At 36.8% G+C, this 40517-nt stretch carries 35 protein-coding genes (1 of these 35 cut by a window edge); 3 read left to right on the forward strand and 32 right to left on the reverse strand.

All coding sequences use genetic code 11. The features are described from left to right. From mutL to AC13DP_RS18335, 4 genes are all read right to left on the reverse strand, one after another. Positions 1-1852, reverse strand: the 5' portion of a protein-coding gene (gene mutL / locus AC13DP_RS18320; protein ID WP_483068252.1) for a DNA mismatch repair endonuclease MutL. It extends 8 nt beyond the left edge of the window; only the first 1852 of its 1860 coding nucleotides appear in the window; it begins with the start codon at positions 1850-1852; the stop codon falls past the left edge of the window. Then, a complete protein-coding gene (locus tag AC13DP_RS18325) occupies positions 1853-2146 on the reverse strand; it encodes a hypothetical protein (protein WP_201765805.1) in 294 nt (97 codons plus the stop codon). 147 nt (positions 2147-2293) lie between these two features. After that, positions 2294-2791 (reverse strand): 6,7-dimethyl-8-ribityllumazine synthase, encoded by a 498-nt coding sequence (gene ribH / locus AC13DP_RS18330; protein WP_013070944.1) that lies wholly within the window; start codon positions 2789-2791, stop codon positions 2294-2296. Between the two features lie 5 nt (positions 2792-2796). Further along, positions 2797-3591, reverse strand: a complete 795-nt coding sequence (locus AC13DP_RS18335) for a tetratricopeptide repeat protein (protein WP_228249946.1) — start codon at positions 3589-3591, stop codon at positions 2797-2799. Positions 3592-3738: 147 nt separating this feature from the next. Here AC13DP_RS18335 and recF point away from each other — a divergent pair, with 147 nt between their 5' ends. From recF to AC13DP_RS18350, 3 genes are read left to right on the forward strand one after another with little or no spacing between them, the layout of a single operon-like run. Further along, complete coding sequence (gene recF / locus AC13DP_RS18340; RefSeq protein WP_013070942.1) at positions 3739-4818, forward strand: DNA replication/repair protein RecF; 1080 nt, start codon at positions 3739-3741, stop codon at positions 4816-4818. Beyond that, on the forward strand, positions 4815-5252 hold the full coding sequence (locus tag AC13DP_RS18345) for a lipocalin family protein (RefSeq protein ID WP_347406961.1): 438 nt from the start codon (positions 4815-4817) through the stop codon (positions 5250-5252). Before recF ends, AC13DP_RS18345 begins: the two co-directional genes overlap by 4 nt. Further along, the gene (locus tag AC13DP_RS18350; protein WP_347406960.1) at positions 5239-5532 is read left to right on the forward strand and encodes a DciA family protein; all 294 of its coding nucleotides are present in this window, start codon (positions 5239-5241) and stop codon (positions 5530-5532) included. Before AC13DP_RS18345 ends, AC13DP_RS18350 begins: the two co-directional genes overlap by 14 nt. A 125-nt stretch (positions 5533-5657) precedes the next feature. Here the strand turns inward: AC13DP_RS18350 and AC13DP_RS18355 are convergent, their stop codons facing one another. The 28 genes from AC13DP_RS18355 to AC13DP_RS18490 form a co-directional block, all read right to left on the reverse strand. Further along, entirely contained in the window at positions 5658-6209 is a 552-nt protein-coding gene (locus AC13DP_RS18355; protein WP_483068253.1) for a GNAT family N-acetyltransferase, read from the reverse strand. A gap of 2 nt (positions 6210-6211) precedes the next feature. Next, on the reverse strand, positions 6212-7486 hold the full coding sequence (gene argH, locus AC13DP_RS18360) for an argininosuccinate lyase (RefSeq protein WP_483068254.1): 1275 nt from the start codon (positions 7484-7486) through the stop codon (positions 6212-6214). A gap of 75 nt (positions 7487-7561) precedes the next feature. Then, positions 7562-8629: a M20 family metallo-hydrolase gene (locus AC13DP_RS18365; RefSeq protein WP_347406958.1), complete on the reverse strand. Its 1068-nt coding sequence runs from the start codon at positions 8627-8629 to the stop codon at positions 7562-7564. Next, positions 8629-9402 (reverse strand): acetylglutamate kinase, encoded by a 774-nt coding sequence (gene argB / locus AC13DP_RS18370; protein ID WP_272957413.1) that lies wholly within the window; start codon positions 9400-9402, stop codon positions 8629-8631. The genes AC13DP_RS18365 and argB overlap by 1 nt, the downstream gene beginning before the upstream one ends. 1166 nt (positions 9403-10568) lie before the next feature. Then, positions 10569-11516 carry an N-acetylornithine carbamoyltransferase gene (locus AC13DP_RS18375; RefSeq protein WP_347406957.1) on the reverse strand — a complete coding sequence of 316 codons (948 nt, stop codon included), beginning with the start codon at positions 11514-11516 and terminating at the stop codon, positions 10569-10571. A gap of 22 nt (positions 11517-11538) precedes the next feature. Beyond that, positions 11539-12675, reverse strand: coding sequence for an aspartate aminotransferase family protein (locus AC13DP_RS18380; protein WP_347406956.1), 1137 nt, complete (start codon positions 12673-12675; stop codon positions 11539-11541). 2 nt (positions 12676-12677) lie between these two features. Continuing rightward, entirely contained in the window at positions 12678-13472 is a 795-nt protein-coding gene (proC, locus tag AC13DP_RS18385; RefSeq protein ID WP_013072212.1) for a pyrroline-5-carboxylate reductase, read from the reverse strand. 24 nt (positions 13473-13496) lie between these two features. Continuing rightward, positions 13497-14459: an N-acetyl-gamma-glutamyl-phosphate reductase gene (gene argC, locus AC13DP_RS18390; RefSeq protein ID WP_347406955.1), complete on the reverse strand. Its 963-nt coding sequence runs from the start codon at positions 14457-14459 to the stop codon at positions 13497-13499. Positions 14460-14473: 14 nt separating this feature from the next. Further along, entirely contained in the window at positions 14474-15655 is a 1182-nt protein-coding gene (locus AC13DP_RS18395; RefSeq protein ID WP_347406954.1) for an argininosuccinate synthase, read from the reverse strand. A gap of 15 nt (positions 15656-15670) precedes the next feature. Then, on the reverse strand, positions 15671-16300 hold the full coding sequence (locus AC13DP_RS18400; protein ID WP_013072215.1) for a GNAT family N-acetyltransferase: 630 nt from the start codon (positions 16298-16300) through the stop codon (positions 15671-15673). 389 nt (positions 16301-16689) lie between these two features. Continuing rightward, positions 16690-17958, reverse strand: coding sequence for a threonine ammonia-lyase IlvA (gene ilvA, locus AC13DP_RS18405; RefSeq protein ID WP_347406953.1), 1269 nt, complete (start codon positions 17956-17958; stop codon positions 16690-16692). Positions 17959-17961: 3 nt separating this feature from the next. Further along, complete coding sequence (gene ilvC, locus AC13DP_RS18410; protein WP_228249956.1) at positions 17962-19437, reverse strand: ketol-acid reductoisomerase; 1476 nt, start codon at positions 19435-19437, stop codon at positions 17962-17964. Beyond that, positions 19434-19973, reverse strand: a complete 540-nt coding sequence (gene ilvN / locus AC13DP_RS18415; protein WP_013072218.1) for an acetolactate synthase small subunit — start codon at positions 19971-19973, stop codon at positions 19434-19436. The genes ilvC and ilvN overlap by 4 nt, the downstream gene beginning before the upstream one ends. Continuing rightward, positions 19973-21706: a biosynthetic-type acetolactate synthase large subunit gene (gene ilvB / locus AC13DP_RS18420; RefSeq protein WP_347406952.1), complete on the reverse strand. Its 1734-nt coding sequence runs from the start codon at positions 21704-21706 to the stop codon at positions 19973-19975. Before ilvB ends, ilvN begins: the two co-directional genes overlap by 1 nt. 11 nt (positions 21707-21717) lie before the next feature. Next, positions 21718-23391: a dihydroxy-acid dehydratase gene (gene ilvD / locus AC13DP_RS18425; RefSeq protein ID WP_339809464.1), complete on the reverse strand. Its 1674-nt coding sequence runs from the start codon at positions 23389-23391 to the stop codon at positions 21718-21720. A gap of 536 nt (positions 23392-23927) precedes the next feature. Continuing rightward, positions 23928-25448 (reverse strand): bifunctional GNAT family N-acetyltransferase/carbon-nitrogen hydrolase family protein, encoded by a 1521-nt coding sequence (locus tag AC13DP_RS18430; RefSeq protein WP_013072221.1) that lies wholly within the window; start codon positions 25446-25448, stop codon positions 23928-23930. Positions 25449-25534: 86 nt separating this feature from the next. Further along, the gene (locus AC13DP_RS18435) at positions 25535-26161 is read right to left on the reverse strand and encodes a response regulator transcription factor (RefSeq protein WP_228249958.1); all 627 of its coding nucleotides are present in this window, start codon (positions 26159-26161) and stop codon (positions 25535-25537) included. Between the two features lie 969 nt (positions 26162-27130). Next, positions 27131-27991, reverse strand: coding sequence for a 5-oxoprolinase subunit C family protein (locus AC13DP_RS18440; protein WP_347406951.1), 861 nt, complete (start codon positions 27989-27991; stop codon positions 27131-27133). Then, complete coding sequence (gene pxpB / locus AC13DP_RS18445; RefSeq protein WP_347406950.1) at positions 27984-28718, reverse strand: 5-oxoprolinase subunit PxpB; 735 nt, start codon at positions 28716-28718, stop codon at positions 27984-27986. Before pxpB ends, AC13DP_RS18440 begins: the two co-directional genes overlap by 8 nt. Next, positions 28715-29452 (reverse strand): 5-oxoprolinase subunit PxpA, encoded by a 738-nt coding sequence (gene pxpA, locus AC13DP_RS18450; protein ID WP_347406949.1) that lies wholly within the window; start codon positions 29450-29452, stop codon positions 28715-28717. Before pxpA ends, pxpB begins: the two co-directional genes overlap by 4 nt. Before the next feature lie 106 nt (positions 29453-29558). Beyond that, the gene (locus tag AC13DP_RS18455; RefSeq protein WP_347406948.1) at positions 29559-30770 is read right to left on the reverse strand and encodes an Nramp family divalent metal transporter; all 1212 of its coding nucleotides are present in this window, start codon (positions 30768-30770) and stop codon (positions 29559-29561) included. A gap of 1 nt (position 30771) precedes the next feature. Beyond that, entirely contained in the window at positions 30772-31926 is a 1155-nt protein-coding gene (locus AC13DP_RS18460) for a DUF2891 domain-containing protein (RefSeq protein WP_347406947.1), read from the reverse strand. Between the two features lie 85 nt (positions 31927-32011). Further along, a complete protein-coding gene (locus tag AC13DP_RS18465) occupies positions 32012-33547 on the reverse strand; it encodes a YifB family Mg chelatase-like AAA ATPase (protein WP_347406946.1) in 1536 nt (511 codons plus the stop codon). 49 nt (positions 33548-33596) lie between these two features. Then, a complete protein-coding gene (locus AC13DP_RS18470; protein ID WP_041578926.1) occupies positions 33597-34454 on the reverse strand; it encodes an N-acetylglucosamine kinase in 858 nt (285 codons plus the stop codon). 95 nt (positions 34455-34549) lie between these two features. Further along, entirely contained in the window at positions 34550-35548 is a 999-nt protein-coding gene (gene gap / locus AC13DP_RS18475) for a type I glyceraldehyde-3-phosphate dehydrogenase (protein WP_347406945.1), read from the reverse strand. 17 nt (positions 35549-35565) lie between these two features. Beyond that, positions 35566-36552, reverse strand: a complete 987-nt coding sequence (gene pfkA, locus AC13DP_RS18480) for a 6-phosphofructokinase (protein ID WP_347406944.1) — start codon at positions 36550-36552, stop codon at positions 35566-35568. A 123-nt stretch (positions 36553-36675) separates the two neighbouring features. Then, positions 36676-38121, reverse strand: a complete 1446-nt coding sequence (locus AC13DP_RS18485) for an alpha-amylase family glycosyl hydrolase (protein WP_483068255.1) — start codon at positions 38119-38121, stop codon at positions 36676-36678. A 3-nt stretch (positions 38122-38124) separates the two neighbouring features. Next, the gene (locus AC13DP_RS18490; protein WP_483068256.1) at positions 38125-39972 is read right to left on the reverse strand and encodes a glycoside hydrolase family 13 protein; all 1848 of its coding nucleotides are present in this window, start codon (positions 39970-39972) and stop codon (positions 38125-38127) included. Positions 39973-40517: the final 545 nt, after the last annotated feature.

A 40517-nucleotide genomic window follows, 5' to 3' on the forward strand; every position in this document is an offset into this window, starting at 1 on the left:
ATTTTTTATCTAATTCATCTACTGTTAAGGTCACAAACACCGATTTATTAAACGGACTTACATCTGGTTCCTTACAGGCGAACAATCGATTTACAATATGTTGCTGCTCTGTACTATTTAATAGAGTTCCGGATTTCACAGCCATCCCTTTTGCCAGTGATTTTGCCAGCAAATCGGTTTGTGAAAATCCATTATCAGGAACTTCATTTTCAAAATCAGACAACAGCTGCTCTAGCAAAATACCAACTTCACTTTCGCTGATTAAGGTTGGTATCCCCGTAATCTCTACAGTTTCGTCTTCAATATTAGAAAAAATAAAACCAGTTTGTTCTAAAGATTCCTTAATTTCTTTAAGCATTTCAATTTCATGCGTGTTAAACTGCAATTGTAAAGGAAAAAGAAGTTGCTGGCTTACCGCCGCAGCGATCGTAATATTTTTTAATAACTCTTCATACAAAATTCTGGTATGCGCCCGATTTTGGTCGATTACCAAAATGCCGCTTTTCAACGTAGAAACGATATATTTTTTTTGAAGTTGAAATGTACCTGCCTCAGATCCCGAATGATTATCATCAAAAAGCTTCCCGGTTACTTCTTCGCTTTCAAACTCTACCTGTTTAAACTGATGCTGATTGGTTTCTGGAGTTGTATTTAAGCCCGCATATAAACTTTCCCAGGACTGTGTATTTTCTTTTCTAAAATTATGACTTTTTCCAGATCGTATAGACGATGTATTTAATTCGTTCTCGAACGGATTAAAGCTACGATCTACTTCGATTTTAGGAACTTGAGCCTGTCTATTTTTATACTCATAAGGTGTATCCAGGTTCGCGTCACGATCAAAATCTAAAACAGGAGCTACGCTAAACTGTCCTAAACTATGCTTAATGGCACTTCTTAGCATCGCATAAAGCGCATGCTCGTCATCAAACTTAATTTCGGTCTTAGTGGGATGGATATTAATATCTATACTCTTTGGATTTACATCCAGATAAAGAAAATAACTTGGATAGGTCTTTTCTTTCAATAAACCTTCAAAAGCAGCGGAAACGGCGTGGTTTAAATACGGACTTTTAATAAACCTATTATTTACAAAAAAGAACTGCTCTCCTCTGCTTCTCTTTGCAAACTCCGGCTTCCCAACAAAACCGGAAATTTTCACTATCTCGGTATCTTCATTTACCGGAACCAGTTTTTCGTTTGTTTTGGCTCCAAAAATATTTGTAATTCGTTGCCGGTGATTTGTTGATGGCAACTGAAAAAGCTCTCCTCCGTTATGAAAAAGTGAAAAGGCAATTGAAGGATGTGCCATAGCTACACGTTGAAATTCATCGATAATATGGCGCAATTCTACCGCATCAGATTTTAAAAAATTTCTTCGGGCTGGAATATTGTAAAAAAGGTTCTTCACACAAAGGGAAGTTCCTTTTGGTGTCACGCAAGGCTCCTGTGAAGCTACTTTGCTACCTTCTATTTTAATACAAGTACCTACTTCTTCATTCTGAGGTTTGGTTTTTAATTCAACATGAGCAATTGCCGCAATAGAAGCCAATGCTTCTCCTCTAAAACCTTTTGTGTTTAAACTGAAAAGATCTTCAGCAGATTTAATTTTTGAAGTCGCATGCCGCTCAAAACACATACGGGCATCTGTAAGACTCATCCCGGCGCCGTCGTCTACAATCTGTATTAAGGTTTTACCGGCATCTTTTACTACAACCTGTATATTTTGAGCATAAGCGTCTATAGCGTTCTCCAGTAATTCTTTGATAACAGAAGCTGGGCGCTGTACTACCTCTCCCGCAGCAATCTGGTTTGCAACGTGATCTGGTAAAAGTTGTATTATATCACTCATTTAACGAGGATTCGAGAAGATAGACAAATCAAAATCTATAATCCACAAAAAAATAAAGATAAGGACAATAGCTACATAAATAACACGGCGATTGATTTCCCGATTGCCACGATTTCGGCTGGCCTTACGATCTCTAGACCATTGGGCTCCAAAATCTATTGCGTTTGTAGCTTCCCTATATTTATTAAATTTCGAATCAAAATCGTAAATATTACCCGTATCCTTGCCTTTGTAGTAACGAGGAGTATAATTATAACGGGCGTTTTTCTTGGTTTTTAAAAAATTGACTCTCAAAATTATTGCTTTAAAACGTGGTACATCAAATTTACTCAAAAGCTTTCTAAAATAGAAGAGCTCTTCTATAAAATATAAAAAAGCAATAATAATGCCGCTTTAAAAAAGCGGCATTTAGATCATGATATTGTTCTCTACCTAGGATTATTAAAATCTGGCTTCTTTTCTTAATTGTGCCATTTTGATCGCTGCAATAGCAGCTTCCGTTCCTTTATTTCCGTGCTTACCGCCAGAGCGATCTAAAGCCTGCTGCATATTATTATCGGTAAGTACACAAAAGATGACCGGAGTATCGCTATTTACATTCAACTGAGTAATTCCATTAGAAACACCCTGACAAACAAAATCAAAATGTTTTGTTTCTCCCTGAATTACACTTCCTATTGCGATAATACCATCCAGCATATCATAAGTTTCCTGCATTTTCTTGCAGCCGTAAGTTAATTCAAAACTTCCCGGCACGTTCCAACGTACTATTTTTTTCTCTAGTACACCATGTTCCTTTAAGGTCTCAAAAGCTCCCTGAAACAAACCTTCAGTTACTTTATCATTCCATTCTGAAACAACAATCCCAAACCGAAATTCTTTCGCGTTTGGGATCGAAGATTTATCGTATTCCGATAGATTATTTCCTTCGGTTGCCATATATTTTATTCATTCATTGCCTGAGCCTGACCAATAAATACAGGTGCTTCACCTGCTTCCGGAGACTCTGGATATTCATTTTCCAATTTGTTTAGATACTTTAAAGCATCTTCACCATTTCCTACTTCTAAGGCTGTAATCGCAGCTTTCAATAAAAATTTTGGTGTAGTAAAGCTGTTAGATCTCATATTTGCAGCTTTCACATAATAATCTAAAGCTTCCTCTGGTTGCTCTAATTGCATAAAAGCATCTCCAATACCACCAGTTGCCAAGGGCGCTAAGATCTCGTCATCGCTTTTAAAGTCCTCAAGATAATCTATAGCTTCCTGATATTTACCTGTATAAAGATAAGCGAAACCAGCATTATAAGAAGCGATATTTGCACTGGGAGTACCCCCGTAGTTGTCAATAATATCTAAGAAACCATATTTCCCTTCACCGCCATTTAATGCAAGGTTATAAAGGGAGTCACTTTGTGTAGCTCCAGCACTCATAGCTGCCTGCATGTAATTTTGTGCCTGTGCCATTTCATTAGCAGCTTCGGCTTTTTTTGGTTCCTGAATCCATTGTTCGTATCCAAGATACCCCAACACAGCGATCACTACAATTCCCAATACAATGTAAATGTATTTTTGATTGTCGGCTACCCATGTTTCGGTACGACTGGCTCCCTCATCCAGCGTATTGAAAACTTCTTCTGTAGTGGATTGCCCATCTACATATTCGTTTTCGTTGTTTTCTTCTACGTCCTGGATTTTCTCCTTTGGTGGTTTATATCCTCTTTTCTTATATGTTGCCATAAGATATTTTTAATGCGTGGCAAAAATATAATATTTTGTGAAAATTAAAAGGGAATTTATTTGTATTTTTTGAATATTTTAAGCTCTTTCGCTTAGGAATTTCTGGCAACACCAAACAACCAAAACCTAGTTGATTTTCAATAAATTATGCATCTAAAACATCTTTCCCTTTTAAATTATAAGAATTTGGAGTCGTCTTCTTTCGACTTTGATCCTAAGATTAACTGTATGGTTGGGCATAACGGTGTTGGAAAAACAAATGTTTTAGACAGTATTTATCACCTTGCTTTCGGAAAAAGTTATTTTAATCCTATTACTAGCCAAAACATTAATCATGAAGCCGATTTCTTTGTGGTTGATGGTACTTTTGAAAAGAACGATAAAGAGGAGCAAATTTTAGTTAGTGCTAAACGAGGACAAAAAAAAGTCATTAAAAGAAATCAAAAACCTTATGAGAAGGTTAGTGAACATATTGGCTTTATTCCGGCAGTAATTATTTCTCCGGCAGATCGGGATCTAATTATAGAAGGTAGCGAAACCCGGAGAAAGTTTATGGATGGTGTTATTTCCCAAAGCGATAGTGGATACTTAAACGATCTTATTAACTATTCCAAAATTGTTTCTCAGCGAAATTCTCTTTTAAAATACTTTGCGGCCAATCATACGTTCGATAGAGATACACTTGAAGTATATAACCTCCAACTAAACGATTTAGGAACAAAATTATATAAAAAACGAGTAGATTTTTTACAGGAATTTGTGCCAATTTTTAACAAAAGATATGCTGAAATTACCAATAATAAAGAACCGGTAAGCATCGAGTATAAAAGTCAGCTTTCCCATAAAACACTCTCTAAACTCTTAGAGGATCAGCTTCAAAAAGACATGGTTTTACAATATACCAGTGTAGGCACGCATAAGGATGACTTAAGTTTTGAGATTGAAGGCCACCCCATCAAGAAATTCGGCTCGCAGGGACAGCAAAAATCATTTTTAGTGGCCTTAAAACTGGCACAATTCGATTTTATAAAAAAAATAAGCGGCGTTAACCCAATTTTACTACTTGATGATGTTTTTGATAAACTGGATGAACAACGTGTAGCCCATATTGTAGCTTTAGTAGCCACTAACGAGCTTGGACAAATTTTTATAAGCGATACCCATGCCGAAAGGACCGAAAAAGTAGTCAAAGAAAGTAACCAAACCTATAAAATATTTAAATTGTGAAAAATACCAGAGTATTTTTTTTGTTATTCAGTTTAATCCTGTTAAGTTGTAATAAGCAGGATCCCAAAGAACAAATACAGTTTATAGAAGGATACTGGGAAATTGATAAGGTTGAAGTTAGCCCGGATTCTACCATAACCTACTCTATAAATGATAATATAGATTATTTTGAAGTAAAGGGGAACAGCGGGCAACGCACCAAATTAAGACCTCAATTAGACGGAAGCTTTAAAACCACCAATTCTGCTGAAAAAATTGAGCTGAAAATAGAAGAGGATAGCCTTAGGATTTATTACAAAACCGCCTTCGATAATTGGAAAGAAACCGTTTTAAAAGCTTCTGCTGAAGAGTTAGTCATAAAATCAAATCAGGATAAAATTTATCATTACAAACACTATACCCCTAAAAGCATCGACACCAATGAAAAGGAATAATGAGAATTTGAGTTTAGGAGACGTTTTAAAGGAATTTGTATCTAAAAATAACCTGGAGAAAGGTCTTGATAAAGTACATGTTCGCGATGCATGGAGCCAACAAATGGGCCCGGCAATCCAAAAATATACCACCGCTATAAAACTACAGGGGACTACGCTTTATGTGCAGTTAAGCTCTTCGGTCCTGCGAGAAGAATTAAGCTATGGCAAAGAAAAGATCGTAAGAATGCTTAATGAAGAATTAGGAAAAGAGCTTATTGAGAAATTAGTGCTACGGTAAATAGTCTCTTAGAAAACAATAGGTGAAACAATGAACATTTTCAGTATTTTTTCTATGGCTAAAATAAGGGTTATGCGATCAAAAAATGGGATCGCATGACTTAAGATTTGATTCGCCCCCCTTTTCTACTGAAAGTATTCTGCTTTCAAAATACTATAATAAATCGTATCTCTGCGGCGATTGTTCGTCATGAGTGTATGACTTCGCAAAATTCCTTCTTCCACAAAACCCGATTTTAATAATGAATTTCTGGCTGCTCTATTCAAAACGTCTGTTTTAGCCTCTACCCGCTCTAATGCTAATGTTTTAAAGCAATAGTTGAGTAGCAATACTTTTGCCTGGAAATTATATCCGTTTCCCTGAAAATCTTTTCCCAGCCACGTCCAACCAATTTCAATTCGTTGATCTTTTTCAGAGTAATTTCCAAAACTGGTAGAACCTATAATCTTCCCTGAATTTTTTTCTATAATAACAAAAGCTAATCGCTTATAAGCATAACGATCTTTAACAGCCGAATCAATCCAAGCCCGCAACACTTCAGGATTCGATAGATCTGAAGTAAAATAAAACCACATCTCTGGAAACTGAGTCAGTTTTGAAATTTCATCAAAATCCTCGGGTTCCAGTGGTCTCAAAATAATCTTTTCATTTGCTAACTGAAGGCTGAAATCAATCAATTTTATAGGTTTTTCTTGGCTGCAATTTGATCTAAAGCCAGATTATCCTTACTTCCTAAATGACTGTGTTTTCTACCTTCTCCGGGTTGATAAGTCCCACTTTGCACCTGCCCTCCTATCTCTTTATAGGCATCTCTAAAACTAGCACCATCGATCACCAGATCGTTAATGCTATCTACCGTAAACAGGTATTTATATTTCTCATCATTAAGATCGATATCTTTAACGATAATCTGTGAAATTGAATACGAGAAAATATCCAGGATTTCTTTAATTCCTTCTACCGAAGTCATGCTGTTTTCTTTGATCAACTGATAATCCCTATGATAACCGCTCGGCAAATTATTAGTAATTAAAACCATTTCTGTAGAAATGGCCTGAAGCTTATTCGATTTTCCACGAATCAGCTCGAAAACATCCGGATTTTTTTTATGAGGCATAATCGAGCTTCCGGTAGTTAGTTCATCCGGAAAACTGATAAATCCAAAATTCTGACTCATATATAAGCAAATATCCATCGCAAAACGTGCCAATGTATTTGCCAATCCTGCTATCGCTGAAGTTACGGTACGTTCACATTTACCCCTACTCATTTGCGCTGCCACCGAATTATATTTTAGGGTTTTAAAACCTAATTCCTTTGTAGTAAACTCACGATCTATAGGAAAGGAAGAGCCATAACCCGCAGCAGACCCCAACGGATTTTGATCTGCCACTTTTAAAGCGGCCTCTAATTGAAAAAGATCATCGATCAGGATTTCAGCATACGCAGAGAACCATAATCCAAAAGAAGATGGCATCGCTACCTGTAAATGCGTATAACCAGGAAGTAATTTTTCTTTATACTGATCGGCTAATCCCAAAAGGATGTCTATTAATCCTTCCGTTTTTTGATGAATTTCAATTAAATTTTCTTTAAAATATAATTGCATCGCTACCAAAACCTGATCATTACGGGATCTTGCTGTATGAATCTTCTTACCGGTATCCCCTAAAACTTTGGTAAGCTCGTATTCGATTTTAGAATGTACATCTTCAAATTCTTCTTCAATTACAAATTCATCATTTTCAACCTGTTTTTGAAGCTTATCCAATTCGGTTAACAAAGCCGGCACCTCATCTGTTTCCAAAATTCCTATCTCTCCAAGCATTTTTGCGTGTGCTTTCGATGCGGTAATATCGTATTTAGCCAGGTACATATCCAATTCCCGATCGTTTCCTACCGTGAATTTTTCGATTTTCTTATCGATGCTTATTCCTTTATCCCAAAGTTTCATTGTGATGTCTTATTTTTTAAACCTTACGGTCCCGATAAATATGCGGGATAACCTGTAAGGTTTGATTGCTCTAAATTATCTCAGCGCCTTTTCTAATAAGGCGATATATTTTTCTATTCCTTCTTCTACTTCGTTCACGTAAATAAATTCATCTGCTGAATGTGATCTTGTGCTATCCCCAGGCCCTAATTTCAACGAGGAACATTTCAGCATCGCCTGATCTGAAAGAGTCGGTGACCCATAGGTTTTCATTCCCAGATCTAATCCTGCTTTCACAAGATCATGATCCAATGGAATATTAGATGAATTTAATCGTAGTGATCTAGGCACAATATGATCTACCGGTGCATTTTCTTTTAAAAAGTCGCTAATCTGCTCATTAGAATAACAATCATTTACCCTCACATCGATTACCAGATCTACTTTTGCAGGAACCACGTTATGCTGTGTTCCGGCATTGATCTGGGTTACGGTTAATTTTACTTCTCCTAATTGCTTAGAAACTTCAGGAAACTTGATCGCCTCGAACCATTTTAAAACTTCTGCAGTTTTATAGATGGCATTATCGTTATTGGGATGCGCCGCATGTGATGGTGTTCCTTTCACCACCGCGTCAAAGACCACCAAACCTTTTTCTGCAACCGCCAAGTCCATTAGCGTTGGTTCGCCTACAATGGCCACATCCACCTTCGGCATTATAGGCAACATACAGGCAATCCCGTTTTTACCATTAGTTTCTTCTTCTGCAGTACCGGCAAAAATGATATTATAATTCAAATCTTCGCGATCATAAAAATACGTGAACGTCGCCAATAATGAAACCAAACAACCTCCAGCATCATTACTTCCTAAACCAAAAAGTTTTCCATCACGAATTTCAGCTTTAAAAGGATCGTTAGTGTACGCCGCATTTGGTTTTACCGTATCATGGTGTGAGTTTAGCAATAAGGTAGGCTTTGCCTCCTCAAAAGCTTTATTCGTTGCCCACACATTATTTAAATGCCTTTTATGAGGAATCTTATGCTTAACAAACCACTCCTCTAATAATTGCGCCGTTTGGTCTTCTTCGCCAGAAAATGATGGTGTTTGTATGAGATTTCGAAGTAATTGAAGGGCTTCTTGCTGAAGTTCTTTAATATCCATTACTGAATGATTTTTGTATGCGTTGTATTTTCTTTTAAAGATTGGTGATTTCCCAGATGAATTTTCTGTACTCCCTGTTCTAAGGCTTCAAAACAATTTTGAAGTTTTGGTAACATCCCATCGGTAATGACCTGTTTTTCTACCAGCGTTTTATATTGAAGAAAATCTATTTCCTTAATTACCGATTCGTCATCTGAAGCATCTGCGAGTACACCTTGTTTTTCAAAACAGTAATAAAGTTCAGTTTCATAAGATTTGCTCATCGCCCGGGCAATTTCTGAAGCGATCGAATCGGCGTTGGTATTAAGCAGTACTCCATCTTTAGTACAGGAGATTGCAGAAAAAACCGGTACTACTCCGTCCTCCAAAAGAGCCCCAATAAATTCAGAATTCACCTTCTCAATATCACCTACAAAACCATAATCAATATTTTTAACCGGTCTTTTTACCGATAAGATGCTTTGCCCATCGGCACCGCAAAGCCCAATTGCATTGGTATGCATCGATTGTAATTTTGCAACTATGTTTTTATTGATAAGACCGCCATACACCATGGTAATCACTTTCACCGTATCTTCATCGGTTATGCGACGACCATCGACCATCTTTGTTTCGTAGCCTAATTTTTCTGAAATCTGAGTTGCCATATTTCCACCACCATGCACCAGGATCTTATAACCTTCCAGGTTTTTAAAATCTTCAAGAAATTCATCGAATTTGGCGGAATCTTCGATCAACTTTCCTCCTATTTTTACAACTTTTAGTGGTTTCATTTTTTTAGTAGTTAGTAGTTAGTATTGAGTAATGAGATTTTAGCTTTTCAGGATTCAACATTTAAAATCAGACTTCTCGATACAATTTTATCTTCGCTATGGCTCCAACAAAATCACTCGAAGTGATAGTTGAGTTCAAAGTTCCAAAGTTTAAGGTTTAAGATTGCTTGCAGTTCTCATCTTCAAATTAAAAATCTATACCTCAACACTTAGCTTTAAAACTTTCAAAATTTACGGATCACAGCATCTATCCTCTCTTGTCTCTATTCTATATTCTTGATTCCTGGTTCTTAAATCTTGTTTCAAATTCGCACATTTTCAAATCACCATATCAACATTAATCGATAAATAAAACTTCTTGATACAATTTTATCTTCGCTATGGCTCCAATAAAATCACTCGAAGTGACAGTTGAGTTCAAAGTTCCGAAGTTTAAGGTTTCTTGCAATTCTCATCTTCAAATTAAAAATATATACATCAACACTTAGCTTTAAAACTTTCAAAATTTACTGATCACAGCATCTATCCTCTCTTGTCTCTATTCTATATTCTTGATTCCTGGTTCTCGTTTTTAATTAACACATTTTCAAATCACCATATCAACATTAATCGATAAATAAAACTTCTTGATACAATTTTATCTGCGCTATAGCTCCAATAAAATCACTCGAAGTGACAGTTGAGTTCAAAGTTCCAAAGCTTAAGGTTTAAGGTTGCTTGCAGTTCTCATCTTCAAATTAAAAATATATACATCAACACTTAGCTTTAAAACTTTCAAAATTTACGGATCATAGCGTCTATACTTGCTTGTCTTTATTCTATATTCTTGATTCCTAGTTCTCGTTTCTAATTAACAGATTTTCAAATCAGCATATCAACATTAATCGATAAATAAAAGTTCTTGATACAATTTTATATTCGCTATGGCTACAATAAAATCACTCGAAGTGACAGTTGAGTTCAAAGTTCCAAAGTTTAAGGTTTCTTGCAATTCTCATCTTCAAATTAAAAATATATACATCAACACTTAGCTTTAAAACTTTCAAAATTTACGGATCACAGCATCTATCCTCTCTTGTCTCTATTCTATATTCTTGATTCCTGGTTCTTAAATCTTGTTTCAAATTCGCACATTATCAAATCAACGCATCACCCAGTCACCGCATTTAATCCAGCTTTTCCAAAATTCGTTTTAAGACTGCTTGTGCGGCATAAGTTCTATTATTTGCCTGATGAATTACAGCTGAATTTTCACTATCCAAAACCTCGTCTGAAATTACCACATTTCGCCTAACTGGCAAACAGTGCATTACTTTAGCATCGTTGGTAAGCGCTAATTTCTCTTTAGAAAATGTCCAATTTGAATCGGTAGACAATACTTCACCGTACTTCTTATAACTACTCCAATTCTTCACATATACAAAATCGGCATCTTTTAAGGCCTCATCCTGATTATGATATACTTTGGTATCATTTAAAACCCGGTTGCTTAGATCGTAACCCTCAGGATTTGCTACACAAAAATCAACGTCCATTTTCTGCATCATTTCAGCAAAAGAATTAGGTACCGATTGTGGCAAAGCTTTGGGATGTGGTGCCCAGGTCAATACTACTTTTAGCTTATCTTTCTTCTTTAGTTCGGTGATCGATATCGCGTCTGTCAAGGCCTGTAGCGGATGCCCGGTAGAACTTTCTAAATTTACCACAGGTACACTTGCATACTTTTTAAACGCATTAATTACCTGCTCTTCTTCATCTTTCACCTTGTCTTTTAACCCAGGAAAAGCACGCACACCAATTACATCACAATATTGCGACAATACGGCAGCGGCTTCTTTAATATGTTCTGCTTTATCCGAATTCATAACCGCTCCATCTTCAAATTCCAAGGCCCATCCATCTGCACCTACGTTCATCGTAAGCACTTCCATTCCTAAAAGTCGGCCAGCTTTTTCTGTACTTAAACGCGTACGCAAACTGGAATTAAAAAACAACAAGCCCAGGGTTTTTCCTTTTCCTAAAGCGGCAGCTGAGTTTTCTTTTTTAAGCTGAATCGCTTCTTTTATTAATTCATCAAGGTTTTCGATATCGTGAACGCTTGTGTAATGTTTCATTGAAATTGGTTAATTTTAGGGTTTATTTTTGGTTCGCTAAACTGATCTTTAAAGCTTTAAAAAAGGTATCAAAATGTTTCTTTTCGATATTTAGCGGCGGTAAAATTCTAAGCAGATTCTTGTTCGCGGCAGATCCCGTAAAGATTTGATGCACATACAACATATCTTTTCTAAGATTGGCGACTTCAAAATCGAATTCTAAACCAATCATTAATCCGCGGCCTTTAATATTTTTTATCTGCGGAATTTCTTTTGCCTGCTCTTTTACGTAATCGAACATGGCTGAAGCATTCTGCAGCAATTCTTCTTTTTCAAGAATATTCAATACCGCTAATCCTGCAGCACAAGCCAGATGATTTCCGCCAAAGGTAGTTCCCAACATTCCATATTTTGGAGCGATATTTTTATCGATCAAAACCCCACCAATTGGGAAACCATTTCCCATTCCTTTCGCTATTGAAATAATATCAGGATGAATATTATGCTTCTGAAAAGCGAAAAAGTCACCTGTTCTTCCATAACCAGCCTGAACTTCGTCTGCAATGATCATCGCTCCGTTTTCTTTGGCTAATTTTTCAATTTGCTGATAGAATTCGGTGGTTGCTTCATCTAAACCTCCAACACCCTGAATCACTTCAAAAATTACTGCAGCCACATCTCCTTTTTGCAATTCTGAGGCTAAAGTTTCTGCATCATTAAAGGCGATTTTGGTTATTTTATGACCTTTATTAAACGGCGCTTTAATACTTTCATTATCGGTAACGGCTACTACTCCAGAGGTTCTTCCATGAAACGCATTTTCAAAATAAATTATGCGCTCTTTACCTGTCGCAAAGGAGGCTAACTTTAAAGCATTCTCGTTAGCTTCGGCACCAGAATTACATAAAAACAACTGATACTCCTCACAACCCGACAACTTGCCTAATTTTTCGGCCAGTTCGACTTGCAACGGATTTTTAATCGAGTTTGAATAAAAACCAAGCTGACGTACCTGGTTAGAAATTGCATTCACATAAGCAGGATGCGAATGTCCTATAGAAATTACGGCATGCCCGCCGTAAAGATCAAGATATTTTTTACCATCCTTATCGAAAACATACGTGCCTTCACCTTTTACAGGAGTGATATCGAATAATGGATAAACATCAAAAAGCTCCATATTTATTGTTCTGAAATGTTATTTATTTTTTTGAAAGATGCTTGTAAGCCTTTAATTAAAGAAGAACTTAACCCATTGTGCTCCATCTCGTTTAATCCTTCGATAGTGCAACCCTTTGGTGTGGTTACTTTATCAATTTCTTCTTCGGGATGCTTCCCAGATTCTACCAATAAACTCGCGGCCCCCAAACAGGTATTCATCGCCAGTTGCTGTGCATCCTTGGCGTCAAAACCAAGTTGTACGGCTCCCTGTGTGGTTGCACGAATTAAGCGCATCCAAAAAGCAATACCACTGGCACAAATTACCGTTGCGGCCTGCATTTTATTTTCCTTGATAATGATACTTGTTCCTAAACGATTAAAAATAGCCTCGGCGATAGCGATACGTTTTTCTCCTTTTTCGTTAGAACACATACATGTCATCGATTTTCCAACAGCTATCGCTGTATTAGGCATGGCACGTATAATAAACTGATCTTTACCAACTATGGCTTCAATTCTATCGATTTTGAACCCGGTTATTGTTGAAATAAGCACATGCTTATCAGTAAGCAAATCTTTTATTTCTTCTAAAATTCGTTCTAATTGCTGAGGCTGTACCGCAAAAATCAGAATATCTGAATTTTTAACTGCTTCCTGATTGTCTGAAGTTACCGTAACCTTAGAGTATTCTTCATAAGACTTAATCGCTTCAGTATTTCTTTTGGTGAGGTAAAGCGTGGTAAACGCATTATTTACGATAAGTCCCTTGGCAATAGACTTTCCTAAATTTCCCGCACCGATAATCGCTATTTTCATGGTTTAAGTTTTTAGAAATTGGTTCTAGAAATAACTAGCTTTAAGATGCAATCCTGAAGTTTCCGGTAAACCGAACATTAAATTCATATTCTGTACGGCCTGTCCCGATGCTCCTTTTAATAAATTATCGATTACACTGGTGATTAATAATTTATCCCCAAATTTCTCTAATTTCAACAAACATTTATTGGTGTTTACCACTTGTTTTAGATGGATATTTTCTTCAGTCACAAAGGTGAAAGCAGCATCTTTATATTGCTCTTGGTAGATCGCTTTTGCTTCTTCCAGGCTACCGGCGAACTTCGTATAAGCAGTGGCATGAATTCCGCGAGAGAAATTTCCTCTATTCGGAATAAAGTTTACGGTCATGTCTAATTCAGGTTGCAGCCATTGTAAACTTTGCCCAATTTCATTTAAATGTTGATGCTCAAAAGATTTATAGGCTGAAAAGTTGTTATCCCTCCAGGTAAAATGTGTTGTGGCTGAAAGCGAAACTCCGGCACCGGTTGCCCCGGTAACTGCATTTACATGCCACTCGTCTTCAACTTTCTTTGCTTTTGCAAGCGGAAGAATCGCAAGGCTTATCGCCGTTGCAAAACAACCCGGGTTTGCGATAAAATTCGCTTTTTTGATCGCATCTTTTTTAAATTCAGGTAAACCGTAAACAAAATCATGGTTACCATCCATTCTATAATCAGTACTCAGATCTACAATTTTTGTGTTCGCTGAAAATGTATTTTCTGCTAAAAACTTTATCGAATTCCCATGCCCAAGACATAAAAACACTACATCTACTTCTGTATTGATTTCTCCTGAAAATAATAGATCGATTTCTCCAATTAAATCCTGGTGCACTCCTGCAACCGGTGTTCCCGGCCTTGAAGTACTAAATACAAAATCGAGTTCAACATCTGGATGATAGGTTAAAATTCTAACTAGTTCCCCTGCCGTATATCCTGCTCCGCCGATTATTCCTGCTTTGATCATGATATCCTTAATATTTAGTTATTTTCTACCGACTGGTATACCTTACCGGCATTGGATAGAATTTTAATAAATCCTTTAGCATCATTTGCGGTCCAAGCTTTATTTTCTTCTCCATAATTTCCAAAATTGCTATTCATCAGATCGTAGGGTGAAGAAATTCCGTCTAAAACAAATCGGTACGGATGTAGGCTAACAAACACTTTACCGGTTACCCGTTCCTGAGAACTTTGCAATAAAGCTTCAAAATCACGCATTACAGGATCTAAATACTGACCTTCATGTAAATGTGTCCCATACCAGTTCGCTACATAATCTTTATGTTGTAACTGCCATTTACTAAGCGTATGTTTTTCTAACAAATGATGTGATTTTATAATAATGCTTGCAGCTGCAGCTTCAAAACCTACCCTACCTTTAATCCCGATGATGGTATCTCCAACGTGGATATCCCGACCAATCGCATATTTTTTAGCGATTTCTTCGAGAATCTGGATATTATTTTCAGGAAAATTCTCTTTATCATTAATAGCGGTAAGCTCTCCTTTGGTAAAACTTAAGCTAATTTTACCTATCTCTTTTTCTGAAAGTTGGGATGGAAATGCCGATTCTGGTAATGGCTCGTTAGAAGTTAAAGTTTCGGCTCCTCCTACACTGGTGCCCCAAAGTCCTTTATTCACTGAATATTTAGATTTCTCCCAGTTCATTTCTACTCCGTTTTCCTTTAGGTAATCAATTTCTTCCTGTCGGCTTAACTGTTTATCACGAATCGGAGTAATAATTTCAATTTCAGGAGCAATAATCTGGAAGATCATATCGAATCTTACCTGGTCGTTACCTGCACCGGTACTACCATGAGCGATATATTTTGCACCAATTTCTTTGGCATAATTTATAATCTCAATAGCCTGTACGATACGTTCTGCACTTACAGAAAGCGGATAGGTGTTATTTTTTAAAACATTACCAAAAATAAGATACTTTACTACCTTAGTATAAAATGAAGAAACCGCATCGATATTTTTATAGGTGGTTGCTCCTATTTTCTTGGCATTGTCTCCTATTTTTTGAACTTCTTCTTTAGAGAATCCTCCGGTATTCACGCTTACTGCATGCACTTCGAAACCTTCATTAGACAATGATTTTGCACAATATGAAGTATCTAATCCGCCGCTGTAGGCAATAACTACTTTTTTCATTTTTATTGGTAAGTTTTAATCTAGGTTATTTTTTTCCTTTTTATAGAAAAGGCTTTGTTTTATATTTTTTAATCGGGTAAAAGTTTTGTCATTAAGCTCATGCTTTTTTCTATCCTTTTTCTTTTTTTCAGGATCGTAAAGCATTCCTGTACACAAACACATTTTACGTTCTGTACGGGTTAGAATATCGTAGTTTTTACAGGTTTGGCAACCTTTCCAAAAAGCTTCATCATCGGTAAGTTCAGAAAAAGTAACGGGCTGGTAACCTAGCTCATAATTTATTTTCATTACGGCTAAGCCTGTAGTAATCCCAAAAATCTTTGCGTCTGGATATCTTTTTCTGGAATAATCGAAAACTGCTTTTTTAATATCTTTTGCCAGCCCCTGATTTCTGTAATCGGGATGTACAATTAATCCTGAATTGGCCACATATTTTTCATGACTCCAGGTTTCGATATAACAAAAACCGGCAAATTTATCACCATCCAGCGCTATAATGGCATTACCGTTCTCCATTTTGGTAATTACGTATTCTGGTGTACGGCGCGCTATACCCGTACCACGAATTTTGGCAGATTCTTCTATAGTTGTACAAATAACCTCAGCAAATTTTGCATGAGATTTATTAGCAATGACAATCTTCATTTGCTAAACGATTATTAGGATTGAAAAAAATAAATTGAAAGTTCTAACCGAAAGGGGAACCGGACTCACCTAAGTTCCATAAAATTAAACACGCACTTACGTGCGGGGGTTACGACGGCGGCGTACGGGAACAAGTACAACAGCAGGAGTTGATGGCCTGTTAAAAAGAGCGATCCAATCCTGTAAACCTTGTATAAGGCTTTCTAATATTTGTTGTATGTTCAGTGATTTTTTCAAAATAAAAGTTTCAAATAATATTAATAAGAAGATTATATAAGCATTACCTTATGCAGCGCACAGGGTATCGATTATTAGTTAATATTATTTGACTTTGTGTATTCACAATGTAAATATAGATTTTATAAACGGATTTACAAAGACTTTTTTGATCAAATAATGAATTGAAATAAATCTGGCGTATCATTAAGGTATCTACCATAAAAATTGCGCTCTTTCATCCTGTTTATCAGGGGCTCAAAGTCAGATTTATCTTTAAGTTCTATCCCTACCACGGCAGGACCGTTTTCCCTTTCGTGCTTTTTGGAATATTCAAAATGGGTAATATCGTCTGTAGGGCCTAATACTTTATCCAAAAACTCCCGCAAAGCACCGGCACGTTGTGGAAATGTAACTACAAAATAATGTTTTAAACCAGCATATAATAGTGCCCGTTCTTTGATTTCTGCAGTACGGGTAATATCGTTATTACTCCCGCTTACAATACATACTACATTTTTGCCTTTTATTTCCTCTGCAAAAAAATCTAAAACCGAAATAGACATAGCCCCGGCAGGTTCTACCACAATAGCGTCCTGATTGTAAAGATCCAGAATGGTCTGGCAAATTTTGCCTTCAGGAATCGTGACCATTTGATCTAAATTTTGTTTACAAATTTCAAAATTCCGACTGCCTACTTTTTGTACCGCTGCTCCATCTACAAAACGTTCGATCTGCTCTAGCTCTACCAACTTTCCTTCTTTGAGGGAAGCCGACATTGATGGAGCTCCTTCCGGCTCTACACCAATAATCTTTGTTTTTGGAGATAATTCTTTAAAAACCGAAGAAACTCCGGCCAATAATCCTCCGCCTCCAAGAGGTGCAAATACATAATCTATAGGTTCCCTGGCTTGCTCTAAAATCTCTAGACCAATAGTTGCCTGGCCTTCAATCACCTTTTCATCATCAAAAGGATGGATAAAAACAAGATCCTCCTCACCTGCCCTAATCATGGCGCTTTTAAAGGAATCATCAAAAGTATCCCCTTCTAAAGCAACTTCTACCCATTCACCCCCAAACATTTTAGTTTGCGCTACTTTTTGACTGGGTGTGGTACTTGGCATATAAATCACCCCTTTGGCTTTTAGTTTGTTGCAGGCAAAAGCCACCCCTTGCGCATGGTTACCCGCACTGGCACAAATCACCCCTTTCTCTAGCTGGTCTTTGGGCAAACTGGAAATCTTATTGTACGCTCCACGAATTTTATAAGAACGTACTTGTTGTAAATCTTCCCTTTTAAGCATAATATTTGCTCCAAATCGATTGCTGTACGTAAACGATTCAGCTAAAGGCGTGTATACAACAACTTTAGATATTCTTTCAGAGGCCTGTTTAACAGCTTCTATACTCGGTTTATATATTTGTGCCAATGCAGTATCCATCAATTATTCATGTATTCTTTTCATTGCAGTCATGGCTTTTCTAAGCTTTGCTCCTACTATTTCTACAGGATGCTGTCTTAGTGCGTCATTTACAGCAATCAATTCAAGATTATCAACTCCGGTTTCCTCAGTTCCATAAGCATGACCTATAAAATCTTTATCCAAGCCATTCACGTAATCTTTGATAAGTGGCTTACAAGAATGATCAAAAAGGTAGCAACCATATTCTGCCGTATCCGAAATAATTCTGTTCATTTCAAATAATTTCTTTCTGGCAATGGTATTGGCGATAAGTGGAGTTTCGTGCAATGATTCATAATACGCAGATTCTGCAATAATACCTGCTTCTACCATGGTTTCAAAGGCCAGTTCTACACCAGATTTTACCATAGCAACCATTAGCACACCTTTATCGAAATATTCCTGTTCTGAAATTTCTTCTTCTGAAGCTTCGGTTTTTTCAAAAGCAGTTTCTCCGGTAGCGGCTCTCCACTCTAATAATTCTTTATCGTCATTTGCCCAGTCTCTCATCATTCTGGAGCTAAACTCTCCAGAAATAATATCGTCCATATGTTTCTGGAAAAGCGGACGCATAATCTCTTTTAATTCTTCTGAAATTTCAAAAGCTTTAATCTTTGCAGGATTAGAAAGACGATCCATCATATTAGTGATACCACCGTGCTTAAGCGCTTCAGTAATCGTTTCCCATCCATACTGAATAAGCTTGGCCGCATAATCAGGTGAAACACCATCAGCCACCATTTTATCAAAGCTCAAGATCGATCCTGTTTGAAGCAATCCACAAAGAATGGTCTGTTCTCCCATAAGATCAGATTTGACTTCAGCTACAAAAGAAGATTGAAGTACTCCTGCTTTATGACCACCGGTACCATAAGCATAAGCTTTAGCCCACTCCAGACCAATACCTAAATGATCGTTTTCTGGATGTACAGCAATTAAGGTAGGTACACCAAAACCTCTTTTATATTCCTCTCTCACCTCACTACCTGGACACTTAGGAGCTACCATAATTACAGTAATATCCTCTCTAATTTGCATTCCTTCTTCAACAATATTAAAACCATGAGAATACGAAAGCACCCCGTCTTTTTTAATATGTGGCATAATAGCTTTAATTACGCCGGTATGTTGCTTATCTGGAGTAAGATTAATCACCAAATCTGCTGATGGAATTAACTCTTCGTAAGTACCAACTGTAAAATTGTTTTCAGTTGCATTTTTGTAAGACTGCCTTTTTTCTTTAATCGCTCCATCGCGTAGCGCGTAAGAAATATCAAGACCGCTATCTCTCATGTTTAATCCCTGATTAAGACCTTGAGATCCACATCCTACAATAACTATTTTTTTATCTTTTAATGCAGCCACTCCATCACTAAACTCATCTAGCTCCATGAACCTGCAAGTCCCCAGTTGGGCCAATTTTTCTCGTAAAGAAAGGCTGTTAAAATAGTTTGTCATGATATTGAATTTGTTGTATTAAATTTTTCTAAGATTCCTGTTATTGGCATTTCGTTTTTGGTTACTGCAATGGTGCCCGAACGTACAAACTGCATCAAACCATAAGGTTTTAAAGTTTCGTAAAGTTCATCTACCTCACTGCGTTTACCGGTTTTTTCAATCACAAAGAATTTTGGGGTAACGGTAACTATACGCGCATTGGTTGCCTTAATAAAGGCCTGCACATTTAAATCGTCCAAAAATTCTGAAGATTTGATTTTGTATAAAGCTGTTTCCTGATAGATCATTTCTTCTGCGGTATGATAAAAAGCTTTAATCACTTCAATTTGCTTTTCGATCTGTCCTACAATTTTCTTGATCTGCTCTTCAGTAACTTCAACTACAATTATAAATCGCATTACCTCCGGCACCTCACTTGGCGAAGCGGTAATACTTTCTATATTAATATGTCTCTTTAGGAAGATGGCCGCAATTCGGCTTAACAGTCCTAAATTATTTTCAGTATATATCGAAACTGTGAAATTTTTCTTTTCCATTACTCTAAAATTATATCTGAAACTGATGCCCCTGTTGGTACCATAGGGAAAACATTTTCTTCCTGTTCTACCTTCACTTCAAGGAAATATGGGCCATCGTGATCAATCATTGTTTTTACGGCATCCTTAAGTTGCGAACGATCTGTAACCCGGTTTCCTTCTATATGGTATCCTTTGGCTATGGTAACAAAATCTGGGTTTGTCATTTCTGTAGAAGCATATCTTCTATCAAAGAATAATTGTTGCCATTGTCGTACCATTCCTAAAAATCCATTATTTAAAACCACGATTTTAACCGGAACTTTAGTTTGAAAAATGGTACCTAATTCCTGAATGGTCATTTGATACCCACCATCACCAATAATAGCTACGACTTCGCGCTTAGGACTTCCCATCTTTGCTCCAATAGCGGCTGGCAATGCAAACCCCATAGTTCCTAAACCACCACTGGTTACGTTACTTCTGGTTTGCGTAAAATCTGAATATCTACAGGCTGCCATTTGATGCTGACCAACATCTGAAACGATGACCGCATTGCCTTTAGTATTTATATTGATTTCCTGAATAACCTCAGCCATTCCTAAATCTGGCTTATTAACATCCAGATTTCCTCTGATTACTTTCTCATATTCAGTTTTATATAATTCTTTAAACCTGTTATGCCATTCTTTATGAGATTTGGGCTGTACAAGTTCCATTAATATTTTAAGCGTTTCCTTTACGTTTCCTAAAACCGGAAAATCGGCATAAACATTCTTATTGATCTCTGCAGGATCAATTTCTAAATGCACCACTTTAGCTTGCTTTGCATAATGATCTAAATTACCGGTCACACGATCATCAAAACGCATCCCTATGGCGATTAAAACATCACATTCGTTGGTAAGGACATTTGGTCCGTAATTACCGTGCATACCTACCATACCTACATTTAAAGGATGTTTTGTAGGCAAAGCCGAAAGGCCTAAGATCGTCCATGCTGAAGGAATACCGGTTTTCTCTACAAATTCTTTAAATAGCTCTTCTGCCCCACCAAGGATTACCCCCTGACCAAAAACGATCATTGGTTTTTTAGCTGAATTAATTGCCTCGGCTGCTTTTTCAACCTGAAGCAAATTCACCTCTGGGTTGGGTTTATAACTGCGAATTCCGCTACATTTTTTATAATTGAACTCCAGGGAAGCAAATTGCGCATCTTTAGTAATATCTACTAAAACAGGGCCAGGACGTCCCGATTTTGCAATATAAAATGCTTTCGCGATCACCTCAGGAATTTCTTCGGCTTTGGTTACCTGATAGTTCCATTTTGTAATAGGGGTAGAAATCCCTACAATATCGGTTTCCTGAAAAGCATCACTACCTAACAAATGAGAACCTACCTGCCCCGTAATACACACTAAGGGTGTAGAATCTATTTGAGCATCTGCAATTCCTGTCACTAGATTAGTCGCACCAGGACCAGAGGTTGCTACCGCCACTCCTACTTTACCACTTACGCGGGCATAGCCTTGTGCAGCGTGAGTAGCTCCCTGCTCATGTCTGGTAAGGACGTGGTGAATTTTATCCTGGTATTTGTATAATTCATCATACACCGGCATAATAGCCCCACCCGGGTAACCATAAATCGTTTCTACGCCTTCCTCTAACAAACACTTAATTACTGCTTCTGCTCCAGAAACAGTCATTGAAGTATCTGCCGATGTCTTTTCGAAACTAGCTGTTTTTACTTCCATAATTCACCATTTTAAAACTCATCGGTCACACATCCTTTAGATGCCGATGAAACTGTTCGCGCATATTTATATAAAACACCTTTACTGAATTTTAAAGCAGGTGCTTTCCAGTTTTTTCTTCTTTCTTCAATCTCCGCATCAGTAAGATCTACATGTATAGAATCGTCTTCTGCACTAATGGTAATTTTATCACCATCTTTTAATAAAGCGATCATTCCGCCTTCCTGGGCTTCAGGAGTAATATGCCCCACTACAAAACCATGCGTCCCTCCAGAAAATCTCCCATCTGTAATTAGAGCTACCTCTTTACCTAATTTTGCCCCCATAATTGCTGAAGTAGGCTTAAGCATTTCTGGCATTCCAGGACCTCCTTTTGGCCCTTCGTAACGAATTACCACGACATCACCTTTCTTCACTCTTCCTTGAGAGATACCATCGTTAGCCTCATATTCACTTTCAAAAACCTTTGCAGTTCCTGTAAAGCTCAAGCCTTCTTTTCCGGTAATTTTTGCAACAGAACCTTCTTCTGCTAAATTGCCGTGAAGAATCCTGATGTGCCCTGTTTTTTTAATTGGTTGATCAATTGGATAAATAACATCCTGGCCTTCTTCTAAATCTGGAACATCAGTTAGGTTTTCTGCCAAGGTTTTTCCGGTAACGGTCATACAATCACCATGAAGCAGACCATGTTTCAACATGAATTTCTGAACGGCAGGAATTCCACCAATTCTATGAATATCTTCCATAGCATATTTACCGCTTGGCTTTAGATTGGCCAGGAACGGTGTACTATCTACAATTTTCCCAAACTCTTCTATACCCAATTCGATTTCTGCTGAACGGGCAATCGCCAAAAAGTGTAGTACTGCATTGGTAGAACCACCAAGAAGCGTAAGTAATCTTATTGCATTCTCCAGCGATTTTTTGGTTACAATATCTCTTGGTTTTAAATCTTTTTCTATAAGCAGTTTCATCACCTCACCGGCTTTTACGCTTTCTGCTTTTTTCTCTTCGCCTACGGCGGGATTAGAGCTATTATACGGTAAAGACATTCCCAGCGTCTCTATAGCTGAAGCCATTGTATTTGCAGTATACATACCTCCACAGGCTCCCGCACCAGGACAGGCTTTCTCGATCACATTGTCATATTCGTCCTGATCGATATCGCCACTTACTTTAGCTCCCCAGGCCTCAAAAGCCGAAACTACATCCAGTTTTTTTCCATTATGACAACCTGAAGCGATTGTACCGCCATACACTAAAACTGAAGGTCTGTTTAAACGCAGCATCGCCATTAATGCCCCTGGCATATTTTTATCACAACCTACCACAGTTACCAAACCGTCATAAGACATGGCATTTACAACAGTTTCCATAGAATCTGCTATAATATCACGTGAAGGAAGGGAAAAACGCATCCCTGGAGTTCCCATAGAAATACCGTCACTTACCCCAATAGTATTGAAAATTAATCCCACAAGATCTGCAGAAAGCGTTCCTTCTTTTACCAGTTTTGCAAGATCGTTTAGATGCATGTTGCAAGGGTTACCCTCGTATCCTGTACTTGCAATTCCAACAAATGGTTTTTTAAAATCTTCTTTAGTTAAGCCAATGGCGTGAAGCATGGCCTGTGATCCCGGTTGAGAATCACTCTGAGTTAAAATACTACTATACTTGTTATTCATTACTAATTTTTCTCTTCTCGTTAGATAAAATTACCGCCTTCAAAATGCCTCTGTTTTTTAGCTAAGATTCCTTAATTGTTTTCAACGACATATTTAAGAGTGCAAAACATTGATTTACAGAAAATTAAACTCTTCTTTTTTACGACTGCTGAAACTATCAAAAAACATTTAATTTTTTATTGATTTAACATTAACCTCATTATTATCCTTAATATACCTTCATTTTTAAAAAGAATACGGCAGCTTTTCAAAGATCCTTATTTCCTGAATTTAGCTACAAGGCATAAAAAAAGCCATCCCTAAAGATGGCTTATACGTTATATATCATACATATCCTCTCTAGAGCCAGGTTTTCCAAATGAAAATGACCTTAATAATTAAAGAGATAATGTATTGTTTTCCTAAATTCATAAGTAAAAGACTTCCCTTAGGGCAAACCTATGAGACATTTATTAGAACCTAATTTTTATTCGAGATATTTAATATCGATTATCACGTAAACTTAATAATAATTTTCTGATCAGATAAAATTTAGGTTATTTTTTTAGCTTTATAGAATATAGATCTTTTCTGCGATCTTTTAAATTTCGTACACTCCCAAAATTATGCAACTCTTTCAGTAAGTCCAGATCTACATCAGCGAGTAGCGTACTTTCGGTATTTGGTGTAGCTTCTGCTTTTACACCATTAACAGGAAAAGCAAAATCAGACGGAGTGAGCACGGCACTTTGCGAATACTGAATATCCATATTATTTACTTTTGGCAGATTTCCTACTGATCCCGCAATGGCCACATAGCACTCATTTTCTACCGCCCTGGATTGTGCACAAATCCGTACTCTGGAATACCCATTTTGCGTATCGGTCATAAAAGGCACAAATAAGATGTTCATTCCTTCTTCTGCTAATAACCTTGGAAGCTCTGGAAATTCCACATCATAGCAAATTAAAACACCTATTTTACCACAATCAGTATCAAAGGTTTGCAACTTCGTACCGCCTTTCATGCCCCATGCAGATTCTTCAGCAGGAGTAATATGTAATTTTTCGTACCGCTCATAACTTCCATCACGACGACATAAAAAACCTACATTATACATATGCTCTCCAATCACCTGTGGCATACTTCCGGTGATGATGTTAATATTATAATTAATGGCGAAATCGATAAACGTTTCCAATAATTTATCGGTATAGGTGGAAAGCCCTCTAATAGCTTCAGCTTCATTTAAGTGATTAAACTCTGCCATAAGCGGAGCATTGAACAGTTCAGGGAAAAGAATAAAATCACTTTGATAATCACTAACCGCATCTACAAAAAACTCGATTTGTGATACCAAAGCATCAAAATTCTTAAATAAACGCATCTGCCATTGCACCAAACCTAAGCGTACAACGGTTTTAGTACTTTCTATTAATTTTTGAGGTTTGGTATAATAGATATTGTTCCATTCCATCAAAACCGCGTATTCTTTGCTCTCATGGTCGCCAGAAAGGTATCCTTTAATTACCTTTTTTACGTGGAAATCATTAGAAAGCTGAAATGATAGCACAGGATCATGAATTTCCTGCAACTTAACTTTATCGATATACTTTTTAGGAGTAAGCTCATTTGCGTATTTGGCAAAATTGGGGATTCTACCGCCAAATATTATAGATTTCAAATTTAGCTGTTCACATAATTCTTTACGCGCTTCATAAAGCCGCCGCCCTAAACGTTTCCCTCTATACTCCGGATGGATAAAGACATCTATACCATAAAGAACATCACCATTTTTAGTATGGGTGGAAAAGTTTTCTCCACCAATAATATCATCATAAGTATGATTATCATCAAATTTATCATAGTCTACAATGATAGAAAGGGCACAACCGGCAATTTTATTATCGATTACAATGCAAAACTGCCCGTCTGGAAATTTTTTGACCAGGGTTTTTATTTCAGCAGCACTCCAATAATCATCGGGCATACCACTATAACTTTTTATCATCGAAACCTTAAGTTCCTTATAATCCTGAACTTTTAAATTTCTAAGTTCTATTGTAGGTGTCTCCATCTTCTATAAACCGTGTTTAATTCTGAAAACGAAGATACTATCTAAAAAATTAGATTTTCAAAAAAAGAAGCTAAAAACAGGCAATATTAGATGGTGCAATAATTATTTTTAATGGCGTAAACAGCAAGGCCTACTCTACTTCTAATTTGGAGTTTAGTAAAAAGATTTTCCCTGTAACCATCAATTGTTTTTGGACTAAGACTCATTTTTGCGGCTATCTCTTTATACGTCATCTCTGTACAGACATATTGTAAAAATTCAATTTCCCGCTCTGAAAATTGTTCCTTGGCTGGTGTTTTTTTGCCTAGTTCCTGTATTAATTCCTTCTCAAAGCAGTAACCGGTTTCTATAACACTATCCAAAGCTTCTTTAAATCGATCTGGATCAATATCTTTAAGCAAGTACCCCCTGCATCCAAAGCTTATCATTTTTAAAAGGGTTTCTTCGTCATTTTCCATGGTTAATGCCACAGCCTTCTGTTTGGGAAACTCCTGTTTAAGCCACTGCATGGTTTGTAATCCATCCATTAACGGCATACGTACATCTAATAAAATAAGATCTGGACGTAAATCCATTTTTTTTAAATTATCCTGAAGTTCCTTTCCATTTCCATATACTGCTTTAACCCGATAGCCATCAAAAGAATCGACTAATCCTTTTAAAGATTGCGAAAAAAGTACATGGTCATCGACTATTATTATCGATTTCGTCATTTGATTGATTAGATTATTTTGGATTTAGCAAAGATAGAGAAGTTCCCCGAGCAGGAAAAAATTCTATATTAAATTGCCACTTCAATCATCCTATTTTCCTTCTAAAATAATAATTTACTATTCATGGTTTAGATCCAAAACACCCTTAAAATTCATTCAAACAACTAACTTTCAACATACTGAACTTAAAAATTATTTTATAATACAGCTTACCGCTAATTAAGGAATTGCCATAAATCTAAAGGCTTATTAGACTAGAATTTTTAATATCTCATAAATATATCCGTTACTATTTATGAAAATTAGTTTTAATAAGATTACCGATTTTTTTACTCATTGATAGCATATAACGTTACTGTTTAAAGATTTAAAAGAACACTAACCCGTTATAATAAAATGGTTTTCAATTATTAATTTCCGTTCAGTAAAAAAATATAGCATATATAATTGCTGTAAGTCTTCACACTATGAATCAAAATAATTTCTTTAGGCTTACGTATAAAGATTACTTGAAGAATTTCCTGTATCCCAAATACTTTTCTTTCTGTATACAAACAATTTACAATAGTTGAAACTATTATATTTCTGGCTGTTTTCCTGTCAAGAATTTTGTTACGATAAATTAATTTTAAGATAAAATTACAAATATATTTTAGGTAAATTAAAAAATATTATACAAAAAGGGGTGTTTTTCCCCTTTGCTAAACAAATCTTTTAAATTACTTTTGAATTATCATTTTAGTTAGCTAAGGTGTTTTGGGGCAAAAAAGTGTCGATAGAATGTGAAGTAATTCTGAGTAGGGTCTTTATTACTTCGTTCAACGTCTAGTCGGCACTTTTTTATTTCAAAGCGCTAAAAGGATTTAATACATCTCCACCCTGTCGATAGCTTATCGGAATCAAAATGTGTAGAAAATGTAAATAGATTTTATGCCTCAATCTAATTGGACATCAACACCTTTCTTGACTTTATAGGGATTGCTGAAAAGAAAAATTTATATTTTCATTTGTTAATTTTTGAGCAATAGTCCTTATTCCTTTGTCGGATAATTGCAAAATCCTGGGATAGCCACCTGTTGTTTGGCAATCTCTCATTAAAACGATCAATTTCCCTGAAGGTGTTAACTGAACTGTTCCAGGCACCACCGGCCCCGTAATGATTGGCTTTAAATCATTTTGTAATTGTTCTTGTAACTGTATGGCCATTCTATTGTTATTTTGATCGATGCTAAAAGTCGAATTTCTAAGATGTTCCTTTTGGGTTTCAGAAAGGAACTTAAATTCCGGGCCTTCATAAACTTCGACTTCGGATGTTTTAAGATAATCTTCATTAAACTTTAATCCGGCATTAGTTTCTATTCTTCCGGCCAAGTCTTCCTTGTAGGATATCACTAGGTCTTTCTCTAATTTTTGATATTTGCTGATTCCTTCGTACCAACTTTTACTTCCCAAAACCTTTTCTGTAGTAAAACCTCCAGTAATAGCAAGATAAGCCCGGCAGCCATATGCTCTTCTTCCAAAACTTAGAATATCACCTTTGGCTATTTCCAGGATAGTATTGTTTTTTACTTCCTCTGTATTCAATTTTGGTGAAAGATAGGCCCCCGAAATCACAATTTTTGTTGCCGCCGTAAATTCTAATTTTGGTCCCATCATCGTTATTTCAAGTACTGCATCATTAGCATTATTTCGCAACATTAGATTGGCTGCTCTCGCCGCGTATCTATCCATTACGCCACTGGCGGGAACACCAAATTTCATATTTCCGAATCTCCCATAATCCTGAATACTACTAAAAAGTCCTGGTTGTAACACCTTCACTTCACCCATTTCGATCTTGCTTTTTTAATTGAAAATTACCTTGCTCCACCTGCTGTTTTATACGATCATATTCTTCACGATCCACACTTTTAAATTTGATGTAATCCCCGGCTGAAATTAAAGTTGGATATTCCCTGTTATTATCAAAAAAATTAAGCGGACAATTACCAATAATTTGCCAGCCACCGGGGCTTACCTTTGGATAAATTCCGGTTTGATTTTCACCTATTCCAACCGCCCCCTTTTCGATCTTCATTCGGGGTTGTGATTTTCTTGAAATATGAAGCTTTTCATCCAACCCTCCCAGGTATAAAAATCCGGGTAAAAATCCCATAAAATAAACTCGATATTCCGGCTGCATATGCAGTGAAATTATTTCTGAAATTTCCAGATTTTTCTCTTTGGCAATAAACTCTAAATCGATGCCAAAATTAAGATCATAACACACCGGGATTTCGAATATACTACTTTCAATATTTTTCGTATCATTGTATTGGTCAAATACCTTTTTTATCGCTTCAAGGTCACTATAAACATCCTCTATAGTCACAAAGTAATTAATTAATATCGAGTTATATGTATTAATTACTTCAACCTTTTGTTCAATATAAATTTGCTGAATTAAATTTCGATAATACAAGACTTTATTCAACAATTCTTCGCTAATTATCTGTTCAAACTGAACTAAAATAGCATTATCTCCTAAGGGTGAGATTTGTGGTAAGTCCCTACTCATGTGTTCTTGATCTTTATATTTTTTTCGGAAAATCGTTCATGTAAAAATTGCAAAATTTCAACTGAATTTTTAGTGTCGCTATGCAAGCAAAAAGTACTGGCATTGCAAGGCAGAATTTGGCCACTTTTAGTGATGATTTTTTTATCCTGAAACATACTAAAAACATGTTTAAAAACCGCTTCCTGATCTTCAATAACGGCATTGGTTTTCGACCTGCTTACCAACGAATAATCGACCTCATAATTTCGGTCTGCAAAGCCTTCAAAAATGATATTTATTTTATCTTTAGCAACCTCAGAAATCACAGAATTTAATGGTACAAAAAGACTAAAATCATCCTCGATTTCAAGCAAACTTTCTACAATAATCTGGGCTATTTTTTCATCTTTTGCAGCATCGTTATAAAGGGCTCCATGTGGTTTTACATGATGCAATCTTACTCCTTTCGCTTTTGCTATTTCCTGTAGAGATATTACTTGATCCCGAATACTTTTTTTAAGATCTTTGGCAGCAATCTGCATCGATCTTCTTCCAAAATTTTCTCTGTCGGGATATGAAGGATGCGCTCCAATATTCGTGTTGTTTTCAAAAGCTAAATTCAATGTTTTACGCATCGTTTTAATATCACCGGCATGCCCTCCACAGGCAATATTACAACTGGAAATTAAAGGCATTAATAAATGATCGTAATCCCCGCCTTCACCAAGATCGCAGTTAATATCTATCTCTTTCATGATTTCTTTTTACTAGAAATTTTAAGGTAAAGTTTTTTCAGCAAAAAAGTGCAAAATAAATGATAAGCCTTCCTTATTGATAGGTTTTTACCTATACGGCAGTAGTTTAGAGTACTGTATAAATTGACTTGCCCCCCAAAAAGATTGCTATTGCAATTACAACAGCTCCTAATATATTTTGAAGTAGGGAATTTTTATAATTGCCTAAAACCGAGGCTCTATTCACCACCCAAAACAGGAAGACAGCAATTACTGGCAGCAAAATTCCGTTTGCGATCTGCGCGAATTGTATTAATTGAATAGGTTGAATTTTTAAAGAGGAGCAAAAAACACCCAAAATCAATACAAAAGCCCAGACCGCTTTAAATTTAACCGATTTTAAACTGACGTTCCATCCCATGCATCCTTTAACCACATATGCGGCTGCCAATGGAGCAGTGATCGACGAAGTAATCCCAGCTGCTAAGAGGCCGATAGCCATAAACCAGGATGCAAATTCACCAAAAACAGGTTTTAAAGCTTCGGCAAGATCTACCGCATTATTTACGTTATCCAATCCAGCGGCAGCACCGCAAATCAAGATGGCCATAGAAACTACTCCCCCTAAAACAATAGCGATAATCAATTCGATTTTAGCTGTTTTAAGAAACTTTTTTTCCTTCCATTTCTCACTAACCAACGAAGCATGTAAAAACAAATTATAGGGTACTACCGTGGTTCCTACCAAAGCGATTACTCCTAGAATTCCGGTAGAAAGATGATTTGGGATAAATCCGTTTAAAATTTTGCTAATATCAGGTTTTACAACAATCGCGGTGACGATAAAGGCCAGGCTCATTACCATGACCAGTGCAATAAACACTTTCTCCAAAACTTTATAATTTCCTATCCAGAGAATTGCAAAAGCAATGACACCAACAGTAATACTCCAGATATTTACTTCAAATTGGAATACACGAAGCTGTTGTTCTCCAAAAACGGCTTGTAAACCCAAAACTGCGCCGGTAATATTACCAGCTTCGTAAGCAGCATTTCCAACAACTATTGCCGAAAAAATAAGAGCAAGTGCTAGAAATCTCCAGACTGGCTTTTTAAGCTCATCCCGAATATTATCACTTAATCCTTTTTGGGAAATAATGCCAAGTCTGGCAGCCATTTCTTGTAAAACAATACAGGAAAAAACGGAAAGTAATAGAGCCCAAAGCAGGGAATATCCAAAATTAACACCTGCCAAAGTGCAGGAGGTAACCGTTCCAGGGCCTATAAAAGCCGCAGAAACCAATATCCCGGGTCCTAATTCTTTTAAATAATTTTTCAAATTACCTCTTATCCTGGCTTAAAGCATAAATTGCAAAAGTGCCCAGCCAGTGTCCGCCTTCGTAAGAGTCACCTACTACATTAGGAAATGAATATGCTAAATGACTATCGGCAAGTGACCGTAAATGTCCAAATTGCTCTGGATAATCGTTTGCCAAACCATAAAAAACCCAGGCACGGCTAAAGTTTAAGCCATCTAAATGAACCAGTTTACCATCGCTTCTATCAGATACTTCACCTACTTCTATTGAAAAATCCTGATTGGTAAGCGCCGGCATAAAATCATCCATCCAAAGAAAAAATGCATTTTTAGGCATAATTCTTCGCATAATATCAACTTCTTCTAAACAGGGAGATAAAAAATCATAGCCACCGGGTTCCCAGGAAATAGGACAATCATCATCCTTTAAGTAAAAATCCTTTGCCCGCTTAGAGATTAATTCCTTAAGTTCTACATGCTCTGTTGTTACTGCATAGTCATAAGCAAAGCCTAAACCAAATGCCGTGTTGGTATGTTCCCCTACCCTGATTGGATACTTAAGTTTAGGAAGAAATTCCAAGTATCTGGAAACGATCAAATCTGTAAGTGGTTGTAGATTTTCATCTAATTTTTTAGCCAAAGGATCATTCCAGGTTTTAAGTTCTTCCGCAAGTTTTAAAAGCCAGGCCCAACCATAAGTTCTTTCATAACTATTTTCCTGCGGACGCTTAAAATAAGCTACTTCAGCTTTAATATTTTCGGCTGATAAAGATTGTTCTAATTTTTGACGAATCTCATCCGCTTTTTCAAGATTCGGAAATTTTTTAAGCAAAGCTACCATCGACCAATGTCCATGCACCGAACTATGCCAGTCAAAACAGCCATAAAACGCAGGGTGTAACTCTTTTGGTTCTCCTATAGCTTCGGCATTATCCAGCGTCTGACTTAGTTTATTGGGATATTGCGTACTCACGCAGGCCAAAGGAAGTTCAGCGAGTTTATTAGCCTCTTCAAGTGTAAAATTTATAGTTTCATCAGGACTTATCGTCTCGGTTATCGCATCTATATCTATCAAGGAATCAGATGACGTTTCATCTGGTTTAACAGGGTCGTTTGCGGTTTCATTTTTACAGGCAAAAAGACTAAAAGCTGTAAAAACAAGCACTAATTTTTTCATGTATTGGGATGGATTGAAAATTCAGGAACAATTTATCAAAAAATAATTACAAAAATTTAAAGGTCTTCCTAAAAAGAGAAAACATTTATCCCAACCAACCATCTCTATCTAAACTGCGATACTGGATCGCTTCACTGATGTGGGCCGATTTTATTTCTTCGGAAGCTTCTAAATCAGCAATGCTTCTGGAAACTTTTAGAATACGATCGTAAGCCCTGGCTGAAAGATTGAGCCGCTCCATCGCTGTTTTAAGCAATTTTTTAGAGATGTCGTCTAATTTGCAGAATTTTGAGATCTGTTTAGTTCCCATCTGGGCATTGTAATGAATATTTTCGTATTCCTGAAATCGTTGTGTTTGCAATTCCCGGGCTTTCGTTACCCGTTTTCTAATAGCAATACTTTTTTCTCCTTTTCTTTCTTCACTAAGCTTATCAAAAGGAACCGGAGTAACTTCGATATGAATATCGATTCGATCCAGAAGCGGACCGCTAATCTTACTTAAATAACGCTGCATTTCTGCCGGCGAAGAGGTAACAGGAGCATCGGGATCATTAAAATATCCGCCGGGACTTGGATTCATACTGGCAACCAACATAAAACTGGAAGGATAAGTAACCGTAAATTTAGCTCTGGAAATTGTTACTTCCCGATCCTCTAAAGGTTGTCGCATTACTTCTAAAACACTTCGCTTAAATTCTGGTAATTCATCCAGGAATAAAACGCCGTTGTGGGAAAGTGAAATTTCTCCCGGCTGTGGATAGGCACCACCTCCAACAAGTGCCACGTCGGAAATTGTATGATGTGGACTACGAAAAGGGCGCTGTGCCATAAGTCCGTGATCCTTAATTTTTCCAACTACACTATGTATTTTGGTAGTTTCTAGCGCCTCATGCAGTGTCATTGGTGGTAAAATACTGGGTAGTCTTTTAGCCAGCATAGTTTTACCGGCGCCTGGCGGACCTATTAAAATAATATTATGACCACCCGCTGCGGCAATTTCCATACAGCGCTTTATGGATTCCTGGCCTTTTACATCAGCAAAATCATGTTCTGGATGATCCAGATGATTATAAAACTCTTCCCGGGTGTTGACTATGGTTTCTGGAAGCTCCAGTCCCTTATCAAAATGATCACAGACTTCTTTTATATTATGAACCCCATACACCTTTAAATCTGAGACTATTGCAGCTTCTTTAGCATTCTGTTGGGGTAAAATAAAATACTTAAAACCTTCCTGTTTTGCTTTTATGGCAATAGGAAGTGCTCCCTTGATGGGCTGTAAACTTCCATCAAGGGATAATTCTCCCATAATAATATATTCTGAAATATTTTTGGCTTTAATCTGGCCAGAAGCGGCCAAAATACCGATTGCAAAAGTAAGATCATAAGCCGATCCTTCTTTTCGAAGATCGGCCGGAGCCATATTTACAATAATTTTTTTTCCCGGAAATTTAAATCCGTTATTCTGAAGTGCTGCCGCAATTCTAAAACTACTTTCCTTTACCGCATTATCCGGCAGACCTACTAAATGATAGCCGATTCCTTTATCAATATTAACCTCAACCGCAATAGTTGTGGCCTCGACACCAAAAACAGCACTACCATAAACTTTTACCAGCATTTAAAGAGAATTTACTTAAATGTAGTAAAAAAATTTTATTCCCTGTAATTTAAGCAGTTAGTACATTTTTACGATAATGCTCCACCAACGCATCTATTGGACGTCTTACTATATTTCCTACCTCGATTCCATAAGGCTGTAATACTGCCCTGATAATATCTTCACTAAAATAAGCAATAGTTCCTATAAAATGCACAGGAACAGTACGACACTCGGGATAACAAAGTACACGAGAATGCACAAAATCTGTTAAACCTTCATGAACTAATTTATAGAAATACCCATTACGTTCGTTAGCGAAAATAAATTCAGCAAACGATGCTAAATACGTATTTGGATTTTCTTTTTGGTAAATATTCTTTTTGATTTCATCACTGCTCAAATCAAATTTTTCTTCAAATTTAACAGCGAGTTCTGGGGGCATTCTTTTATAATAGTAATCGCGTATAAGCCTTTTACCAAAATAATTCCCACTAGCTTCGTCCATTAAAATATACCCTAAAGAGGCTACCGCCTGATGTATATTTTCTCCATCAAAATAGCATGAATTAGATCCTGTACCCAGAATACATACAATACCTGGTTCGGTAGTAGCAGCATAAACCGCCGCAACCATATCTTCTTTAACCATTACGTCATCTGCATTGGTAAAGAAATTAGCAATGATGCCCGCTAAAAGTTTACTAGGCTTTTCTGTTCCACAACCAGCTCCAAAAAAGTGAACTCTTTCTACCTTATCCTTTACTTCTCTAAGATCCGGATTTTCTTCTATACGTTGTTCTAATACTATCTCTGGAAACACGGCAGGATTTAATCCCTTAGTTCTTGTTTTAAAAATCTTTTCTCCGGTGGAATCCATTAATATCCAGTCGCACTTTGTAGAGCCACCATCTGCTATTAGTATCATTTGCTATTTAGTATTGATTAGAGATAAAAAAGCCTGAAAAACTGTGTAAATCCAACATCTGAATTTGTGCACAATCTTTCAGGCTGATAATTAATTTATAAAGAAGCTACGTGTGCAGCTAAATCTACAAGTTTAGATGAATAACCATATTCGTTATCATACCAAGCGATTAATTTGAAGAAATTATCGTTAAGCGCGATACCAGCTTCAGCATCAAAATTACAAGTATGAGCATCAGATACGTAATCCTGACTCACTACAGCTTCATCTGTATAAGAAATCACTCCTTTGTAATCTCCATCAGCAGCTTTTTTGAATGCAGCTTTGATATCATCGTAAGAAGCAGCTTTTTCAGTTTTTACAGTTAAATCTACAACAGAAACATCTGTAGTAGGAACTCTAAATGCCATACCGGTAAGTTTTCCTTTTAAAGAAGGAATTACCTTTGTTACGGCAACTGCAGCTCCTGTAGAACTTGGGATAATGTTAGCCATAGCACTACGACCTAATCTAAAGTTCTTCTTAGATGGTGAATCTACAGTAAACTGAGTAGAAGTAGATGCATGAACAGTCGTCATTAAACCTTCCACAAGACCAAACTCATCATCAATAACTTTTGCAAGCGGTGCAAGACAGTTTGTAGTACAAGAAGCGTTAGAAACGATATCCTGATCTGCAGTTACTTCATGATGATTCACTCCCATCACAAACATCGGTGCTGTTTTAGATGGTGCAGAGATCACCACTTTTCTCGCTCCGGCTTCAAGGTGAGCTTTTGCATTATCAAGATCGGTAAAGATTCCTGTACAATCCAATACAACTTCTGCTCCTGCATCATTCCATTTTAGGTCTGCTGGATTTTTTTCTGCGCTCACTCTAATGGTTTTACCATCCACAACAAGATTCCCGTCTTTAACCTCTACAGAACCTTTAAATTTCCCGTGAACAGAATCATATTTTAAAAGGTAAGCCAAGTGATCTACATCAAGTAAATCGTTAATAGCTACTACCTCTACTTTTTCGCTTTGTGCTGCTATTCTAAAGGCTATACGCCCAATTCGGCCAAAACCGTTAATTCCAATTTTTGTACTCATTTTTCTATTTTTAAAGTTTAAACTGAAGTGATGTCTGCCACCCTTCTTAATTCTTTATCATATTTTGCCTCACCATTAATGGCTACGGTAAGCGGTACGCGAACTACCTTTTGATGGCTTAAGCCAATCATTACTTTAGAGTCCCCGTCCAGTAGAGCTTCTACAGCCCCTACTCCTAATTTACTTGCCAGAACGCGATCAAAACAACTTGGTCGCCCTCCTCTTTGAATATGTCCCAAAACAGATACCCTAATATCGTATCCTTCTAAATGCTCTTCTACATATTCTGCAAGCTGAAAAATATTTTTCCCGCTTTTTTCTCCTTCGGCTACTACTATGATGCTGGAAAGCTTGCCGGACATTTTACTCTTTCTTAATGATTCCAACATACGTTCTACTCCTTCTTCTTCTTCCGGAATCAAAATCTCTTCGGCTCCTGCTCCTATTCCACTATTAAGAGCAATGTCTCCCGCATCTCTTCCCATAACTTCAATAAAGAATAATCTATTATGAGAACTGGCAGTATCTCTAATTTTATCTATGGCATCCACAACTGTATTTAATGCAGTATCATATCCCAATGTAAAATCTGTACCGCTAATATCATTGTCGATTGTAGCCGGAATCCCAACTATTGGAAGATCAAACTCCTGACTAAAATAAACGCCACCCGTAAAAGTACCATCTCCGCCGATAACCACCAAAGCGTCAATGTTATTTTTTGTTAATTGCTCATAAGCTCTTTTTCTTCCTTCTATGGTCTTAAACTCCATAGAGCGAGCAGATTTAAGGAAAGTCCCCCCTTTATTGATAATGTTTCGTACAGATCTGGCATTAAGTTCTTCAAAGTCTCCTTCCATTAAACCCTGATAACCTCTGTAGATCCCTACACACTCCACATTATAAAAAGAACAAGCTCTAACGACCGCTCGGATTGCGGCGTTCATTCCGGGTGCATCTCCCCCGGATGTTAAGACACCAATTTTTCTTATTGTATTTGCCATCACCTCAAATCTATTTTAAATCTTAAATATAACCTAATTTGCATTTAAACTAAATCGATTTCGGTTGATAACTAATAAAAACAGCCCTAAATGAGGGCTGTTTTTATCATTTTGTGAATTTTACTACTGAATTATTAAAATTTTATATTCCCAGGGAGAAAATTGAAATTTTTGATTTTTTTCAATCACGAAAACTTTTTCGTTATTCATATAATCAATAAACTGGCCTTCCAGGTCAATATTGAACTCTTTTTTACGATCAGAAAGATTTCCTATAAAAATTACCTCATCATCATTTTGTTGCCTTTTGAAACTAAAAATCACATCCTCTTCTGAATTTTTAATGGTTGAATAACCAGCTTTGGTTTTCGAGCCGTCTAGAGCCGGACTTTCATTTTTTAATTTTCCAAGTTTCGATAAAATTGGCCAGAATTTATTTTGCTTATGTGGAATAGTATCTTTTTCGAAAAAGCGTAAGCGTTTTTGCATATCGTATTCCTGTCCGCTATAAATCAAAGGCATTCCCGGCAATGTAAAGCTTAAAGCCGTCATGACCTCTGCCGCATTACCCATTCGTTCATTTACCGTTCCGTTCCAGCTATTTTCATCATGATTGGTAACAAAATTCATCAGATAATCATCCTCCTGGTAGTTCGTGTCAATTTTCTTCATATAATCACTCAGATCCTTCGCATTTTGCTTTCCCTGTGCAATGGCATTTAGAATATGATGACCTTCCCAGTTATATCCCATATCAAAAGCTTTTTCAAAAAGATCTTTATCTTCAGATTCTGCCAACATAAAAATCGGTTTAACCTGCTTCATTTCTTCTACCGCAGATTCCCAAAATTCTGTTGGTACTTCCCCGGCAACATCACATCGAAAACCATCAATATTTTGCTCTTCTACCCAATAACGCATATCCTTACGCATTTCAGTCCACAATGCTTTATTGTCGTAATTAAGATCAGCTACATCTGTCCACCCCCAGCTCTCGCCAGTATCAGGATTTATAGGGTCTATAATCTCTCCGTTTTCGTTTTTAGTATAAAATTCGGGATGTTCTTCAATCCAAACATGATCCCAGCCGGTATGATTTGCTACCCAATCCAGGATCACATACATGCCGTTTCCATGAGCTGTTTTTACCAATTCCTGAAAATCCTCTAGAGTTCCAAATTCGGGATTAATTCCCGTATAATCTGAAATTGCGTAATAACTGCCTAAAATCTTTTCACGCTCTTTAGGGTCTTCAATTTCTTCTGCAAACCGGCCATCTGCGGCTTTTCTTTTTACAGAGGATATTGGATACACTGGCATTAACCAGATCACTTTTACACCAAGCTCTTTTAACTGCGGAATATCCTTCGTAAATGCTGCAAAAGTACCTTCAGGAGAGTATTGCCGAATATTCGCTTCGTAAATTACCGATTGTCCTAAAATACTATCGTTTATAGGTGCCAGTGTTTTCCCTTTTTCGTCCTCTTTTTTAACCGACTTTTCAGAAGTTTCGTTTTTACAGGCAGCAAGCAGGGAAACTGCCAGCGCCGCTATTATAAATCGTTTCATTTTTTATTGAAGTTGAATTAACATGGCATCCTGTGCAGGAATGCTCAAAGTTTCATTTAGCTGAATGTCTTTTCCTGAAATAATTTCTTTTCCAGAGGTGGAACCTTGAATTCCTTCAGCATATTTCTTTAAATCTAAAGTCTGTTCTTCAGCATTATTATTGATAATAACCATTACCCGGTTTTTATCATTATACCTAAAATATACATATACATTATTTTCTGGTAAAAACTGAAGCATTTTACCAAACTGCAATACTTTATTTTCTTTTCTGAAATTCAGTAATTTTGAAGTCAGATCAAAGTATTTCATTTGGTTTTCAGTTCTGTCTTCCGCATTAAAGGCAGATTGTTCATCACCTTCCCAACCACCTGGAAAATCCTGTCTAATCGCGCCGTCGCCTTTTCCTTTATCGCCTCGCATTCCTATTTCATCTCCGTAATAGATTTGAGGCGTACCACGTACCGTAGCGATCATGGTCATCGCCATTTTATATTTTTTAAAATCACCATCGTAAATCTCATTAAATCTACCCGTATCATGATTGCCCATAAACACCATCAAATTATCGGTATCGGCATATAAGAAATCGTTCACAAAATTCTCATAGGCTTTAATCATTCCTCGATCCCAACTGGCATCCTGCTCATGAAACATCGATGTCATCGCATCATGTAAAGTGAAATCCATCACCGATGGTAAATTAGAATTGTAATCCTGAATTGCGCCTATGGGGCTATCTTTTTGCCAGTAGCTAATTTGCGCCTGGTCGTGCATCCAAACTTCCCCAACGATATTAAAATATGGATATTCGTCCATGATCGCTTTCGTCCATTTCGCAATCCCTTTTTTATCATTATAAGAATAGGTATCAACACGAAATCCGTCTAAACCAGAATATTCGATCCACCAGATCGCATTCTGAATCAAATAGTTTAACACTAAAGGATTACTCTGATTTAAATCGGGCATTGTACCGGTAAACCAGCCGTCTACACAGTATTTAAAATCACGTGCTGATTTGTGCGGATCGTATTGCGTAGTCATTCTATAATTAGAATTCTCATAACCCGGGAATTGATGTACCCAATCATACGTAGGTAGATCTTTAATCATCCAATGCTCACTACCCCAGTGGTTGGTTACATAATCCATAATTAGCTTCATATCTTTTTGATGAAGCTCATTGGCCAAACGCTTATAATCTTCGTTAGTTCCGTAACGTGGATCTATTTTATATACATCGCTTTGCGCATAAGTATGATAGGAATAACCGGCATCATCATCGGCTAGTAAAGGTGTGCTCCAAAGCGCTGTAATCCCAAGCTTTTTTAAATAATCTAAATGATCGATCACCCCCTGAATATCACCACCGTGACGACCGCCTTGTTTAGAACGATCGGCTTTTTCCTGCATTTCTGCAGAAGAATCATTATCCGGATTTCCATTAGCAAAACGATCGGGCATAATTAAATAAATCGCATCACTCGCATCAAAACCTTCTCTTAACGCCGAATCTTCGTCTCTTTGCTTTAATTCGAAAGTTTTGGTGATATTTCTTTTACCTTTTTTACTGAAGTTAAACTCATAATTTCCCGCAGGAAGTGCTGAAGAATTTATTGTTACAAATACATAATTTGGATTCTCGGTTTTTCGAATATTATTGATGATTACCTCATCTTCTGAAGAAACTTCGTACGTGCCGATATTTTTTCCGTAGAACATAATTTGAAGTTCTTCCAGATTCATATCGCTCCACCAAAAAGGCGGCTCCATTTTATCGATTTGTGCCTGCGCTACTCCTGAAATTAATAACAGGAGCAACACAAGATTATATAATTTAGTTTTCATTTTTTTGTTTTCAGTTTTCAGCTTACAGCTTTTAGCGATCTGCTATAAGCCATTAGTTTTGGGTTAAATAAGAATTCTGGACACTAATTTTCATTCGTGGAAAGATTTCTCCGCTTCACTTTGTTTCGGTCGAAATGACTTAAATTTAATGGTTATTTCAAAGTTTAAGATCCGACATTAATTTTCAAATTAACACATTAGTACATTTTCAAATTAACTGATCTCAGTTCTATTTCTTCGAATTCTCTTCAATATCAAAACTCGAAGTAACATTCTTTCGCGAAAAAAATTTTCCACTCCACTATGTTTCGGTCGAAATGACAACTCATTTCAAGAATAATTCAAAATTTAAGATTCAATATTAATTTTCAAATTAACGCATCTTCACATTTCCAAATTAATTGATCTCATTTCTATTTTCTTCGAATTCTCTTCAATATCAACACTCGAAGTAACATTCTTTCGTGAAAAGATTTCTCGACTCCACTTTGTTTCGGTCAAAATGACAACGAATTTTAGATCTAATTCAAAGTTTAAGATCCGAC

It is taken from the genome of Zunongwangia sp. L-65, from assembly GCF_056859415.1.

Coding starts and splice junctions, on each gene's coding strand:
- AC13DP_RS18430 (WP_013072221.1), bottom strand. CDS start 25,448: ATGGAGACACCTACAATAGAACTTAGAAATTTAAAAGTTCAGGATTAT.
- AC13DP_RS18485 (WP_483068255.1), bottom strand. CDS start 38,121: ATGAAACGATTTATAATAGCGGCGCTGGCAGTTTCCCTGCTTGCTGCC.
- AC13DP_RS18460 (WP_347406947.1), bottom strand. CDS start 31,926: ATGAAAAAATTAGTGCTTGTTTTTACAGCTTTTAGTCTTTTTGCCTGT.
- AC13DP_RS18375 (WP_347406957.1), bottom strand. CDS start 11,516: ATGAAACATTACACAAGCGTTCACGATATCGAAAACCTTGATGAATTA.
- AC13DP_RS18470 (WP_041578926.1), bottom strand. CDS start 34,454: ATGATACTAATAGCAGATGGTGGCTCTACAAAGTGCGACTGGATATTA.
- AC13DP_RS18465 (WP_347406946.1), bottom strand. CDS start 33,547: ATGCTGGTAAAAGTTTATGGTAGTGCTGTTTTTGGTGTCGAGGCCACA.
- AC13DP_RS18440 (WP_347406951.1), bottom strand. CDS start 27,991: ATGGGTGAAGTGAAGGTGTTACAACCAGGACTTTTTAGTAGTATTCAG.
- AC13DP_RS18365 (WP_347406958.1), bottom strand. CDS start 8,629: ATGGATATTAAAGAACTTCAGCAAGAAGCCCTTCAATTACTTCGAAAT.
- ilvD (WP_339809464.1), bottom strand. CDS start 23,391: ATGAATAACAAGTATAGTAGTATTTTAACTCAGAGTGATTCTCAACCG.
- gap (WP_347406945.1), bottom strand. CDS start 35,548: ATGAGTACAAAAATTGGAATTAACGGTTTTGGCCGAATTGGGCGTATA.
- AC13DP_RS18435 (WP_228249958.1), bottom strand. CDS start 26,161: ATGACGAAATCGATAATAATAGTCGATGACCATGTACTTTTTTCGCAA.
- AC13DP_RS18395 (WP_347406954.1), bottom strand. CDS start 15,655: ATGAAAAAAGTAGTTATTGCCTACAGCGGCGGATTAGATACTTCATAT.
- AC13DP_RS18380 (WP_347406956.1), bottom strand. CDS start 12,675: ATGGAGCTTTTTGATGTTTATCCATTATTCGATATCACTCCTGTAAAA.
- pfkA (WP_347406944.1), bottom strand. CDS start 36,552: ATGGCAAATACAATAAGAAAAATTGGTGTCTTAACATCCGGGGGAGAT.
- AC13DP_RS18400 (WP_013072215.1), bottom strand. CDS start 16,300: ATGAAGATTGTCATTGCTAATAAATCTCATGCAAAATTTGCTGAGGTT.
- ilvN (WP_013072218.1), bottom strand. CDS start 19,973: ATGGAAAAGAAAAATTTCACAGTTTCGATATATACTGAAAATAATTTA.
- AC13DP_RS18335 (WP_228249946.1), bottom strand. CDS start 3,591: ATGGCAACATATAAGAAAAGAGGATATAAACCACCAAAGGAGAAAATC.
- ribH (WP_013070944.1), bottom strand. CDS start 2,791: ATGGCAACCGAAGGAAATAATCTATCGGAATACGATAAATCTTCGATC.
- pxpA (WP_347406949.1), bottom strand. CDS start 29,452: ATGAAAGAGATAGATATTAACTGCGATCTTGGTGAAGGCGGGGATTAC.
- recF (WP_013070942.1), top strand. CDS start 3,739: ATGCATCTAAAACATCTTTCCCTTTTAAATTATAAGAATTTGGAGTCG.
- proC (WP_013072212.1), bottom strand. CDS start 13,472: ATGAAAATAGCGATTATCGGTGCGGGAAATTTAGGAAAGTCTATTGCC.
- AC13DP_RS18350 (WP_347406960.1), top strand. CDS start 5,239: ATGAAAAGGAATAATGAGAATTTGAGTTTAGGAGACGTTTTAAAGGAA.
- ilvA (WP_347406953.1), bottom strand. CDS start 17,958: ATGGATACTGCATTGGCACAAATATATAAACCGAGTATAGAAGCTGTT.
- argB (WP_272957413.1), bottom strand. CDS start 9,402: ATGAAACCACTAAAAGTTGTAAAAATAGGAGGAAAGTTGATCGAAGAT.
- argH (WP_483068254.1), bottom strand. CDS start 7,486: ATGAAACTTTGGGATAAAGGAATAAGCATCGATAAGAAAATCGAAAAA.
- argC (WP_347406955.1), bottom strand. CDS start 14,459: ATGATCAAAGCAGGAATAATCGGCGGAGCAGGATATACGGCAGGGGAA.
- ilvB (WP_347406952.1), bottom strand. CDS start 21,706: ATGGAAGTAAAAACAGCTAGTTTCGAAAAGACATCGGCAGATACTTCA.
- pxpB (WP_347406950.1), bottom strand. CDS start 28,718: ATGAGTAGGGACTTACCACAAATCTCACCCTTAGGAGATAATGCTATT.
- ilvC (WP_228249956.1), bottom strand. CDS start 19,437: ATGACAAACTATTTTAACAGCCTTTCTTTACGAGAAAAATTGGCCCAA.
- AC13DP_RS18490 (WP_483068256.1), bottom strand. CDS start 39,972: ATGAAAACTAAATTATATAATCTTGTGTTGCTCCTGTTATTAATTTCA.